This window comes from Methylobacterium sp. J-059 (assembly GCF_022829485.1).
GTDB lineage: Bacteria > Pseudomonadota > Alphaproteobacteria > Rhizobiales > Beijerinckiaceae > Methylobacterium.
The window spans coordinates 1-43,818 of sequence record NZ_JAKSYA010000018.1 but is presented as its reverse complement, the minus strand read 5'-3'; the positions used below and the strand labels follow the sequence as shown (position 1 = coordinate 43,818).

General features: G+C 72.5%; 44 protein-coding genes and 2 pseudogenes. 24 read left to right on the top strand and 22 right to left on the bottom strand.

What is annotated here, in order from left to right; genetic code table 11:
• From MKK55_RS01240 to MKK55_RS01230, 4 genes are all read right to left on the bottom strand, one after another.
• Nucleotides 1–507, bottom strand: a 507-nt coding sequence (locus MKK55_RS01240) for a transglutaminase-like cysteine peptidase (RefSeq protein WP_243932882.1), incomplete at its 3' end; no start/stop codon positions are given.
• 231 nt (nt 508–738) lie between these two features.
• On the bottom strand, nt 739–1,488 hold the full coding sequence (locus tag MKK55_RS01235) for an outer membrane protein (protein WP_409565998.1): 750 nt from the start codon (nt 1,486–1,488) through the stop codon (nt 739–741).
• Nucleotides 1,489–1,674: 186 nt separating this feature from the next.
• Nucleotides 1,675–1,800, bottom strand: coding sequence for a hypothetical protein (locus tag MKK55_RS28980; protein WP_279595928.1), 126 nt, complete (start codon nt 1,798–1,800; stop codon nt 1,675–1,677).
• Nucleotides 1,801–1,844: 44 nt separating this feature from the next.
• Complete coding sequence (locus MKK55_RS01230; protein WP_243932881.1) at nt 1,845–2,165, bottom strand: hypothetical protein; 321 nt, start codon at nt 2,163–2,165, stop codon at nt 1,845–1,847.
• Between the two features lie 154 nt (nt 2,166–2,319).
• Between MKK55_RS01230 and MKK55_RS01225 the strand changes: the two genes are divergently transcribed.
• From MKK55_RS01225 to MKK55_RS01205, 5 genes and pseudogenes are all read left to right on the top strand, one after another.
• Complete coding sequence (locus MKK55_RS01225) at nt 2,320–3,192, top strand: DUF6502 family protein (protein WP_147729867.1); 873 nt, start codon at nt 2,320–2,322, stop codon at nt 3,190–3,192.
• Between the two features lie 160 nt (nt 3,193–3,352).
• Complete coding sequence (locus MKK55_RS01220) at nt 3,353–4,648, top strand: DUF5666 domain-containing protein (RefSeq protein ID WP_243932880.1); 1,296 nt, start codon at nt 3,353–3,355, stop codon at nt 4,646–4,648.
• Nucleotides 4,649–4,847: 199 nt separating this feature from the next.
• Nucleotides 4,848–6,803: pseudogene (locus tag MKK55_RS01215) on the top strand (putative bifunctional diguanylate cyclase/phosphodiesterase).
• Between the two features lie 94 nt (nt 6,804–6,897).
• A complete protein-coding gene (locus MKK55_RS01210) occupies nt 6,898–7,758 on the top strand; it encodes a class I SAM-dependent methyltransferase (protein ID WP_243932879.1) in 861 nt (286 codons plus the stop codon).
• A 365-nt stretch (nt 7,759–8,123) separates the two neighbouring features.
• Nucleotides 8,124–8,390, top strand: coding sequence for a hypothetical protein (locus MKK55_RS01205; RefSeq protein WP_147844124.1), 267 nt, complete (start codon nt 8,124–8,126; stop codon nt 8,388–8,390).
• 77 nt (nt 8,391–8,467) lie between these two features.
• Here the strand turns inward: MKK55_RS01205 and MKK55_RS01200 are convergent, their stop codons facing one another.
• On the bottom strand, nt 8,468–8,977 hold the full coding sequence (locus MKK55_RS01200) for an OsmC family protein (protein WP_147729800.1): 510 nt from the start codon (nt 8,975–8,977) through the stop codon (nt 8,468–8,470).
• Nucleotides 8,978–9,053: 76 nt separating this feature from the next.
• Nucleotides 9,054–9,830: an ABC transporter ATP-binding protein gene (locus MKK55_RS01195; protein WP_147844123.1), complete on the bottom strand. Its 777-nt coding sequence runs from the start codon at nt 9,828–9,830 to the stop codon at nt 9,054–9,056.
• A 111-nt stretch (nt 9,831–9,941) separates the two neighbouring features.
• Here MKK55_RS01195 and MKK55_RS01190 point away from each other — a divergent pair, with 111 nt between their 5' ends.
• Together MKK55_RS01190 and zwf are read left to right on the top strand one after the other, a co-directional pair.
• Nucleotides 9,942–10,199 carry a hypothetical protein gene (locus tag MKK55_RS01190; RefSeq protein WP_147860352.1) on the top strand — a complete coding sequence of 86 codons (258 nt, stop codon included), beginning with the start codon at nt 9,942–9,944 and terminating at the stop codon, nt 10,197–10,199.
• A 121-nt stretch (nt 10,200–10,320) separates the two neighbouring features.
• On the top strand, nt 10,321–11,853 hold the full coding sequence (gene zwf / locus MKK55_RS01185) for a glucose-6-phosphate dehydrogenase (protein ID WP_243932889.1): 1,533 nt from the start codon (nt 10,321–10,323) through the stop codon (nt 11,851–11,853).
• Between the two features lie 136 nt (nt 11,854–11,989).
• On the opposite strand, the gene MKK55_RS01180 is transcribed toward zwf, so the two are convergent.
• Complete coding sequence (locus MKK55_RS01180) at nt 11,990–12,181, bottom strand: hypothetical protein (protein WP_147729394.1); 192 nt, start codon at nt 12,179–12,181, stop codon at nt 11,990–11,992.
• Between the two features lie 152 nt (nt 12,182–12,333).
• On the opposite strand from MKK55_RS01180, the gene MKK55_RS01175 reads away from it, so the two are divergent.
• Complete coding sequence (locus MKK55_RS01175; RefSeq protein WP_243932878.1) at nt 12,334–12,588, top strand: hypothetical protein; 255 nt, start codon at nt 12,334–12,336, stop codon at nt 12,586–12,588.
• Nucleotides 12,589–12,622: 34 nt separating this feature from the next.
• Here MKK55_RS01175 and MKK55_RS01170 read toward each other — a convergent pair whose 3' ends face one another.
• Nucleotides 12,623–13,273 (bottom strand): TetR/AcrR family transcriptional regulator, encoded by a 651-nt coding sequence (locus MKK55_RS01170; protein WP_243932877.1) that lies wholly within the window; start codon nt 13,271–13,273, stop codon nt 12,623–12,625.
• A gap of 111 nt (nt 13,274–13,384) precedes the next feature.
• Between MKK55_RS01170 and MKK55_RS01165 the strand changes: the two genes are divergently transcribed.
• The 3 genes from MKK55_RS01165 (at nt 13,385) to MKK55_RS01155 (ending at nt 15,188) form a co-directional block, all read left to right on the top strand.
• Complete coding sequence (locus MKK55_RS01165; protein ID WP_243932876.1) at nt 13,385–14,065, top strand: PspA/IM30 family protein; 681 nt, start codon at nt 13,385–13,387, stop codon at nt 14,063–14,065.
• A 47-nt stretch (nt 14,066–14,112) separates the two neighbouring features.
• A complete protein-coding gene (locus tag MKK55_RS01160) occupies nt 14,113–14,385 on the top strand; it encodes a YiaA/YiaB family inner membrane protein (RefSeq protein WP_147729665.1) in 273 nt (90 codons plus the stop codon).
• 134 nt (nt 14,386–14,519) lie between these two features.
• On the top strand, nt 14,520–15,188 hold the full coding sequence (locus MKK55_RS01155; protein ID WP_243932875.1) for a hypothetical protein: 669 nt from the start codon (nt 14,520–14,522) through the stop codon (nt 15,186–15,188).
• Between the two features lie 133 nt (nt 15,189–15,321).
• On the opposite strand, the gene MKK55_RS01150 is transcribed toward MKK55_RS01155, so the two are convergent.
• Together MKK55_RS01150 and MKK55_RS01145 are read right to left on the bottom strand one after the other, a co-directional pair.
• Nucleotides 15,322–17,679, bottom strand: coding sequence for a penicillin acylase family protein (locus tag MKK55_RS01150; protein WP_243932874.1), 2,358 nt, complete (start codon nt 17,677–17,679; stop codon nt 15,322–15,324).
• Between the two features lie 343 nt (nt 17,680–18,022).
• On the bottom strand, nt 18,023–19,567 hold the full coding sequence (locus MKK55_RS01145; protein WP_243932888.1) for an acetolactate synthase large subunit: 1,545 nt from the start codon (nt 19,565–19,567) through the stop codon (nt 18,023–18,025).
• Between the two features lie 264 nt (nt 19,568–19,831).
• Here MKK55_RS01145 and MKK55_RS01140 point away from each other — a divergent pair, with 264 nt between their 5' ends.
• The 5 genes from MKK55_RS01140 (at nt 19,832) to holA (ending at nt 26,067) form a co-directional block, all read left to right on the top strand.
• Complete coding sequence (locus MKK55_RS01140; RefSeq protein WP_243932873.1) at nt 19,832–21,430, top strand: ABC transporter substrate-binding protein; 1,599 nt, start codon at nt 19,832–19,834, stop codon at nt 21,428–21,430.
• A 108-nt stretch (nt 21,431–21,538) separates the two neighbouring features.
• The gene (locus MKK55_RS01135; protein WP_243932872.1) at nt 21,539–22,939 is read left to right on the top strand and encodes an amidase; all 1,401 of its coding nucleotides are present in this window, start codon (nt 21,539–21,541) and stop codon (nt 22,937–22,939) included.
• Between the two features lie 139 nt (nt 22,940–23,078).
• Nucleotides 23,079–23,930, top strand: coding sequence for an acid phosphatase (locus MKK55_RS01130; RefSeq protein ID WP_147729549.1), 852 nt, complete (start codon nt 23,079–23,081; stop codon nt 23,928–23,930).
• A 522-nt stretch (nt 23,931–24,452) separates the two neighbouring features.
• Nucleotides 24,453–25,013: an LPS assembly lipoprotein LptE gene (gene lptE, locus MKK55_RS01125; RefSeq protein ID WP_243932871.1), complete on the top strand. Its 561-nt coding sequence runs from the start codon at nt 24,453–24,455 to the stop codon at nt 25,011–25,013.
• A gap of 22 nt (nt 25,014–25,035) precedes the next feature.
• Complete coding sequence (holA, locus tag MKK55_RS01120; RefSeq protein WP_147844017.1) at nt 25,036–26,067, top strand: DNA polymerase III subunit delta; 1,032 nt, start codon at nt 25,036–25,038, stop codon at nt 26,065–26,067.
• 110 nt (nt 26,068–26,177) lie between these two features.
• Here the strand turns inward: holA and arsH are convergent, their stop codons facing one another.
• A complete protein-coding gene (gene arsH / locus MKK55_RS01115; RefSeq protein WP_147844016.1) occupies nt 26,178–26,915 on the bottom strand; it encodes an arsenical resistance protein ArsH in 738 nt (245 codons plus the stop codon).
• A gap of 50 nt (nt 26,916–26,965) precedes the next feature.
• Between arsH and MKK55_RS01110 the strand changes: the two genes are divergently transcribed.
• Complete coding sequence (locus MKK55_RS01110; protein WP_243932870.1) at nt 26,966–27,325, top strand: ArsR/SmtB family transcription factor; 360 nt, start codon at nt 26,966–26,968, stop codon at nt 27,323–27,325.
• 119 nt (nt 27,326–27,444) lie between these two features.
• Here MKK55_RS01110 and MKK55_RS01105 read toward each other — a convergent pair whose 3' ends face one another.
• From MKK55_RS01105 to mnmG, 5 genes are all read right to left on the bottom strand, one after another.
• Nucleotides 27,445–27,711 carry a hypothetical protein gene (locus MKK55_RS01105; RefSeq protein ID WP_147728221.1) on the bottom strand — a complete coding sequence of 89 codons (267 nt, stop codon included), beginning with the start codon at nt 27,709–27,711 and terminating at the stop codon, nt 27,445–27,447.
• A gap of 254 nt (nt 27,712–27,965) precedes the next feature.
• Nucleotides 27,966–28,862 carry a ParB/RepB/Spo0J family partition protein gene (locus tag MKK55_RS01100; RefSeq protein WP_147728224.1) on the bottom strand — a complete coding sequence of 299 codons (897 nt, stop codon included), beginning with the start codon at nt 28,860–28,862 and terminating at the stop codon, nt 27,966–27,968.
• 96 nt (nt 28,863–28,958) lie between these two features.
• Complete coding sequence (locus MKK55_RS01095; RefSeq protein WP_147728222.1) at nt 28,959–29,807, bottom strand: ParA family protein; 849 nt, start codon at nt 29,805–29,807, stop codon at nt 28,959–28,961.
• A gap of 50 nt (nt 29,808–29,857) precedes the next feature.
• On the bottom strand, nt 29,858–30,484 hold the full coding sequence (rsmG, locus tag MKK55_RS01090; protein ID WP_243932869.1) for a 16S rRNA (guanine(527)-N(7))-methyltransferase RsmG: 627 nt from the start codon (nt 30,482–30,484) through the stop codon (nt 29,858–29,860).
• 202 nt (nt 30,485–30,686) lie between these two features.
• Nucleotides 30,687–32,561 carry a tRNA uridine-5-carboxymethylaminomethyl(34) synthesis enzyme MnmG gene (gene mnmG, locus MKK55_RS01085; RefSeq protein WP_243932868.1) on the bottom strand — a complete coding sequence of 625 codons (1,875 nt, stop codon included), beginning with the start codon at nt 32,559–32,561 and terminating at the stop codon, nt 30,687–30,689.
• Between the two features lie 361 nt (nt 32,562–32,922).
• Here mnmG and MKK55_RS01080 point away from each other — a divergent pair, with 361 nt between their 5' ends.
• Nucleotides 32,923–33,072 carry a hypothetical protein gene (locus MKK55_RS01080; protein WP_187275615.1) on the top strand — a complete coding sequence of 50 codons (150 nt, stop codon included), beginning with the start codon at nt 32,923–32,925 and terminating at the stop codon, nt 33,070–33,072.
• 188 nt (nt 33,073–33,260) lie between these two features.
• Here the strand turns inward: MKK55_RS01080 and mnmE are convergent, their stop codons facing one another.
• On the bottom strand, nt 33,261–34,565 hold the full coding sequence (gene mnmE / locus MKK55_RS01075) for a tRNA uridine-5-carboxymethylaminomethyl(34) synthesis GTPase MnmE (RefSeq protein ID WP_243932867.1): 1,305 nt from the start codon (nt 34,563–34,565) through the stop codon (nt 33,261–33,263).
• 174 nt (nt 34,566–34,739) lie between these two features.
• Between mnmE and bla the strand changes: the two genes are divergently transcribed.
• The 4 genes from bla (at nt 34,740) to panC (ending at nt 37,610) form a co-directional block, all read left to right on the top strand.
• Nucleotides 34,740–35,621 carry a class A beta-lactamase gene (gene bla, locus MKK55_RS01070; protein WP_243932866.1) on the top strand — a complete coding sequence of 294 codons (882 nt, stop codon included), beginning with the start codon at nt 34,740–34,742 and terminating at the stop codon, nt 35,619–35,621.
• Nucleotides 35,621–36,112 carry an aminoacyl-tRNA deacylase gene (locus MKK55_RS01065; protein ID WP_243932865.1) on the top strand — a complete coding sequence of 164 codons (492 nt, stop codon included), beginning with the start codon at nt 35,621–35,623 and terminating at the stop codon, nt 36,110–36,112. Before bla ends, MKK55_RS01065 begins: the two co-directional genes overlap by 1 nt.
• 72 nt (nt 36,113–36,184) lie before the next feature.
• The gene (locus tag MKK55_RS01060; protein WP_409565997.1) at nt 36,185–36,541 is read left to right on the top strand and encodes a hypothetical protein; all 357 of its coding nucleotides are present in this window, start codon (nt 36,185–36,187) and stop codon (nt 36,539–36,541) included.
• Nucleotides 36,542–36,752: 211 nt separating this feature from the next.
• Nucleotides 36,753–37,610 carry a pantoate--beta-alanine ligase gene (gene panC, locus MKK55_RS01055; protein WP_243932864.1) on the top strand — a complete coding sequence of 286 codons (858 nt, stop codon included), beginning with the start codon at nt 36,753–36,755 and terminating at the stop codon, nt 37,608–37,610.
• Between the two features lie 19 nt (nt 37,611–37,629).
• Here panC and MKK55_RS01050 read toward each other — a convergent pair whose 3' ends face one another.
• From MKK55_RS01050 to MKK55_RS01040, 3 genes and pseudogenes are all read right to left on the bottom strand, one after another.
• Nucleotides 37,630–38,502 (bottom strand): transporter, encoded by an 873-nt coding sequence (locus MKK55_RS01050; protein ID WP_243932863.1) that lies wholly within the window; start codon nt 38,500–38,502, stop codon nt 37,630–37,632.
• A 215-nt stretch (nt 38,503–38,717) separates the two neighbouring features.
• Nucleotides 38,718–39,475, bottom strand: a pseudogene (locus MKK55_RS01045) (IS5 family transposase).
• Nucleotides 39,462–40,079 (bottom strand): SDR family oxidoreductase, encoded by a 618-nt coding sequence (locus MKK55_RS01040; protein ID WP_243932862.1) that lies wholly within the window; start codon nt 40,077–40,079, stop codon nt 39,462–39,464. Before MKK55_RS01040 ends, MKK55_RS01045 begins: the two are co-directional and overlap by 14 nt.
• A gap of 198 nt (nt 40,080–40,277) precedes the next feature.
• Here MKK55_RS01040 and MKK55_RS01035 point away from each other — a divergent pair, with 198 nt between their 5' ends.
• On the top strand, nt 40,278–40,616 hold the full coding sequence (locus tag MKK55_RS01035; protein WP_243932884.1) for a winged helix-turn-helix transcriptional regulator: 339 nt from the start codon (nt 40,278–40,280) through the stop codon (nt 40,614–40,616).
• A 208-nt stretch (nt 40,617–40,824) separates the two neighbouring features.
• Nucleotides 40,825–41,307 carry a hypothetical protein gene (locus MKK55_RS01030; protein WP_243932861.1) on the top strand — a complete coding sequence of 161 codons (483 nt, stop codon included), beginning with the start codon at nt 40,825–40,827 and terminating at the stop codon, nt 41,305–41,307.
• 182 nt (nt 41,308–41,489) lie between these two features.
• Here the strand turns inward: MKK55_RS01030 and MKK55_RS01025 are convergent, their stop codons facing one another.
• Nucleotides 41,490–42,065 (bottom strand): recombinase family protein, encoded by a 576-nt coding sequence (locus MKK55_RS01025; protein WP_243932860.1) that lies wholly within the window; start codon nt 42,063–42,065, stop codon nt 41,490–41,492.
• A gap of 145 nt (nt 42,066–42,210) precedes the next feature.
• Nucleotides 42,211–43,818: Tad domain-containing protein (locus MKK55_RS01020; protein ID WP_243932859.1), on the bottom strand; the 1,608-nt coding region annotated here is incomplete at its 5' end.

The following is a 43,818-nucleotide window of genomic DNA, read 5'->3' as shown; positions in this document are numbered from 1 at the left end:
CAGGGTGAGCACGGCGTGGCCCTCGCCCTTCTCGTCGATGACCACGGTCATCCGCATGGCGCGGCGCGGCAGGCCGGCCTTGGCCAGCAGGCTGCGCTTGAGCAGCTGAAAATCCTCGCAATCGCCCGAGCCGTCCTCGGCCAGGTCCCAATGGTCGGGAACGCCGAGGTGGTCCATGTCGGTGATCGCGGCGACGGTCTTGTTGACCCGGCGGTTGACGGCCTGGATCGTGTTCCAGATCGCCGGGGTCATGGCGATGCGGGCAGGCTCGGCGGGGTTGACCGCGCACTCGGCCGGGTAGCCCTGGCAGAAGGCGACCCAGGCGAGGATCGGCTTGGCGGCGCCGACCGGCGCGGCGGCGATGGTGGGGGCGGGCAGCGAGGCCAGGGTCTGCGCCGCGACCGGGGCGACGGCGAAGGCGAGGCCCGCGGTCACCGCGAGGCCGGCGAGGGCCTTGCGCAGGCGGGGCGCCGACACCGCCCGAACCGTCGAAATCGCGAACCGCATCGCCGTGGCCCAACCCGTTAAGCTCTCGTTAACGAAAGCTCTCACGCCCGGGCCCCGACGGCAATCGCCCCCTTAACGAAAGGTTAATGCTGTGCGTAACACGGGCGTGCGGATCGGGCGGCTGGACCGATGCAGACGGGCCACAGGCGGGATGCGGGCGCCTCGCCCGGCCCGGCGGGTGCCGGCTCGGACGAGGCCCTTGCGGATCGCGCGCCGTGCGGCGGCGGGGTCTCAGAACCGGTAGTTCAGGCCGGCGCGGACCAGGCCGAAGCCGGCATCGCTGCGTCCGGCGCCGTAATAGGTGGCGGTGGCGGCATCGTAGTAGGTCGCGCCCGAGACGCGCTTGCCGAGGTCGAGGTAGAGCGCCTCGATCTTGGCCGAGATCCTGTCGGTGAAGGCGTACTCGATGCCGCCGCCGACGGCGTAGCCGGTCCGCGTCGTGTCCGGCAGGGCGTAGGGGTAGGCGGCCGCGTTCGCCGAGGCCGACCCGCCGCCGTAGGCGAAGCCGCCGGTGCCGTAGATCAGCACCCGGTCGAAGGTGTAGCCGACGCGGCCGCGCACGGTGCCGAAGTAGTCGAGGCTCGGGCGGACGCTCGCGTAGGGCACCGTGCCGAGATAGGCCGCATCCGCCTTGGCGAAGGCGGTGCCCTGGATGTCGGCCTCGACGCCGACGACGAAGCCCGAGCCCGGCGTGAGTTGGTAGTTATAGCCGACCTGGCCGCCGCCGGCGAAGCCGCCCTTCGCCGCCCCGCCGGTCACGGTGCCGTAGGTCGGGTCGGTGAAGCCCTTGCCGGACTCGCGGAACGCGTAGCCGGCGTTCACGCCGGCGTAGAACCCGGTCCAGGTGAAGGCGGGCGGAACCGGCGGCGGCGGAGGCGGCACCCGCCGCGGCAGGTCCGCGGCTTCGGCGGAGGCGAGCCCGGCCATCAGGCCGAAGGCGGGCAGCAGGGTGCGAACGAGCGCCGGAACGGATCTCGACATGGGGGTTCTCGTGTTGGGATGGGAGGTTTTGCGGAGCGGGATCCGGCGGGCCGCCCGTGCCTCCCCCTTCGGCGGGGGGAGGGCCGCGAAGCGGGCCGGGAGTGGGGAGCGCGTTGTCCGGAAAAGTCGCGCCCCTCCGCAGCGAGGGGAAGGCGCGGCTGCGGAAGACGCCCTCCGACGGGCCGGTCAGAGCGCCAGCAGCAGCAGCAGGCCGACGATGGTGACGGCCAGGATCATGCAGATCGCGAGGTCGAGGACGCGGGCGCCGCCGCACGGGGGTCTCGGGTCGGTCCGCATCGGGTCGGTCCGCATCGGGTCGGTCCCTATGGCGGGCGGCCTTCGGGCGGCGGCGGCGATCATCGGCGCGGATCCCGGTCGGGGGTGAGGAGGAGCGCCTCCCGGACCGGGCTGCCGACCCGGGAGGCGCCGTCGAGCACCGCAGCATCCCGGGAGGGGGATCCTGGTGCTGCGGCCTGCAGCGCCCCTGGGGTCGCGACGCGGTGGACCGTGTCCGCGGCGGCGATCCCGAGGGCGGGCAGCGCGAGGGCGACGAGGCAGGCGGCGAGCCGGCCCAGTCGCGAAAGGGTGGTCCCGCCCGGCGGCCTGCGATCGGGGCGCAGGGTCGCGTTCAGGGGCGGCATCGGGCGGCAGACGAGGGCGGGTTTCGGTTCGGGCATCGGCCTCGTCCGGGTCGCGTTGACGTGGGAAATTTGACCACGCACAAACCGTATGTGTGCAGATTTCCCACGTCAACGCGAAATCGGTGGGCCGAGGTGCGCCGGCGCACGATGTGGGATTGTGTCCCACGTTGCCCGCCTCCATGCTGCGCCGATGTCCGAGACCGTCAACGACACCGCCGAGGGGGCTGCCCTGCACGCGCCGGTGGCGCGCCTGCTGCGCCCGCTGGTCCGGCTGTTCGTGGCGCGCGGCATCACCTTCCCGGCGCTGACGAACCTGCTGCGCGAGCTCTACGTCAACGTCGCCGAGCACGACTTCGCGCTGCAGGGCAAGGAGCAGACCGACAGCCGGGTCTCGCTGCTCACCGGCATCCACCGCAAGGAGGTGCGGCGCCTGCGCGGGGCCGGGGCGCCGGTGAGCGCGGTGCCGGCGGTGGTCTCGCGCACCAGCCGGATCATCGCCCGGTGGCTCGCGGACCCCGCCTTCACCGACCCGGACGGGCGCCCGCTGGCGCTGCGGCGCGCGGGCGAGGACGGCCCCTCCTTCGAGGCCCTGGTCGCCGGCGTGACCCGCGATCTGCGGCCCCGCGCCGTGCTCGACGAATGGCTCGACCGCGGGCTCGCCACCCTCGACGGCCAGGACCGGATCGTCCTGGCCGAGGCCGCCTACGTGCCGCGCGGCGGCGGCGAGCCGCAGCTCTACTATTTCGGGCGCAACCTCCACGACCACATCGCGGCCTCGGTCGCCAACATCCTCGGCGAGGCGCCGCGCTTCCTCGAGCGCGCGGTGCATTACGACGGGCTGTCGGAGGATCTGGCGCGGCGGCTGGAGGCGCGCGCCAAGGAGATCGCGATGGAGGCGCTGACCCAGGCCAACCGCGAGGCCCACGCCGCCTGCGCCACCGATCCCGGCGGCCCCCACCGCTGGAACTTCGGCCTCTACGTCTACGCCGAAGCCGTGCCGCCGCGCGCGGGCGTCCCCCCTGCCGAGGAGGCGTCGCCGGCCACGCCGGAGGCCGGGGCGTGAACCTGTCGGTCGGAAACCTGTCGGTCGCACGATCGCGCGCGGATCGGGGCGGTGTTCGGTCGTCGAGCGACCGGCTCGGACGAGGCGCCCTTCCTCCCCCCTCTGCGGGGGAGCGTGGCCCGCGAGGTTCTTCGCATTCAGACGCCCCGGGACCGCGCGCATGAGCGCTCCGACCCGCCGCCTCGTCCTGCGCCTGCTCGCCGGCGCCGCCCTGATTCCGGGGCGCGCGCTGCCGCAGGAGGCGCCGCGCGACCAGGGCATCGGCGGCACCGGGGCGCGGCCGACGGACACGCCGGGGGACGGCGACCGCGGCATCGGCGGCACGGGGGTGATCGGCACGATCCGCCACTTCGGCTCGATCGTCGTCAACGACCTGCGCATCGCCTATCCCGAGGACGTGAGCGTGCGCATCGACGGGGTTGCGGCGCGCGCCGCCGACATGCGGATCGGCCACGTGGTCCACGTCGTCGCCCATGCCGAGGCGGGCGGCCTCGCGACCCGGCGGATCGACGTGACGAGCGAGGTGGTCGGGCCGGTGGAGAGGGTGGCCGAGGGCGCCCTCGTCGTCCTCGGCCAGAGCGTCGCCACGGCCGGCGTCGCCGGGCGCTGGGCGGTCGGCGACCGGGTCGCGGTGTCGGGCCTGCGCCGGCCGGACGGCGTCGTCGTCGCCAGCCTGATCGAGCCCCGGGCCGAGGGCCCCGCCCGCGTCGCGGGCCCGGTCCGGCGCGACCGCGACGGCCGCCCGGTGATCGGGCGCCTGCGGCTGGAGGGCGCCGACGCGCTGCCCGCCGGCCGGCGCGCCGCGGTCGCCGGCGAGGCGGCGGGCGGCGTGCTCAAGGTGGCCCGCGCGAGCGAGGCGCTGCCGTTCCCGCCGGGGCTGAGCCGGGTCTCGGTGGAGGCCTATATCGGCCGCAGCGGCGGCCGGATGAATCTCGGCTCCGGCCTCGACGTCGCCGGGCCGGCCGGTGCGGCGATCCCGCGCCGCGGCAGCGTCCGCGCCGTGCTGACGACGCGGCCGGCCGCCGACGGGCGCCTCACCGTCGAGGCCCTGCGCCTCGACGAACGCGGCACCGCGCCGGGCCGCAACCCGCTGTTCGAGCGCGCGCCGGACCGGATCGACGGCCGCGGCCTGCCCGGAGGCGGCCCGGACGGACGCTTCGAGCGCGGCGGCCGTGGGTCCGGCGGCGGCGGGCCGGGGGGCGGTGGACCGGGCGGCGGATCTGCGGGCGGCGGGCTCGGCGGCAGCGCCCCAGGCGGCAACGGACCGGGCGGCGGGTTCGGCATCGACACCCGCACGGCCCCGAACGGGTTCGGCGGCGGGCACGGCGGCCCCGGCGGGTTCGGTGGCGCGGGCGGGCTCGGCGGCCCGGGCGGTCCCGGCGGCTTCGGCGGGCCGGGGGCCGGCCCCGGCGGGTTCGGCGGGCCGGGCGGGCCGGGCGGCGGCCCCCGGCGCTGATGTCGCACGCGCGCCGTCCGGCGCTCGGCGGGCCGCGTGCTTAAGCGATCCTTCACCGCTCCGGCGTCAGTCGAAGGGACGCCTGCAGGTTGGATGCGACGTGCCTGACCCCTTGAACGACCGGCCCCGTTCGGTGCCGAGCCCGTCGGACCTCGACCGCCTGATCCGGCGGGATCAGCTCGCGGCCCTGCGCCTGAGCATGTCGACCGCCATCCCGATCAACATGGCCCTCGGCCTGGTCGGCATGATCGTGGCGATCCATGCCGGGCAGGGCGCCGTCGGCGCGACCTGGTTCGCGGCCTCGACGGCGGCCAACCTGCTGCGCCTCGCCCTGTGCCGCGTGCCCTGCGCCGCGCTGTCGCCGCGGACGGCGCTGTCGGCGGAGGCCGCCGCCCGCTCGGTCGACCAGCACCTGCGCCTGGTCTGGATGGCGGCCTGGCTGTCGGGCCTGGTCTGGGCGTTCCTTCCGGCGCTGTGCGCCGGCTGCACCGCGGCGCAGACGGTGTTCTACCTGACGCTGACCTGCGGCACGACCGCCGGCGCCGTCACCTACGGCACCGCCTTCGCCCGCATGCCGATCGGCTTCTTCACCCCGCCGCTGCTCTCGTTCGCCGGATGCCTGCTCGTGGCCGGCGGCTTCGACCGGATCTGCCTCGCCGCGACGGTGCTGCTCTACCTCGCCGCGATGATCCGCGGCGCGTTCCTGTGCGAGGCGGGTTTTCGCGAGGCGAGCCGGCTGAAGAACGAGGCCAGCGCCCTCGCGCAGTCGCGCATGGAGGCCCATGCCAGCGCCAGCGCGCTCGCCCTCGAGATGGCGCGGCGGGCGACCCACGACGACCTCACCGGCCTCCTGAACCGCGCCGGCTTCCAGCAGGATGCCGACGCCGCCTTGCGCGGTGAGGCCGCCTTGCGCGGTGATGCAGCCTTGCGCGACGACGCGGCGGTCGAGCCCGTCGCGCATTGCCTGATGCTGCTCGACCTCGACGGCTTCAAATCCGTCAACGACGTCCACGGCCACACCATGGGCGACCGGGTCCTGGCCGAGGTGGCGCGAAGGATGGCCGCCGCCCTGCCGCCGGGCAGCCTCGCCGCCCGGCTCGGCGGCGACGAGTTCGCCGTGCTCTACGCGTCGGCGCCGGCGGGGATCGCGCAGGACGTGCTCGCCGCCCGCCTGATCGGCGCGGTCGCCGAGCCGTTCGAATCCCTCGACGCCGGCCGGCTCGGCATCAGCATCGGCATCCACCAGGGCGACGCCGGCAGCCTGACGCATCGCCTGAGCTGCGCCGACGAGGCGCTCTACGCGGCCAAGGGCGCCGGCCGGAACCGCGCCCGCCTGTTCGACGAATGCCTGCGCGACCGGATGGAAACGCGGCGCGACAGCGAGCGCGACCTGTCGCAGGCGCTCGCCGAGGGCGTGGTGACGGTGTGCTTCCAGCCGATCTTCGGGCGGGACGGGCGCACCCTGGTGAGCCTGGAGGCGCTGGTGCGCTGGAACCACCCGCGCCACGGCTGGATCCCGCCGGCCGACGTCGTCGCGGCGGCGGCGACGGCCGGCCTCACCGAGTCGCTGCTGCGCGCCATCCTCGAGCAGGCCTGCGCGATGGTGGCGACCCTGTGCCGGCACGGGCTGGAGACGGTCCAGGTCGCGCTCAACGTCTCGCCCCGCGAGATGGCGCAGATCGCCGTCGACGAGATCGTGCTCGGCCGTCTGGCCGCCCTCGGCCTGCCGCCGCGGATGCTGGAGATCGAGATCACCGAGGAGACCGCCCTCGACATCGGCGCGGTGCAGGCCAAACTCACGGCGCTGGCCGAGGCCGGCATCCGCGTGACGCTGGACGATTTCGGGATCGGCTACTCCTCCCTCGCCTCCCTGCGCTAGCTCCAGGCCCACCGCATCAAGATCGACCGCAGCTTCGTCACCGGGCTGACCGGCTCGGACGACAAGTGCGGGCTGGTCCAGGCCGTGCTCGCGCTCGGGCGCTGGCTCGACATCGAGGTGGTCGCCGAGGGCGTCGAGACCGCCGACGACCTCGCCACGCTGCAGGCGTTCGGCTGCACCCTGTTCCAGGGCTACCATCTCGGCCGGCCGATGTCGGCCGAGGCCGTGGCGGACCTGCTGGCGTCGCAGGCGGGGGCGCGGATGGCCGCGGCCTGAAACCGGCGAAACGCGCCGGCGTCGCCGCGCCCCGCTGACGGCGGCCGCCCGGCATGCAAGATGCCGCCCGGATCGCCGAGCGACGGAGCAGGCCATGACAGCGACGATGACCCAGGCCGAATACTGGAACGGCGCGGTCGGCCAGCGCTGGGCGCGCAGCCAGGGCGTGCTCGATGCGGTGTTCGCGCCGCTGACCGAGGCGCTGCTCGCCGCCGCCGACCTGCGGCCGAGCGACGGGGTGCTCGACGTCGGCTGCGGCTCCGGCGCGACGGCGCTGATGGCGGCCGAGGCGGTGGGCGCGGCCGGCCGGGTCGTCGCCGCCGACCTGTCGGAGCCGCTGCTCGCGGTGGCGCGGGCGCGGCCGGTGCCGGCCGGCGCCGCGCCGATCGACTGGATCGTCGCCGACGCCGAGACGCAGGCGTTCGCGGGGCCGCCCTTCGCGCGGGCGATCTCGCGCTTCGGCGTGATGTTCTTCTCGGATTCGCGCGCGGCCTTCGCCAACCTCCGCCGGGCGCTGGCGCCGCACGGGCGCCTGACCTTCCTGTGCTGGCAGGCGATGGCCGACAACCCGTGGGTCACCGTGCCCCGCGCGGCCGTGCTGCCGCTGGTGCCGGATGCGGGGCCGCCGGACTTCGCCGGCCCCGGGCCGTTCCGCTTCGCCGACGCGGACGCCCTGCGCCGCCTGCTGGCGGAGGCCGGCTTCGGCGCCGTCTCGGTCGCGCCGGTGGTGCGCGACCTCGTGCTCGGGCGCGCCGCGGACGGCTCGGCCCGCGCTGCCGCGGAGGCGGCCGCCGCCGTCGCGGTCGAGCTCGGCCCGGTCTCGCGCCTGCTGCGCGACGCCGAGCCGCCCCTGCGCCGGGCGGCCCTCGCCGCCGTCGCCGAGGCGCTGCTGCCCCATGCGGACGACGGCGCCGTGCGGCTCGCGGCCGGGTGCTGGCTCGTCTCGGCCGGGTGAGGCGCTTTTTCCATCGGCGAAAGCGCGACGCGCCCCTTCCCTCCCCCCGACGGATCTTGGGCTTGCCCGAGATCCGCACCCCGTGTGCCCAAGTCGGGCAGGCCCGACTTGGGTGCGGGGGAGGGAGCGCGCGGGGCTTCGAATGGACTGTCGAGCAACGGCACCGGGAGATATCCCTGGCGGCGCGCGCGGTGGAATAGTTCTACGATCTCATTGAAATAGAACTATAATTTTACTTTCTCGCACGTGCGAAAGCGCACGTGAAACTGTTCCGCAGCGCACCATCTCCTGGTCATGGCAGTGACGGCCACGGGGTGCGCGCAGCGACGCGACACCGGGTCGTCCATCACGACAAGGAACCGACCATGACCAAGCGTCTCGCCTCCCTCGCCTTCGTCCTCGCGCTCGCCGCCCCGGCCTCCGCCTTCGCCCAGGGCTTCGGTTCGCAGGGCTTCGACGCCCCCCGCGTCGACCGCACCGACTCGCGCAGCTTCTTCGGCATGCCGGCCTGGGTCGACTCCGCCCGCGAGGGCGATGCCCTGACCACCGGCTCGATCGGCCCGCGCCTCGGCGACGAGGCCCCGGTGCGCACCGGCCGCGCCCTGTCGCGGACCGGCAGCCTGGCCCGGTAAGCCGCGCTCCGATCGCAGGATCGGACGAACGGGCGGCGGAGCCTCGGCTCCGCCGCCCTTTTTCGTGGGCGCTCCCCTCAGCTGCGGGCGGCGGTGACGGCGAGCTCCGGCTTGTGGTTCAGGGTCTGGAACACGACGCAGTAGCGCTCGGTCAGCTTGAGCAGCTGGTCGAGCTTGTCCTGGGGCGCATCGGTGTCGAGGGCGAAGGCGAGCCGGATCGCGCGGAAGCCCACCGGCGCCGCCTTGTCGACGCCGAGCGTCCCGCGGAAGTCGAGGTCGCCCTCCGCGCTCACCGTGCCGGCGCGCAGCGGGATCTCGAGGGCGGTGGCCACCGCCTTCAGCGTCACGCCGGCGCAGGCGACCAGCGCCTCGAGCAGCATGTCGCCCGAGCACAGCTCGGCGCCCGAGCCGCCGGTCGCCGGGTGCAGGCCGGCCACCGCCAGCGCGCGGCCGGTCTCGACCTTGCAGGCGATCGCGGTGTCGTCGAGCGAGCCCTTGGCCCGCAGGGTGATCACCGCGTCGTCGGGGGTGTTGCGGTACTGGTCCTTCAGCGGGGCCTGAAGCGCGCGAAGCGTGGTGGCGTCCATCGTCGTCTCCTCCATCGTGGGTCTTGATCGGTCGCCGTTAGCGGGAACCGCACCGCGGCTCAACCGGCGCCGCCCGCTACCACCAGTTCCCGGCGGGCGCCGCGGCGGCCTGGGCCTCGGCCGGGCGCAGCGAGCGGTCCAGGGCCGCCAGGATCGCGCGGGTCGAGGCCTCGCTCTGCGGCGAGGCGGGATCGCGCGGGCGGGCGATGCCGAGCCGCACCGTCTCGTCGAGGCGGCCGGGCTTCGGCCGCATCACCACGGCGCGGTCGGCGAGCGCCACCGCCTCGCCGACGTCGTGGGTGACGATGAGGATCGTCGGGCGGGTCTCGGCCCAGAGCGCGAGCAGGTGCCCGTGCAGGTCCTTGCGAGTGAAGGCGTCGAGCGCCGAGAACGGCTCGTCGAGGAGCAGCACCCGCGGGCGCGCCACGAAGGCGCGGGCGATCGAGACCCGCTGCTGCTGCCCGCCCGACAGGTCGCGCGGCCAGCGCGCGGCGTGCTCGGACAGCCCGACCCGCTCCAGCGCGTGGGCGACGCGGGCGCGGCGCTCGGGCCTGCGGACGCCGTCGAGGCCGAAGCCGACATTGTCGGCCACCGTGAGCCAGGGCAGCAGGCGCGGCTCCTGGAACACCAGGCCCACGCCGGGATGCGGCGCGGCGATGGCCTCGCCGTCGAGCGTGATCGTGCCGGCGCTGCCGCGGTCCAGGCCGGCGATCAGCCGGAGCAGGGTGGTCTTGCCGCAGCCCGAGCCGCCGATCAGCGCGACGATCTCGCCGGCCGCCACCGACAGGTCGATGCCCGCGAGCGCCTGCGTGCCGTCGGCATAGGTCTTGGAGAGGCCTTGGATGTCGAGCACGGTGTCCGCCGAGGTCCTCTTGTCGCCTGTCGCGTGCATGCCATAGGGCGCGAGGCGCCGCCATGCTACGTCGGCGCCTCGCGCGGCCGCGCGAGGCGATGGGGTGGACCCGTGATCAGGCTCGTTCTTCCGGTGCTCCTCGCCCTCGCGGCCCCGGCCGCCGCCGCCGACCTGCGCGAGCGGCCGGACGCCGGCCGCTTCCGCGCGACCTGCGAGGATCTCGGGCGGTTCTGCACCGCGACGGCCTGCGGCCGCGACCAGATCGAGGCGGCGCAGGGCTGCCGCGCCCTGTGCCCGGGCGCGGCGGTGCTCACCGTCGCCCCCGCCGCCTGCCCGCTGCCGGGCGTGGTGCTGCGCCGGAGGGGGTGAGGAGCCGGCCCTTCCCGCCCTCACACGATCGCGTCACGCCGGGAACGGCCGTGGCGGTCGCCGGTTGACGTGCGATCGAATGCCGCGACGCACCATCGCGTCGCAGAACCGGACGACGCCGATGCCCGAATCGAGCCATGACGCGCCCCTCAAGGACGAGGCCGCCTGCGGCACCAAGCCGGCGCCGCCCTGCACGCTGTTGATCTTCGGCGCCGCCGGCGACCTGACCAAGCGCCTGCTGATGCCTTCGCTCTACAACCTCGCCGGCGCCGGCCTGCTCGATCCCGGCTTCGCCATCCTCGGCGTCGACCACAACGACGGCAGCGACGAGGGCCTGCGCACCGAGCTCACCACCTCGATGGAGACCCTGAGCAAGGACCCCGGCTCCGAGTTCCACGCCGACCGGATCGACCCGAAGAGCTGGGGCTTCATCCGCGACCGCATCCATTTCCTCAAGGGCGACTTCGAGGATGCCAAGACCTTCGAGGCCCTGAAGGGCAAGGTCTCGGGCAACGTGGTGTTCTACCTCGCGGTGGCGCCGCGCTTCTTCGGCACCCTGGTCGACGGGCTGGGCCAGGCCGGGCTGCTGAAGCAGGCGGACGACGCCTTCCGCCGGGTGGTGATCGAGAAGCCGTTCGGCTCCGACCTCGCCTCGGCGCAGGCGCTCAACGCGCGGATCCTGAAGCAGGGCGACGAGAGCCAGTTCTACCGGATCGACCACTTCCTGGGGAAGGAGACGGTGCAGTCGATCATGGCTCTGCGCTTCGCCAACGGCATGCTGGAGCCGGTCTGGCGGCGCGAATACGTCGACAGCATCCAGATCACCGCCGGCGAGACCGTGGGCGTCGAGGAGCGCGGCGGGTTCTACGAGCCCACCGGCGCGCTGCGGGACATGGTGCCCAACCACATGTTCCAGCTGCTCTGCATGGTGGCGATGGAGCCGCCGAACTCGTTCAAGGCCGAGGACGTGCGCGGCGAGAAGGCCAAGCTCGCGCAGGCCGTGAAGCCGATCCAGCCCGACCACGCCGTGCGCGGCCAGTACACGGCCGGCACGCTCGAAGGGAAGCCGGTCGTCGGCTACCGGGAAGAGCCGCACGTGGCCGAGGATTCGACCACCGAGACCTACGTCGCCCTGAAGCTCGAGATCGACAACTGGCGCTGGGCCGGGGTGCCGTTCTACGTCCGCACCGGCAAGCGCATGACCGGGCGCCGCACCGAGATCGCGATCCTGTTCAAGCCGGCGCCGTTTCAGCTGTTCTCCGACACGCCGGTGGCCGAGCTCAGCCCCAACGTGATGCGGATCACCATCGACCCCGACCACGGCGCCGGGACCGAGCTGAACGTCAAGGTGCCCGGGCCGCAGATGCAGATCGGCCGGGTGACGATGGGGTTCAAGTACGCCGACTTCTTCCAGAACCAGCCCAACGTCGGCTACGAGACCCTGCTCTACGATTGCATGACCGGCGACGCGACGCTGTTCCAGCGCGCCGACAACATCGAGGCCGGCTGGGCCGCGGTCGAGCCGCTGCTGCAGGCCTGGAAGACCGCCCCGGTGGAGGACTACGCCGCTGGCACCCCCGGCCCGAAGGCCGCCGACGACCTCCTGGCCCGCGACGGCCGCCACTGGCTCGGCCTCGACGGCAAGACCGACTGAGGCAAAACCGACTGAGGCAGGACCGACTGAGGCAGGACCGACTGAAGCAAGACCGATCGAGCCTCGAGACAGGCCCGTCGGGCCGGACGCATCGCGGGAACGGAGCGGGGACCGGGCCCCGGCCTTTCCCACGCCGTCAATGTTCGTCGCGTCTTGCGCCGTCCTTCTCGGCCTTGACCTCGTCCGCGATTTGCAATCCGGCTTGATAGAGCAGCAGACGGCACGTCATGACCATCTCGGGTGTTCCGACCTCGCGGACGATTTCGTAGAGCCGCAGGCAAGCGTCGACCATGGCCCCGGCGGAGAACCTTTCGTCTGTCGCCATCATGCTGTCTTCAAAGCGATGTTCTCATCTGCCAACTCAGACTTAAGCTGACAACGCCGCCTTACGACCAGAGGTTGCGTATTGCCGTAAAAGCGTTCTGAATGCAGAATACGAGGACGCGTGCGGTCGCATGGCTATTTAAGAGGCGACCGTCGATGTGTGTTGAGCCCGGCCCGGATCGCGGAAAGACCCCCGGTCGCGACGATGTCGGGGAGGGGAACGACAGTCTTCGCCGTCTCGCCGAAGCGCTCGGCGGCACGGTCGCGTCGCTGTTCGGCGAGGCCGCCACGCCGAGCGATCTGGCCGGGTTGCGGGAGCTTCTCGGCCTGTGGAGCGAGCTTGCGAGCCACGAGAGCCGGGCGGACGCGCTGAGGGCGGTCCGCGCCATCGCGAAGGCCGAGGCGCCCTGAGCGTCGGTTCGCAGCGTCGGCGCGGCCGAGCGCGTCACGCGGCGGCCGCCCCGCCCGCGTTCGCCAATCCCGACGCCATGGCGCGGATCAGCAGATCGAGCTGGGCCCGCACCACCGCGACCGGCAGCACCATCAGGCGCGCGTCGAGGCCGAGCATGACGATGCCGTGCGTCGCCGAGAACAGGCTGCGGGCGAGCAGGACACGCTCGAGGGCCGGGAGGTCCGGGCGCAGCGCCTGCAACGGCGCCTCGATCCGGCGGAACAGGCGGGCCTGCTCGGCGACGTACCCGTCCGGCGGGCGCCGCCCGTCGGCGAGCTGGTGCTGGAACAGGGCGCGCCAGCGCCTGGCGTGGCCTTGCGCGAAGGCGAGATAGGCCTGGCCCAGCCGGACGAGCTCGTCGGCCGCGCCCGCCGCGTCGAACCCGTCGGCCTCCGGCCCGAGCGCCGCCTCGAACAGGCCGAGCGTGCGCAGGTTCACCGCGAGGATCAGCGCGTCGAGATCCGGGAACGCGGTGTAGATCGCGCCGAGCGCGCAGCCGGCATCCGCGGCGAGGTCGCGGGCGCGCAGGGCGCCGAGCCCGTCCGCCGCGATCCGGCGCTCCGCCGCGGCGACGAGCGCGGTGCGAAGCGCTTTCCGGCGTGCCTCCGCCTTCGTCGGCTTGCCGCCGTCGGCCGGCCCGGTCACGCGCCGCCTCGCGGCCCTATTTTGCACGACGTGCAATCGCGCACTTGAACGCTGTTCATGTTCGTGGGAGGTTCCGGTTGTGAACGATGTTCATAACGCGGGAGCCCCACCATGCTCAAGTTGCTCAACCTCCTAGCCCGGGGGAAAGTCGCCCGGGCCACCGAAGACCTCCACGACCGCAACGCCCTGCTGATCCTCGACCAGCAGATCCGCGAGACCCGCGCCGCGCTGGAGCGCAGCCGCCGGGCGCTGGCCGTGGCGATCGCCGGCGACCAGGCCGAGGCCCGCCGCGGCGCCGAGATCGACGCCCGGGCGGCCGACCTCGAAGGCCGCGCCGTCGCGGCGCTCGCCGCCGGGCGCGACGACCTCGCGGCGGAGGCGGCGGACGCGATCGCCGAGCTCGAGGCCGAGCGCCGGGCGATCGACGAGGCCCGCACGCGGTTCGCCGCCGAGGTCGCCCGCATCCGCGCCACCGTCGCCGACGCCACCCGCCGGCAGGCGGAGCTGGAACGCGGCCGGCGGGTCGCCGGCGCGACGGAAGCCGTGCGGCGGCTCTCGGCCCAGACCGGCCGCGGCGACACGGCCACCCTGCGCGAGGCCGAGGCGACCCTGGCGCGCCTGCGCGCGCTCCAGGCCGAGGCGACCGACACCGAGGCGGCGCTTGCCGGGGCCGACGGCGCCGACATCGCCGAGCGCCTGGCGCGCGAGGGCTTCGGCCCGCGCACCCGCCCGACCGGCGGCGACGTGCTGGAGGGCCTGCGCCGCAAGGCCGGGCTCGCCCCGGCCGCCTGACCCACCGAGCATCCCATCCCTTTCCCGTCCCACATCAGGAGCGTGTCATGAACAACGAGACCACCCAGCATTCCGGCGCCTGGGTCACCTTCACCTACGCCGCCTTCCTCGGCTCGGCCGCGATGGTGGCCTGCGGGATCCTGTTCCTGCCGGTGGACATCTGGATCAAGGGCTACCTCGCCATGGGCGTGGTGATGCTGGTCCAGTCCTGCATCACCGCGACCAAGACGGTGCGCGACGTGCATGAGGGCCGCCGCATGGTGAACCGCATCGAGGACGCCAAGACCGAGCGCCTGCTGATGTCGGTCGGCAAGGACTGATCTGGGCAGGGTCCGATCCGGGCAGGGTCCGACCCGAGACAGGACCGACGCCCCCTCGCGGGGCCCTGCCGAAATCCCGGCCGGGCCTCGCCGGACCCGAATTTCCCCGTCCCTTCGCCAGCCAAGACGATCCGATGCCCGAATCCCCGGCGCTCGCCCCCGCTTCGCGCGGGCGCATCCCGATGCCCGTCAAGCTCGCCTACACCGCCTTCGTCGCGGTCCTGGTCCCGACCTACCTGTCCTCTTACGGCCCGACGAACTTCCTGTACTTCTGCGACCAGTCGCTGCTGCTGACCCTGGTCGGGATCTGGCTGGAGAGCCCGCTGCTCGTCGCGATGTGCGCGGTCGGCCTCGTCGCGCCGCAACTGCTGTGGGTGCTCGACTTCCTCGGCACCGCCCTCGGCCGCCCGATCACCGGGATGACCGCCTACATGTTCGATCGGAGCACCGCGCCGTTCCTGCGCGGCCTGTCGGGCTTCCACGGCTGGCTGCCGTTCCTGCTGATCTACCTGGTCGGCCGCCTCGGCTACGATTGCCGCGCCCTGCCGACCTGGACCGCGCTCGCGATCGTCACCCTGCTGGCGTGCTTCTTCCTGATGCCGCCGCCGACGCCGGAGCCGGGCCTGACCCCGGTCAACATCAACTACGTCTGGGGCATGAGCGACCGGGCGGCGCAGACCTGGGTTCCGGCCTGGGCCTGGCTCGCGGGCCTGATCGTCGGCCTGCCGACCCTGCTGTTCCTCCCGACCCACCTCGCCCTGCGCCGCTGGGCGCCGGCGCGATCGCGACCCGCTGCGGGATGACGGAACGCGCGGAGCCTCTTCCCTCCCCCGCAGAGGGGGGAGGGACGGCGGGGGGCCTGTCTTCGTTCGAGGCCCGGGAACGAGGTCGGCGTCCGCTCGGTCGAAGGCGGGGCCTTCGTCGAGAGCGATCCCGTCAGGCGCCGTCGCCGCCCGGCACCAGCGTGATCACCGTCTCGGTCGCGGCGTCGACCGCCGCGCGGGAGTACAGCAGCGGACGGTAGGCGCGCCGGGCCCAGGGCTCGGCATGGTCGGCGTAGTGCGGGCTCGCCGGGTGGCCGGATTGGCCCGGCGCGTTGACGAAGACGCCGGCATCCCAGTCGCCGACGTCGAGCACCATCCGGAACGAGGCGCCGTGCGTCATCCGGAACGTCGCGGGGTCGTACTCGGCGTGCATCACGCAAGGCCCCGCCCCCGGCATCGGCAGGGGGCCGACATCGCGGCCGGTGAAGCCGCGCGGGCCGAGCGGGTGCGCGAACAGCGCGTGGTGCAGGCGGCCCCAGGCCCAGGCCGCGGGATCGGGGCCGAGGCGGGCCGCGCAGTCCCGCCAGGCCGCCGCCAGGGTGCGGTCGACCAGCGCATCGCGGGCGGCGCGGTCGAGCGGCGGGCGCGGCGTCTCCAGGCGGTCGAGCAGGGCCTGCAGGTCGCCCGGCGGCAGCAGGCGCCGGGTCTCCGGATTGGGCACGAGGGCGTGCAGCAGGGCCGGGCGCAGGTGGTGCACCCAGAACACCTCCACCAGCGCGGCCGAGGCCGAGCCCTCGTGCAGGTGCCCGTCGAAGGTCTCGAGCAGGGCGATCGCCCGGCGGGCCTCCGCGTCGGCGGGCGCGGCCAGCGTCGCGGCGAGGTGCGCCAGCCGCAGCGCCGGCTCGGAGACGTCGTCGCCCTGGAGCCGCTGCGAATCGGCCGGCGCGTGCTGCGGCTGGTGCGCCAGCACCGTGCGGATGCGCCGGGCGCGCCACGGCTCGTGCCACTCGAAGCCGAGCTTCCGCGCCTCAGCTGGGTACTCCTCCGGCAGGTTCATCTCATTGGCCGAGTAGACGAAGCCGGCGCCCGGATCGATCCGGCTCGGCAGGTCTCCCCCGTCGTGGAACCCGGCCCAGGCGTATCGGCCGTCGCCCGGCACCGGCAGCAGGCCGTCCCAGTTCGGGCGGATCGGCGCCTTGCCCGCCGTGAACCACGCGACCCGCCCGGTCACGTCGGCGTAGACCTGGTTGACGGAGGGCGCCGACCAGTGCCGCAGCGCCGCGCCGAAGGCCTCCGGGGTCGCGGCGTCGAGATAGGCCAGGCTGCCGAGATAGGCGCCGGCGCCGGGCTCGGACCACACCGTGCGGACGGCGAAGGCCTTGGCGGTGGCGCGGTCCTCGCAGATCACCGGGCCGTGGCGGGTGAAGCCGAGCGTGACCGGCTCGTCGGCCTCGCCGCGGACGGGGATGCGCTCGTGCACCCGCTCGATCGGCGCCCAGCCGCCGTCGAACCGGAACCGATCCGGGTCGCCGGGGTCGACGTCGAGGACGAACAGGTCCTCCTGGTCGAAGGGGGCGATGGTCAGGCCGAAGGCGGCCTTGCCGTTGTGGCCGATGCTGATGCCGGGGAGCGCCGGCTCGCCGGCGCCGATCACGTCGAGCCCGGGCGCGGTGAGGTGGACGACGTAGCGCAGCGCCGGCAGGGCGTAGGCGCGGTGCGGGTCGCTCGCCAGGATCGGCCGCCCGGTGGCGCTGCGCGACGGCGCGACCGCCCAGGCGTTCGAGCCGTCGCCGGCCGGCTCGGGGTTTTCGGCGATCGTCTCGCGCCCGACGTTCCCGTGCGCGTCGACCCGGGTCCAGGCCCAGGCCGCGTCGCGGGTGGCGGCGAGCCGGGCCGGATCGAACCCGACCGGCGCGGTGGCGAGGCGGACCACGTCGAGCAGGTCGTCCGGCCAGTGCGCCGGCTCGAGATCGCCGAGCGGCATCGTCGCGTGCGGGGGGCTGAGGCCCTTGCGCAGGGCGTCGGTCTCGGCGTCGGCACGCGCCAGCACCTGCGCGCGGGCGACCTCGGAGGCCACGTTGCGCACCAGCGCATGGCTGCGGATGCGGACCACGTCCTCGGGCGCCCACGCCGCCGGGCGCGTCCCGAGGGCGGCGAATTCCGGCGGCAGCAGGTCGGGACGCTCGAGGGTCAGGGCGACGTAGGCGTTCAGCCCGGCGACGAAGGCCTCGACGATGTTCCGAGTGCGCGGATGCCCGTAGGCCGCCCACTCGGCCTCCATGTCGCCGCGGTACAGGAACAGCCGCGCCGCCCGGTCCTGCGCGAGGTAGCCCGGCCCGAAATCGGCGGCGAGCAGCCCGAGGCCGCGCTTGCGCCACAGGTCGAGCTGCCACAGCCGGTCGCGGGCGGCGTTGAACCCCTGCACGCGAAAGACGTCGTCCTGCGACGCGGCGCGGAGATGCGGCACGCCGTGGCGGTCGACGCGGATCTCGGCGGGCGCGGACAGGCCCGGGAGGGTGAAGGTGGTCACGCCCGCGTCCCCTGCCCTGATGCCGCAAGCCGGGACGTCGACGGCAAGGCATCACGCCGAGATCCGCGCGCATCCCCTCGCCCCGCCTGCGGGGAGAGGGCCGCGACGACCTCGTCGTCGTCGCGGCGAGGCGGCAGCCGACGGTGAGGGGGTCTCGACGAAGGAGCCTCGTTCGTCCGCGCCCCCTCACCGCCGCTTCGGCTTCGCCGCCGCTTCCCACAGGCACGACGAGGTGCCTGCGGGCCTCTCCCCGCGTGCGGGGAGAGGGGAAGGGAGGGCCTTTCGGGCATCGGCACGCCGGCTGAAGGAGACGAAACGGACGCGGCGGCTGTCTGTCCGGTCCTCACAAGGCCACCTCGATCAGGAACGGCCCGCGCCGGGCCAGCGCCCCGCGGAACACGTCGATGAAGTCGGCTAAATTCTCCACGCGGCGCGCCTCGACGCCGAAGCCCCTGGCGAGGCTGACCCAGTCGATCGCCGGGTCGTCCAGCGTCAGCATGCCGATCGCCTTCGGGCCGGGATTGGCGGCGCCCACGTTGGCGAGCTCGTGGCGCAGGATGGCGTAGGAGCGGTTCGACCAGATCAGCGTCACCACGTCGAGGCGCTCGCGCGCCTGGGTCCACAGCGCCTGGGCGGTGTAGAGCGCGCTGCCGTCGGCCTGCAGCGCGATCACCTTGCGGCCGGGACAGGCGATGGCGGCGCCCGTCGCCATCGGGATGCCGAGGCCGATCGCGCCGCCGCCGAGCTGGAGCCAGCTGTGGGGCGCGGCCGCATGGGTCTGCCCGAAGAAGTTGCGGCCGGTGGTGATCGACTCGTCGCAGACGATCGCGCCCTCGGGGATCAGCGCGCCGAGCACCCGGCCGATGGCGGCGTCGGCGAGCGCGCCGGCGGTCGGCAGCTCCGGGCGCGGGCCGGCGGCCGACGACTCGTCCGCCGGCGCGCCGACGGCCTCGGCCAGCCGCTCCAGCGCCTCGATCTGGTCCTCCTCCGGCGTCGCCAGCACGATCGTCTCGGCGTCCGGCGCGCTGAGCACGCTCGGCTTGCCGGGATAGGCGAAGAACCCGACCGGCGGCGTCGCGCCGACGAGGATGACGTGGCGGTAGGGCGCCAGGGTCTCGATCGCGGCGTCGATCGGGTAGGGCAGGCGCTCGATCGGCACCGTGCCGGCGCCGCGGTCGATCCGGGCGTTGGCGGCCATGGCCAGCAGCTTGGCGCCGGTCTTCCGCGCGATGCGGGCGGCGATGCGGCGGCCCTCGCCGCGCACCGCCCGGTCGGACAGGTGCAGCACCGCCGGCTCGCCCGAGGCCAGGGCCGCGACGGCGCGCCGCAGCGCATCCGCGCCCGCCCGCGCGCGCTCGGGAATCGCGGGGACGGGCGCGATGCCGGTGCCCGGGTTCCAGGCGGTGTCGGCGGGCAGGATCAGGGTCGCGATCCGCCCCGGGGCGGTCCGCGCCGCGGCGATCGCGTCGGCGCCGTCCGCGGCGATGGCCTCGGCGGTGGTGCCCATGCGCAGCCAGGCCGAGACCGGCCGGGCGAAGCCGGCGATGTCCGAGGTCAGCGGCGCGTCGTGGATGCGGTGATAGGTGGCGTGCTCGCCGACGATGTTGACGATCGGCGAGCGGGCGCGGCGCGCGTTGTGGAGGTTGGCCAGGCCGTTGGCGAGGCCGGGGCCGAGATGGAGCAGGGTCGAGGCCGGCTTGTCGGCCATGCGGGCGTAGCCGTCGGCGGCCCCCGTCGCGCCGCCCTCGAACAGGAACAGCACGCAGGCCATGCCCTCGACCCGGTCGAGCGCCGCCACGAAATGCATCTCGGAGGTGCCGGGATTGGTGAAGCACACCTCAACGCCGCCCGCGACCAGGGTGCGGACCAGGCTCTCGGCGCCGTTCATCGTCTCTGCCAACGCGCTCATCCCTCATCTGGCGGTCCGGAACCGCAGGCCCCGCCGGGAGCGAAACCTCCGAAGGCGCCATCGTGGTGCCGCGGGATAGGGCGGCGCAAGGCCCGGGCGCAACGCCCAAGACGCCATTGTCCTGCGGCACAACCCAAGATCGTTGGCGCAGGTCTTGCCCGGAGGGACTGTCCCCCTCGCCCGCAGGGGCCTCCCCCCTCGCCCGGAGGGGCTTTCCCGGACCCACGCATGAGAAGCCGCACGATGCTTGGCCGTACCCTGGCTGCCCTCGCCGTCACCACCGCGCTGGCCGCGCCGCCGGCGCTCGCCGAGAGCGTCCTGCGCATCGCGATGACCGCGACCGACATTCCCACCGCCACCGGCATGCCCAACAACGGCTTCGAGGGCATGCGCTTCCTCGGCTACCCGATCTTCGAGGGGCTGGTGCAGTGGGACCTCACCCGCACCGACCGGCCGGCCGGGCTGATGCCGGCGCTCGCCACCGCCTGGGAGCAGTCGGCCGAGGACAAGCGGGTCTGGACCTTCCACCTGCGCGACGGCGTGCGCTTCCACGACGGCGAAGCGTTCGATGCCGACGCGGTGATCTGGAACCTCGACCGCTACTTCAAGAACGACAGCCCGCAATTCGAGGCGCAGGGCGCCGGCATCTCCCGCGCCCGGGTGCCGATCATGGGCAGCTACAAGAAGCTCGACGACAGGACGGTGCAGATCACCACCACGCAGGTGGCCTCGTACTTCCCCTACATGGCGGTGTACCTGCTGTTCACCTCCCCGAAATCGTTCGAGAAGGCCGGGCGCGACTGGGCCAAGGTGCAGGCGGTGCCGGCCGCCGGCACCGGGCCGTTCAAGCTGACCAAGGTGACGCCGCGGGAATCGGCGGATCTCGCCCGCAACGACGGCTACTGGGACAGGTCCCGCCTCGCCAAGGTCGACCGGGTCCGCCTGATGCCGATCCCCGAGGCCAACGCCCGGATCGCCGCGTTGCGGGCCGGCCAGGTCGACTGGATCGAGGTGCCGGCGCCCGACGCGATCCCGTCGCTGAAGGCCGCGGGCTTCGCCGTCACCACCGGCACCTACCCGCATGTCTGGCCATGGATCTTCAACATCGGCGCGACCAACAGCCCGGTGAAGGACGTGCGCGTGCGCCAGGCCCTGAACTACTGCGTCGACCGCGCGGCGGTGGTCAGCTTCCTCAACGGCACCGCGGAGGCCGCGAGCGGCTGGTTCAACGACGGCAACCCGGATTTCGGCACCCCCAAGAACCGCTACGGCTTCGATCCGAAGCGGGGCAAGGCGCTGCTGGCCGAGGCCGGCTTCACCGCCAGGAACCCGCTCGCGCTGAAGATCATGATCTCGGCCTCCGGCTCGGGGCAGATGTCGCCGATGCCGATGAACGAGTTCCTGCAGGAGAACCTCAAGCAGGCCTGCGACGTCGACGTGTCGTTCAACGTCGTCGAGTGGCAGATCCTGCTGAACTCGAGCCGGGCGCTGCCCGACGCGGCCAGCCTGCAGGGCTCGAACGCCCTCAACGTCTCCTCGCCCACATCCGATGCGGGCGTGATGGTGCGCTACTTCGCGGCCGACCGGTTTCCGCCCAACGGCTTCAACTTCCCGAACTGGACCGACGCGACCTTCGACAAGGCCCTGAGGACGCTCGCCGAATCAAGCGACCCGGCCGAGATCTCGGCCGCCACCAAGGCCGCGCACGAGCGCCTCGTCGACGACCCGCCCTGGCTCTACGTCGTCCACGACCTCAACCCCCGCGGCATGAGCCCGAAGGTGAAGGGGTTCGTCTCTCCGCAGAGCTGGTTCGTCGACCTGACGCTGGTGAGCCTGCCGTAGCCGCGTCCGACGCTCGACGCCCCGTCGTTCCGGGGCCGCGTGAGCGGCGCCCCGGGACAACGGGATAGCCCCCGACCACGACGACCGGACAAGCAAGGGTCCTTCCGGATGACCGACACGACGAACGCCATCGCCGACCTCTCCGCGACCGAGCTCGCAAAAAGAATTGCCGGCAAAACGCTGTCGCCGGTCGAGGCCGTGGCGGCGATGCTCGACCGCATCGCCGCCCGCGAGCCGAAGCTCCAAGCCTTCACCGAGGTGTTCGCCGACGATGCGCGGCTGGCGGCCGAGGGCGCCGACCGGGCGATCCGCTCCGGCCACGCGGTCGGGCCGCTGCACGGGGTGCCGATCGCGCTGAAGGACCTGATCGACCTCGAGGGCCGCATCACCCTGGGCGGCTCGGCCGCCCACCGGGCGCGGCGCGCCGCCCGCACCGCCACCATCGCCCGGCGCCTGATCGCGCAGGGGATGATCGTGCTCGGCAAGACCCACACGGTGGAGTTCGCCTATGGCGGCTGGGGCACCAACCCGCATCTCGGCACCCCGTGGAACCCGTGGGACCTCGCGGTCGCCCGCACGCCCGGCGGATCGAGCAGCGGCACCGGCGTCGCGGTGGCGGCGCGGATGGCGCCCTGGGGCATCGGCACCGATACCGGCGGCTCGGTGCGCCTGCCCGCGGCCTTCTGCGGGCTGACCGGGCTGAAGGTCACCGTCGGCCGGGTCTCGACCCACGGCATCGTCCCGCTCAGCGCGACCCTCGACACCCCCGGCCCGCTCGCCCGCAGCGTCGCCGACGCCGCGCTGCTCTACGCGGCGATCTCCGGCCCCGATCCGCTCGACCCGGCGACCCGCGGCATCCTGCCCGTCGACCCGTTCCCGACCCTGAACCGCGGCGTGCGCGGCCTGCGGCTCGCGCGGATGCCGGAGGCCGAGCGGGACGGCTGCTCGGCCGAGATGCTGGCCGCCTACGACGCCTCCCTCGACGTGCTGTCCGGGCTCGGCGCGGAGATCGTCGACGTCGCGCTGCCGTTCCGCTTCGCCGACCTCGTGGCGATGAGCGGGATCACCAACGCCGAGGCCTACTTCGTCAACGGCGCGCTCGCCGAGGACGCGGCCGCGCCGCTCGGCGACGCGGTGCGCGCGCGCATCCTCGGCGGCCGCACCCTGTCGGCGCAGGAGTACCTCGCGACGCTCGAGCGCCGCGACGCGCTCAAGCGCGACCTCGCGCGCGCCTGGGACGGGATCGACGCGATCCTGACGCCGACCACCGAGACCGCGGCCGTGCCCCTGGCGGAGGTCGACGAGCTGCACCTGCCCTCCCGCTTCACGCGCTTCGCCAACCTGCTCGACCTGTGCGGCCTCAGCCTGCCGAACGGCGTCTCGCGCGGCGGCCTGCCGCTCTCGCTGCAGATCGTCGGCCGCGGCTACGACGAGGCGCTGGCCCTGCGCATCGGGCAGGCGTTCCAGGGCGCGACCGACTGGCACCTGCGGGCGCCGTCCGGGTTCTGAGGGGGCGGCTCTTCCCTCCCCCCTCAAGCGGGAGAGGGAAGAGGTGAGGTCGCGATCGGAAAAGTCGCGGTGCCGTCGTATCCCGTTCAACGTCCGGGCGTTATGGCTTGGGCCTCGCCCGCCCCGGAGGACGGACCCGATGCCGCGTTTCCCGATCGCCCTGGCGCTCCTCGCGCTCCTCGCTCCCGCCGTGCATGCCGAGACCCCGGCCACGGCCGAGCCGTCGGCGCCCTCCGTCGCCGCCGACCCGGTCCGCCCGGACAAGCCGGCGCACAAGCCGTACCTGACCGGCACGGGCGTGCCCGACACCGTCCAGATCCTGCCGGCGCCGCCGGCGAGCCACTCGACCCTGGAGGCGGCCGACCGCGCCGCCTTCAACGCCACGCGGGCGATGAAGGGCACGCCGCGCTGGGAGATGGCCGCCACCGACGTGGCCGAGGGCGCGGCCGCGATCCTCGAGACCTTCGCCTGCGTGCTCGGCACCCGCATCGACCAGGCCCGCGTGCCGGCGGTGATCACCCTGTTCGAGCGCGCGCGCCTCGACATCGCCGCCGGCACCCGCGGGCCGAAGGTGCATTACCGGCGCCTGCGCCCCTTCGTCGGCAACGAGGCGCCGATCTGCGTGCAGCGGACCCAGGCGCTCGCCGACAGCTTCAGCTATCCGTCGGGCCACGCCACCCAGGGCTGGGCCTACGCCCTGATCATGGCCGCGCTGGTGCCCGAGAAGGCCACCGCCATCCTCGCCCGCGGCCGGGCCTACGGCGAGAGCCGCGTGGTCTGCGGCGTGCACTGGCTGAGCGACGTCGCCGCCGGGCGCACCAACGGCTCGGTGATCTTCGCGGCGCTCGTCGGCGACGCCGCCTTCCGGGCCGATCTCGACCGGGCGCGGGCCGAGCTCGCCAAGGTGCTGGCGGGCGAGCGCAAGCCCCCGGATCAGGCCTTCTGCAGCCGCGAGGCCGACGCCCTAAAAAGCCCCGGCCTCGAGTTCTAGACGACCGCGATCCGTGGGAAATCCCGGATCCGTACCCGTCTCGGCACGCGATTGCGACGATGCCGTCGTGATGATCGCGCGTGCGTGACCGGGAGGCATGACCGCGCGCGCCGCGCCCCCCGTCGTCAGGTTTCGCGCGTGCCACCCGGTCCGCGTCGCCGCGCGCGTCAACGCTCCGGCGGCGGCTGCACCGCCTGCGTGTCGGCCCGGCACGGCCCGAGACCAGCACGTCCCGAGACGCCGCGGGCGGCCTCGATCGTCGCTGGCGCGCAGCGGGACGGCCGCGCCCGCAGGCGCCGAAGCGGCCGGTCGACGCCCCCCGGGGGAGCGTTCCCGCCGACGTCTTCGGCTTCGCCGCGGCGCGACGCGTCCGGCCTCCGCGGCCCGCGGTCGCCGACCTCGGCGACCCAACTCCCGCCGCAGACGAATCGTAAGGGATCGCGCGTAGGGTCGTGGCGCCGGGCCGTTCGCTCGCGCTAAAGAACCCTGGACGAGACGGATTGCGGCGGGCGGATGAGGCGGATGGCGGACACAACGATCGGGACCGCGACGGCTTGCGCCGCGGCGCGGGCGGCCCGTCTCGCCTGCGTCGCAGGCCTCGCGCTCAACCTCTCGGCCTGCTTCCGCCCGCTCTACGGGCCGACGGCGTCGGGCGAGTCGCTGCCCGCGCTGCTCGCCGGCATCCAGGTCGACGACATCGCGATGGCGCGCGACCAGGAGCGCATCGGGCACTACCTGCGCAGCGAGCTGATCTTCGCCCTCGACGGCTCCGGGCAGCCCGGGCCGAAGCGCTACCGGCTGAAGCTGCAGGGCAGCGAGTCGGTGCAGACGCCGATCGTCTCGACCACCACGGGCCGCGCTGAGGCCGGCACCATCGTCGGCGTGGTCAAGTACAGCCTCGAAAACCTCGACGGCACCAAGATCGTCACCGAGGGCGTCGCGACCTCGACCGCGACCTACGACCGCTCGGTGCAGCGCTTCGCATCCCTGCGCGCCGCCCGCGACGCCGAGATCCGCCTCGCCTCGGTGCTGGCCGACCAGATCAAGACCCGCCTCGCCTCGGTGCTCTCGGCCAAGCCTTGAGGATCGGGCGGGGAGCCCGGGCGTGACCGCGGTCAAGGCCGGCGAGATCGAGGGGTTGCTGCGGCGCGGGCCGGACCCGCGCATGCCGGTGATCCTGCTGTTCGGCCCCGATACCGGGCTGGTGGCCGAGCGCGCCAAGCAGCTCGCCGAGGGCTTCGTCACCGATCCGGGCGACCCGTTCGCCCTGGTTCGGATCGACGGCGACGCGCTCGCCGGCGATCCCGGCCGGCTCGTCGACGAGGCCGGCACCGTCGGGCTGTTCGGCGACAAGCGCGCGATCTGGGTGCGCCCGACGAGCCGGCCGATCGCGCCCGCCGTCGAGGCGCTGCTCAAGGGCGAGATCCAGGGCACGCGCATCGTGATCGAGGCCGGCGATCTGGCCAAGACCGCGCCGCTGCGCACGCTGTGCGAGAAGTCGGCCAAGGCGCTGGCGATCCCGTGCTACGCCGACGACGCCCGCGCGATCGCCGACCTGATCGACCGGACGCTGGAGGCGCGCGGCCTGCGCATCGACCGCGACGCCCGCACCCTGCTGGCCGAGAGCCTGGGCGGCGACCGCCGGGCGAGCCTCGCCGAGATCGAGAAGCTCGCGCTCTACGCGGCCGGCACCGGAACCGTCGGGCTCGACGACGTCGAGGCGGTGGTGAGCGACGTCGCCGGCAGCCAGCTCAACACCCTGATCGACGCCGCCTTCGCGGGCCAAGGCGACGTGGTGGAGCGCGACATCCGCCGCTTCCGCCACGAGGGCCTCGACCCCTCGGCGATGCTGGGCTCCGGCCTGCGCCATGCGCTGCAGCTGCTCGCCGTGCGGATCGAGGGCGGCGACAAGGCGCCGAGCCTGATGGTCGCGAGCTGGCGCGGCCTGCACTTCAAGCGCAAGGGCAGCATCGAGACGCAGCTCGCCCGCTGGAGCCCCAACACCCTGCGCCAGGCGGTGCAGATCCTCCAGGACGCGATCCTGGCCTGCCGCCGCTCCGATCCGGTCCTGGCCCACGCCCACGCCTCCTCCGCCCTGCTGCGGATCGCGACGCAGGCGGCGCGGCGACGGGGCTGAGGCCCGGATCGCGCAACCAAAGCCCGCCGATCGGCGCCGATCCGGCTTGACGAGCGACCGCCGCGCCGGATCACGCTGCGTGATCCGGCCGAAGCCGGCCGGGCCGCCGCCTACGGCTTGGCGAACCCGATGTCGGCGGCCACCGCATCGAGGCGCGCGGGCGCCCGCTCCTTCCGCTCGGAATAGCGGTCGACCAGAAGGTCGGCCCGCTCGCGGGTGAGCAGCGTGAACTTGTAGAGCTCCTCGCAGACGTCGACGACGCGGTCGTAGAGCGGCCCCGGCTTCATCCGGCCGGCCTCGTCGAACTGCGTGTAGGCGGCGGGCACCGAGGACTGGTTGGGGATGGTGATCATCCGCATCCAGCGCCCGAGCACGCGCAGGGCGTTGACGGCGTTGAACGATTGCGAGCCGCCCGAGACCTGCATCACCGCGAGCGTGCGCCCCTGCGTCGGGCGCACCGAGCCCTCCGAGAGCGGCAGCCAGTCGATCTGGCTCTTCATCACGCCGGTGAGCGTGCCGTGGCGCTCCGGGCTGACCCAGACCTGCCCCTCCGACCACAGCGAGGCGGCGCGCAGCTCCCGGACCTTCGGGTGGTCGGCGGTGGCGTCGTCCGGCAGCGGCAGGCCGTCGGCGTGATAGATCCGCACCTCGCCACCCATCGCCGCGAGCAGGCGGGCCGCCTCCTCGGCCAGGAACCGGCTGAAGGCGCGCGCGCGCAGCGATCCGTACAGGATGAGGAATCGCGGCGGGTGGGCGAAGCCGGTCTTCGGCGCGAGGGTGCCCGGCGTCGGCACGGCGAAGTGCTCGGCGGCGATGTTGGGCAGATCGGCGAAGGGCGGCTTGTCCACGCGTCGGGCGTCCGTTATGTTTCAATATTCATTGAAATATTGGGCCGACGATGGACGAAGCGCAAGCTCTGGCCGCCTTCGGCGCGCTCGCCCAGGCGCACCGCCTGCGGATCGTGCGCCATCTCGTGACCGCGGGGCCGGAGGGCCTCGCGGCCGGTGCCCTCGCCGGCGCGGTCGGCGTCTCGACCTCGAACCTGTCGTTCCACGTGAAGGAGCTCGAGCACGCCGGGCTGATCGCGTCCCGGCGCGAGGGCCGCTCGATCCTCTACAGCGCGGCCTACCCGGCGCTCAGCGGGTTGATCCAGTTCCTGATGCGCGATTGCTGCCAGGGCCACCCGGACGTCTGCGCGCCGGCCCTGTCCGCCCTCGACGCCTGCCGAATCCTCACCGATGACGAGCGCCATCGCTGACGCGACGGCCGCCGGAGCCCCGCCGATCGACGTCGCCCCGGGGGGCGTCCGTCCGTGCCGCCCGCCCGAGGCGGTGCGCGATCTGCTCCCGATCGGCGCGGCTGGCGGCCGGGGCCGGCTCACCGCCCCTCGGAGATCCGCCGGCCCTTGGTCTCGCGCTTGTAGAGGGCGATCGCCGCGGCGCATTCGGGCGACAGCTTGCTCAGGTTGGCCCGGAAGCAGGCCTCCACCGCCGGGCCGCCGGGCGGGTGCTCGCTGCAATGCTCGAGGTAATCGCCGGTGCAGTTCTGCTTCAGCGCCTCGCGGATGGAGCTGGTCTGGGCAAGGCCGAGACCGGGGATCGCGAGAAGGCCTGCGGCCAGGATCATCGTGCGGAGGCGGGGCATGGAGGTGTCCGTGCGAAGGATGGAACGGGCCGCGCGAACGGCCGGAGGCCAGCACCGAGGCCCGAATGCGAGCCTGCAGGCCCCGCCGCGACGCCACGGCGTGGACCGATGGAACGCGCGCCCGGACGGTGGACGCAGCCCGCTTCTAGGCGCGCGCACGCCGCCGCCACAAGGCTCGGCCCCGCATCCGTCCCGGGATCGGACGCGGGGGCAAGAGATCGAGACGCCGCGATGAGGCGTCCGGCGTCGACCGGTCAGCCGGCGTCGGGCACCTGGAAGCGGCGGCAGAGATCCTCGAATTCCTGGGCCGTGCCGTAGCGGATCCGGATCTCGCCGGCCTCGGACGACTTCGCCTTCAGGGTCACGCCGAGGCCGAGCGCCAGGGCGAGGCGGCTTTCCAGCGAGCGCACCTCGGCGGTCTTCTCGGTCAGCCCACGCGGCCGGCCGGGCCGCGGCACGTCGTCGGGCTGCTGCTCGGACGCGGCGATCGCCTCGACGTCGCGCACCGTCAGCCCCTCCTCGACGATGCGCTTGGCCACCAGCTCGGGCGCGCGCACGCCGAGCAGCGCGCGGGCATGGCCGGCGGTGATCTCGGCCGCGACCAGCCGCTCCTGCACCTTCGCCGGCAGGTTGAGCAGGCGCAGGGTGTTGGCGAGGTGGCTGCGGCTCTTGCCCAGGATCTCGGCAAGCTCGCGCTGCGTATAGGAGAACTCGCTCATCAGCCGCTCGTAGCCGGAGGCCTCCTCGATGGCGTTGAGGTCGGCGCGCTGGATGTTCTCCAGGATCGCGAACTCGAGCGAGGCGCGGTCGTCGATCTCGACCACCACCACCGGCACCTCGTCGTGCCCGGCCCGCTGGGCCGCGCGCCAGCGGCGCTCGCCCGCCACGATCTCGAACGTGCCGGGCACCTCGCCGAGCGCCCGCACCACGATCGGCTGGATGATGCCGCGCATGCGGATCGAAGCGGCGAGCTCGTCGAGGTCGGTCTCGCTGAAGCTGCGGCGCGGGTTGCGCGGGTTCGGTCGCAGGAACTCGACCGCGACCTTACGCTGCGCCTGCACCTTGCCCGCCTCGTTGCCCGCATCCCCGAAATCGCCGATCAGGGCCGCGAGCCCCCGCCCCAGCCGGGGCCGTGCCACCTCGTCCGCCATCCCGCTCACCCACTTACTCCGTTACGCATCGTTACGCCGTACACCCGAACCGTCCCGGGCCGCATCCGCCCGCCGAAACGGGCGGGTCGCGACCGCTCACGCCGCCGCCGGCACTCGGCCCTCGCGCTGGATCACTTCCGAGGCGAGCCGCAGGTAGGCCTGCGAGCCCGCGCATTTCAGGTCGTAGAGCAGCACCGGCTTGCCGTGCGAGGGCGCCTCCGACACGCGGACGTTCCTCGGGATCATGGTCTCGTAGACCTTCTCGCCCATGAAGCCGCGCACGTCCGCCACCACCTGCGTCGACAGGTTGTTGCGCGGATCGAACATCGTCAGCACGATCCCCTGGATCGTCAGCTTCGGGTTCAAGGCGCCGCGCACCTGCTCGACGGTGCGCAGCAGCTGGCTCAGGCCCTCGAGCGCGAAGAACTCGCATTGCAGCGGCACCAGCACCGCATCGGCGGCGGCGAGCGCGTTGATGGTCAGCAGGTTCAGCGAGGGCGGGCAGTCGATCAGCACGTAGCTGACGTCGCGCGTCGCGTTCGCGTCGCGCAGGCCCCGCAGCACGTTGCGCAGGCGGTGCGCCCGGTCGGGCAGCGAGGCCAGCTCCAGTTCCAGGCCGAGCAGGTCCATGGTCGAGGGCGCTACCGACAGGCGCGGCACCGCGGTGGGCACCACGGCCTGGGCCAGCGACGCCTCGCCCGCCATCACCTCGTAGGTCGAGACCCGGCGGGCGCGCCGGTCGATGCCGAGCCCGGTCGAGGCGTTGCCCTGCGGGTCGAGGTCGATCACCAGAACCTGCTCGCCGATCGCCGCGAGCGCGGTGCCGAGGTTGATCGCCGTCGTGGTCTTGCCGACGCCGCCCTTCTGGTTGGCCAGCGCCAGCACCCGGAGCGGCCGCGCGGGCGCGGCATCGGCAGCGGGATGGGGAGTCGCGTCGCTTGTCATGGGCGCCTGGGAGACGGGAACGCTTGGGGGGAGTGGCAGGCTCTCGAGAGCTAGGGGCTCTTGGGAGCGAGGGCGGTGACGCGGACGATCCGGGCGGCCGACTCGGTTCGGCTCGGAATGAGATCGTGGCCGACTGTCCACCGCGCCGCGGCATCGGTCAATTCCGCAACCGCTTCCCGTCCCTTCGGAAACAGCCCGGTGGTGCCCGTTTTCAACAGTGGCTCGGTCCAGGCGAGAAGCTGGTCGAGCGGCGCGAGCGCCCGGGCGCAGACCACGTCGACCCCGTGGTGATCGCCGATCACCGCCTCGATCCGCGCGTTGTGGACCGTTGCCGGCGCCCCGGTGACCCGGGCCGCCTCGGTCAGGAAGGCGCACTTGCGGGCGTTGCTCTCGACGAGGTCGACGCGGATGCCGGGCGGCCCGGCGATCGCCAGGATCAGCCCGGGGATGCCGGCGCCCGAGCCGAGGTCGAGCCAGCGGCGCGCCTCCGGCATCAGGTCGAGCAGCTGCAGCGCATCGGCCACGTGCCGCGTCCAGACCTCGGCCAGGGTCGCCGGCCCGACCAGGTTCTTGATCGTCTGCCAGCGCGCCAGCTGCGCCACGTAGAGATCGAGCCGTTGCGCTGTTTCACGTGAAACATTCGCGGCGGCGAGCACGCGGTCGCGATCGGCGCTCATCGCGAGGCCCCCGGAAGGCTTCGGACGACATCCGCGGGTTCCCCTCCCCCCCCTGCGGGGGAGGGTGGGCCCCGCGTCAGCGAGGGTCGGGAGAGGGGAGCACCTTTTCCGGAAACGGAGCTCCCCTCTCCCCCCCTGCTCCGCAGGGTACGCTCCCCCGCAGAAGGGAGAGGGAAGACGCGCGTGGCGGCTAGGACCATCCTCACGATGCCACCGCCTCGCGACGCCGCGCATGCGCGGCGAGCAGCGTCAGCGCGGCCGGGGTGACGCCCTCGATCCGCGCCGCCTGCCCCAGGGTTCCCGGCCGCACGGTCTCGAGCTTGATCCGCATCTCGTTGGAGAGCCCGGCGATGCGCCCGTAATCCAGCCGAACCGGCAGGCTCACCGCCTCGTCGCGGCGGAAGGCGGCGATGTCAGCATTCTGCCGGTCGAGATAGACCGCGTAGGTCGCATCCGTCCGCAGGCGCTCGGCGATCCGCGGCGAGACCGCGCTGAGCTCGGGCCAGACCAAGGCCAAGCGGCCCCAGTCCAGATCGGGATAGGAGAGAATTTGGAAGGCGGTGCGGCGGATGCCGTCCTGGTTGAGCGCGAGGCCGTGGGCCTGCGCCTGGGTCGGCGTCAGGGTCAGCGCGTCGAGGCGGGCGCGCACCGCCGACAGCTCGGCCTGCGACGCGGCGAAGTGCGCCGCCCGCCGGGTCCCGACGCAGCCGAGCGCGGCCCCGCGCGGGGTCAGGCGCTCGTCGGCGTTGTCGACGCGCAGGCTCAGGCGATACTCCGAGCGCGAGGTGAACATGCGGTAGGGCTCGCTCACCCCATGGGTGACGAGGTCGTCGATCATCACGCCGAGGTAGGATTCCGCCCGGTCGAAGGTCGCCACCGCCGCGCCGCCGGCGATCCGTGCGGCGTTGATGCCGGCGACCAGCCCCTGCCCCGCCGCCTCCTCGTAGCCGGTGGTGCCGTTGATCTGCCCGGCGAGCAACAGGCCCGGCAGGCGCTCGGCCTGGAGCCCGGCATCGAGCTCGCGCGGGTCGACGTAATCGTACTCGATGGCGTAGCCCGGCCGCAGGATCCGCGTCGCCTCCAGGCCCGGGATCAGGGCGACGAGCCGGTGCTGCACCGCCTCCGGCAGCGCGGTGGAGATGCCGTTCGGGTAGATCGTCGGGTCGTCGAGGCCTTCGGGCTCGAGGAAGATCTGGTGGCCCTCGCGGTCGCCGAAGCGCACCACCTTGTCCTCGATCGACGGGCAGTAGCGCGGGCCGCGGCTGCTGATGCCGCCGGAATACATCGGCGACAGGTGCAGGGTCTCGCGGATCAGGTCGTGGACCGCTTGCGTCGTCCGGGTGATGCCGCAGCGGATCTGCGGCGTGGTGATCCGCTCGGTCAGGGTCGAGAACGGCACCGGCTCGGCGTCGGCCGCCTGCATCTCCAATCCCGACCAGTCGATGGTGCGGCCGTCGAGGCGCGGCGGGGTGCCGGTCTTCAGGCGCCCGAGCCGGAAGCCGAGCCGGTCGAGGGTCCGGGCCAGCCAGACCGCCGGCGCCTCGCCGACGCGGCCGGCCGGGATCTGAACCGGGCCGATATGGATCAACCCGCGCAGGAAGGTGCCGGTGGTGAGCACCACCGCGCCGCAGCTGAGCGTCCGCCCGTCGCCAAGCACGATCCCGGCGACGCGCCCGTCCCGCACCACCAGATCCTCGCAGGCGCCCGCGACCACGGTCAGGTTCCGGGTCTCGGCCACCGCCGCCTGCATCGCCGCCGCGTAGAGCTTGCGGTCGGCCTGGGTGCGCGGCCCGCGCACCGCCGGGCCCTTGCGTCGGTTGAGCAGCCGGAACTGGATGCCGGCCGCGTCGGCGACCCGGCCCATCAGGCCGTCGAGGGCGTCGACCTCGCGCACGAGATGGCCCTTGCCGAGGCCGCCGATCGCCGGATTGCACGACATCGCGCCGATGGTCGCCGGATCGTGCGTGACCAGGGCGGTGCGTGCGCCGCACCGGGCGGCGGCCGCCGCCGCCTCGACGCCGGCATGGCCGCCGCCGACGACGAGGACATCGAAGGCCTGTGGAGACGTCTCACGCATCCGCGGGATGTGCCGCCGCGCTGCGGAAAGGTCAATCGCCCGGGATCCGCTGAGCGGGATCGCATCGATCGTGCCCCATCCAGAGGCACGGTGCCGTCGCCTTCGGCAACGAATACTGCATTCGATCAGTCGATCCACCCGGCCCGAGCCTTGCCGCACGATGGCCGACTGCGTTCGGCAGTCGAACATGGCGAATTTCGATAGCGACCAGAGATGAAACCCCTTGCGGGCCTCACGATCGCGTGTCATCGACGATCTGTGAACGACTTATGAACGGACAACGGCGTCCGTCCCGGCCACCCGGGATTTCGTGACATCGCAGACCTCGCACGTGCGAGGGCGACCAACGAGGATCGAGACGATGCACATCATCACCATCGGCCTGGGTGCGCTCTGTTGCGCCGGCGGGGCCGTCGCCCACTTCATCGATCCGAGCCAGCGCAAGGAAGGCGTCTTCGGCCTCGCCGGCTTCGGCTTCCTGCTCACCGGGATGTTCCTGACCCGCTCGTGACACGCGATCGGGTTTTCACGTGAAACATCGGGCGTGTTTCGCGTAAGCCGGCGACAGGGTCGACATCGTCGGCGTCGTCCGCCGACATCGCCTTGGGCGAACAGCGCGCGTGACGCGCGCGCTGAGCCCGTTCAACGCAACAACATCGAGCCGCGCCTCGCTCCGCGCACGGAAGGGGGAAAGCCGCACTACTTGCCGATGCAGAAGCCGGAAAACAGGCGATCGAGCACCGCCTCGATCCCGACATGGCCGCCGACCTCGCCGAGCGCGCGAACGGCCAGGCGCAGATCCTCGGCCACCAGTTCCGGCATCGCCGCGACGGCAGGCAGCCGGTCGAGATGGGCGACGCAGCGCTCCAGGGCGTCGCGGTGGCGCTCGCGGGTGATGAGCGCATCGCCGCCGCCGAGCGCAGCCTCGGCCTCCGCGGCGATGGCATCAAGCAGCGCCGGCATCCCCTGCCCCGTCAGCGCTGACACGGCGAGGCCGCCGCCGGACCCGTCGGCGAGGTCCGCCTTCGTCCGCACGCGCAGCACACGGCCGGTCGCCGCGGGCTCGGTCGCCTCCGGGCCCGGCGGCACCAGCATCAGGACGAGGTCGGCTTCCGCCATCCGGCGGCGGGTGCGCCGGATGCCCTCGGCCTCGACCGGATCGTGCGTCTCGCGCAGGCCCGCGGTGTCGACCAGCATCACCGGCAGGCCGCCGAGATCGAGCCGCACCTCGATCGCGTCCCGAGTGGTGCCCGGCACCGGCGAGACGATCGCCGCGTCGCGCCGGCTCAACGCGTTGAGCAGCGTCGACTTGCCGGCGTTCGACGGCCCAGCGAGCACGACCCAGAACCCCTCGCGCACCCGCTCGCCGCGGCGCCCGTCGGCGAGCGCCGCGGCGATGGCGGCACGCAGGCGGGCGGCGCGGTCGAACAGGGCGCGATCCAGGGCCGCGTCGTCGACGTCGCCCTCGTCGGAAAAATCCAGCGCCGCCTCGGCGGCGGCCAGGCAATCGATCGCCTCGTCGCGCCAGGCCGCGACCTGCCGGCCGAGAGCGCCATCGAGCTGGCGCAGGGCCTGACGGCGCTGAGCCTCGGTCTCGGCCTCGATCAGGTCGGCGACGCCCTCGGCCTCGGTCAGGTCCATCCGGCCGTTGAGCACGGCCCGCCGGGTGAAGGCACCTGCTTCGGCCGGACGGCAGCCGGGAAAGGCGGTGAGCGCGCGGATCACGCCGGCCCGCACCGCGACGCCGCCATGCAGGTGCAGCTCCGCCATGTCCTCGCCGGTGACCGTGCTCGGCCCGGGCATCCAAGCGATCAGCGCCCGGTCGAGGATGGCGCCGTCGGCGGGGTCGCGCAGCGTCCGCAGCGAGAGGCGGCGCGGCGCCGGCAGCGGGCCCGCAAGCGCCGTGAGCACGGCACCGGCGGCCGGGCCGCTGACGCGGATCACCGCGATGGCGGCGCGCCCGAAGCCGGAGGCCGGGGCGAACAGGGTGGGGGGATCGCTCATGGTCGGATCGCTCATGCTCGGATCGCTGATGGGGGCCCGGGGCATCCCGGCATCCGCCCATCCGCGCGGGGGCGGCCGTCATCGATCGGCCGCATCCCGGCGAAAGGGTCTTGCCTCGGCAAACGACGTTGCGCAAACCGCGGCGCCGCGAAACCCGTCCGGAGGGAGCACGCCATGGCCCATACCCGTCGCGCGGTCGTCGCCGGCCTGGCGCTCGCCGGGCCGGCGCTCTCCGCCCGCGCCGCCGATCGGCTCGGCGCCGCCGCCGGGCGCATCGGGGCGCTCGAGGCGCGCCTCGGCGGTCGGGTCGGCGTGGCGTTCCGCGATGCGACGGGCGTGTTCCTCGGCCACCGCGCGGACGAAGCGTTCGCGCTGTGCAGCACCTTCAAGGTGCTGGCGGCGGCGGCGATCCTGGCCCGCGTCGCCGCCGGCCGCGAAACGCTCGATCGGCGCATCGCCTACGGGGCGGACGATCTGCAGAGCTACGCCCCGGTCACGCGCTCGGCCCTGGAGACGGCCGGCGGCGGCCGTGCGGAGATGTCCGTCGATGGGCTCTGCGCGGCGGCGATCGTCCGGAGCGACAACACCGCGGCCAACCTGCTCCTCGACGCGCTGGGCGGACCGGCGGCGCTCACCGCCTGGCTGCGCGGGCAGGGCGACGCGGTCACCCGCCTCGACCGGACCGAGCCGACCCTCAACACCGCCCTGCCCGGCGATCCGCGCGACACCACCAGCCCGGCCGCGATCACCCGGACGCTGGACCGCTGCCTCCTCGGCGACGCGCTGGCCCCGCCGCACCGGGCGCGGCTGGAAGCCTGGATGGTCGCCTGCGAGACCGGCGGGGCCAAGCTCCGTGCCGGCCTGCCGCCCGCCTGGCCGGTCGGCGACAAGACCGGCAGCGGCGACAACGCGACGTCGAACGTCGTGGCGATCCTGCATCCGCCGGGCCGGGCGCCGATCCTCGCGGGTGTGTTCCTGACCGGCTCGGAGGCGCCGCCGGCCGCGCGGGACGCCGCCCATGCCGAGATCGGCCGCATCCTGGCGGAGGCGGTGTGATGGCCAAGGCGACGCCGCGGGCGACCCCCGCCTCGCGGGCGCTGGACGAGGCCGGCATCGCCTACGCGATGGTGGGCTACGCCTACGACCCGGAGGCGCCGCGCATCGGCCTGCAGGCGGCCGAGGCGATCGGCGTCGAGCCGGGCTGCATCCTCAAGACCCTGATGGCCGCCGTCGACGGCCAGCCGGTCTGCCTGCTCATCGCCTCCGACCGGGAGGTGGCGATGAAGCGGGTCGCCGCCGCGATGGGCGGCAAGGCGGCGTCGATGCTGAAGCCGCCGGAGGCGGAGCGGATCACCGGCTACCACGTCGGCGGGATCAGCCCGCTCGGAGCCAAGCGCCGGGTGCCGGTGCTGATCGATGCGGGATCGCTCGCCGGCCGCACCGAGATCCACGTCAACGGCGGCGGGCGCGGCCTGCAGCTGCGGCTCGCAACCGCCGACCTCGTCACGGTGCTCCAGGCCCGGCTGGTCGCGTTGGCCGATCGGTAACGATCGGTTCACCCTGTGCGCCGACACTGGCACCGTGTGCCCGGTTTCCGCGGGTCGGGGGACGACGGGCGCATGCGCGCGAGAGCGATGATCCGGGCCTGCTTCCTCTGCGGCTTCGCCGTGGGGCCCGCCGGCGCGGCCGACCTGTTCGCCCCCGAGCCGGGGCCGGCCTATGGCGGACCCGTCGCGAGCGCGCCGCGCTACTTCCCGCGCGGCGACGGCAGCGACGGCGTCCTGCTTCACGCCGCCCCGCCCCCGCGCCGGGTCGCCTGCCTGCCGCGCCGCGCGCCGGTGCCGACCAACGCGCCCGACGATCCGAGCTACGTCGGCTCGTCCTACGGCCTGTCGAAGCCGAGCTATTACGGCCTCACGCCCCCGCCGGGCGTCGACGACCCGTTCGGCCGGCCCCTGCTGCCGTATTGCCGATGAGCGCGGCGAGTTTGTTCCACCAGAAGCGGGGACCTGAGGTCGCCGCGAATCCGCGCCGCTTCACCGCGTCTGCAGACGTGCATTCTTGGACGCAAGGCACGGCCCGGATGCATCATCGTTTCGGCAGGGTCGGCGCAGATCGCAGGCGCATGCTGGCATGCGGCGAAGAGGGCGCTTAAGGCAGCGCTCGAAGCCGCCGCCGGAGCCCGCCATGCCAGCCCATCCCACCCCCGAGACGCAGGCCATCACCGATCTCGCCCGCTTGCGCGAGACGGTCGCCGCGTGGCGCGCAGCCGGCGACCGCGTCGTGCTGGTGCCGACCATGGGCGCGCTGCATCGCGGCCACCTCGCGCTGATCGCGCATGCGCGGACCCTGGGCGAGCGCGTGGTGGCGAGCATCTTCGTCAATCCGACCCAGTTCGGCCCGAGCGAGGATTTCGCCCGCTATCCGCGCGACTCCGCGAGCGACCTCGCCCTGCTGGCGCAGGCCGGGACGGACGCGGCCTGGATGCCGGAGGCGGCCGCCATGTACCCGCCGGGGTTTTCGAGCCGCATCGAGGTGGGCGGCCTCACCGAGGGGCTGTGCGGCGCCTTCCGCCCCGGCCACTTCTCGGGCGTGGCCACCGTGGTGACGAAGCTGCTCAACCAGGTCCGGCCGGATGCCGCCCTGTTCGGCGAGAAGGATTTCCAGCAGCTGCAGGTGATTCGGCGCGCGGTCGCCGACCTCGACCTCGACGTCGCGATCCACGGCATGCCGACGATCCGCGAGGCCGACGGCCTCGCCCTGTCCTCGCGCAACCGCTACCTCGCGCCGGCCGAGCGGGCGACCGCGCCGAAGCTCCACGCGGTCCTGTCCGACATCGCGGCGCAGGCGCGGGACGGCGGCGAGACGGCACCTGCCATCGCGCGCGGGATCGCCGCGCTGGAGGCCGCGGGATTCGCCGTGCAGTACCTCGCCGTCTGCGATGCGGCGACGCTGGCCCCGCTCGCCCGCGTCGACGGCCCGGCCCGCGTGCTCGCCGCCGCCTATCTCGGCAAGACCCGTCTAATCGACAACGTCGCGGTGTGAGCTCCCGGCCGCGCCGGCGTCAGCGCTTGGCGAGCAGCGGCTCGGGCTGCGGCCCGTCCAGCTTGTCGCCCGGCTGATCGTCGAGCTTGCCCAGCGGCACGATCGCCCGCAGCCAGCCGCGGGTGTCGAAGCCGCCGTAATTGCGCTCGGCGACGTCCCGGGTGACGTAGGCCTGCAGGTTCACCGGCCCGAAATTGTAGCCGACGAGGGCGCCGACGGCGAACTGGCCCTGACGCTGGTAGCTCGCCCGGCCGGTCGGCAGGTCGGTGGAGCCAAAGGCGACGGCACCGACCTCGAGCTTGCCGAACTTCTTCGTCGCGGTCAGGTCGAGGTTGAGGAAGTCCGGGTAGTACGTGCCGGTGGGCGAGGTGGTGTCGAAGAAGATCCCGTAGAGGAAATGCGCCGTCAGGTTCCAGCCGTCGCCGTTGTAGGTCGCGGCGAAGCGCTGGTGCAGCACCGGGTTCCGGATCACCACCTTGGTGTCGCTCGGCAGGTAGGCGCCGAGCAGGTAGCTGACGCCGACATGCTGGCCGAGATCCCAGGCGAGCTGGGCCGCGAGCAGGGTCTGGCCGAACCCGCTCTGGTAGCGCGCGCCGTTCGGCGCCGTCGCGGTCACCGGCTGCAGCACCGTGAACTGGAGCCGGGCATCCAGCACCCGCCACGGCGTCGCCCAGATGATGGACGGCAGGTTGACGTTGAGTTCCGAGTCGCGGGGTCGCGTGTCGCGCACGCCGAAGCTCGACGTGTCGATGAGGTACAGCCCCTCCGCCAGCGGAAACCCGGCCGGCAGGCCGACGGTCTGGCCCGGCTGCGCGGCCGAGCCCGCCCGGGCGGCTCCGTGCGCGGCGCACGCCACCGCTGCGCCCACGAGCGCCACCTTCCAACCCGACACCGGCACGCAACCCTCCTCCGCCGACGCGGTTCGCCGGCAAACGGACCATGCACGGATCGCGGCTGATCCGCCGCCTCCGATCGCGGGCACCGCACGATCGCAGGTTCGGCGTTGCAACCGGGCCACGCCGTCGCCGGGACGGCGCCCGGCCGCTCGAGCATTTTGCAGAGAGGTGGATCCCGGCTCGCGTGAAGAAAATGCTCTAGGTCGCGGACTCATAAAGTTCGCAGCCAGACCCGGACGGCAGCGAGTTTGACGCTGGCGAGGAAGTTGTCGGGATCCTTGTCGTAGCGGGTGGCGACGGCGCGGAAGTGCTTCATCTTACTGAAGAAGCGCTCGACCAGGTTGCGGTACTTGTACAGGAACGGGCTGAAGGCCAGGACCTGTTTGCGGTTGGGCATTGGCCTCACGTTCGCCCAAGCACCCTGCTCGGACATCCGGGCTCGCAGCGCATCGCTGTCATAGGCCCGGTCACCCAGCAGGACCTGGCCTTCACCCAACCCGCCCAGCATGTCGGTCGCCGAGCGCCCGTCATGCGCCTGACCGGGCGTGATCTTCAACGCGAGGGGACGGCCCTCGGCATCCACCAGCGCGTGGATCTTGCTGGTCAGGCCGCCCCGTGAGCGACCCATGCCACCGGATCCGCCGTCTTTTTTTTGGCGCAGGCTGCGTGCTGGTGAACCCGCACGCTGGTGGCGTCGATCATCTGCAGATCGCCCTCGTAAGCCTTCGACACGGCAGCCAGAAGCCGATCCCAAATGCCGCGCTTGCGCCAGCGCCGGAAGCGGTTGCCGCAGGTCGTGTAGGGCCCGTAACGCGCCGGGATGTCGGCCCACGGTGCGCCCGTGCGCAGCCGCCAGAAGATCCCGTTCAGCACCCGTCGGTCGTCCACCCGATCCTTGCCGCGCACGTCCGTCGGCAGGACCGGCTCGATCACCGCCCACTCTTCATCCGTCAGGTCAAACCGCGCCATCCTCGGTCCTCCATTCGGAGAACCAACGATGCCACGGCCAAACCGTGCCAGACGTTATGAGTTCACGACCTAGCTCGATGACCTCGACCTTGCCCTTGAGCGCCTCGCGCAGCGCGACCGTGTAGCTGTGCAAGGCGGCCTTGGTCGCCGAGTAGGTCGGGGCCGACACGAGAGGCACGAAGGCCAGGCCGGAGGTGACGTTCACCAGGGCAGCATCGGGCTGCCGGCCGAGATGCTCGATCAGGCCGTCGGTCAGCCGGATGGGGCCGAGTAGGTTGGTGATGACCGTTGCCTCCGCGTCGGAGAGGTCGCGAGGCTGGTCCAGCGCCTCGGAGCGCATGATCCCGGCGTTGTTGATGACCACGTTGAGGGCCGGGTGCTCGGCCGTCATGCGTCGTGCGAAGTCGGCCACGCCCTCAGCGCTGTCGGCATCGAACGCCATGGCATGCATGTTCGGACGTCCGGCAATCGTCCGCTGCAGCGCCTCCGTCCGCCTGCCGGCGACGATGACGATGTTGCCAAGGTCGTGGAAGCGTTGGGCGAGGGCTTGGCCGATGCCGGAGCCGCCGCCGGTGATGAGGATGGTGTTTCCTGACGTCTTCATGTGAGCGACCTTCGTTGTTGTCGCCCATGAGGTTATGGCTCATGCTCTCCGTACCGAAGTAGGCACCGAAAAGATTTATACGCACCAAACGGAGAGTGTCGCATGCGTCGGGCAGAAGCCGATCCACGGATCGAGGCGCGTCGGAAGGAACCGGTCCCAACCGAGACCGATCCGGCCATCGAGGCGTTGGTCTAGGACATCATCGGCAAGGTGGCCGACAAGTGGACCATGTTGATCCTCGAAGCCCTGCACGAGCGCGGCACGCTGCGTTTCACCCAACTCGGCAAGGCGGTCGGCCGCATCAGCCAAAAGATGCTGACCCAAACAGTTCGCCAGATGGAACAGGACGGCTTGGTGCGTCGGACGGTGCACCCGGTGATCCCACCCCATGTGGACTACGCGCTGACGCCGCTCGGCGAGAGCCTCGGTGCCGCATTCTGTGGTGTGTGGATCTGGGCTGAGACGCACCATGCCGAGATCAAGCGGGCACGCGAGGCTTTCGCGTCACGAGAGTGCCGACGACCCATCCAGGCGTGACTCCATCTCACCCAGAAGCTGAATGCAGCCCCCGAGTTTGAATTAGGGAGTTTGCAAGCGGACCTTCCGAAGGTCGGTGAAGGGTCGATAGTAACCTGAACGATGTGTCAGGTATCCAACTGTTTTCCCGACAATTTCAGACGGTTTCGGTAACGTCTCTGAACCAGTCTGGCCTTTTCTCGTGCTGGTAGGTTCGGTAAGTGCCCCGATGCTTCTCCTGACCGACCGCCAAAGGATCGAACTCGCAGTTCCCGCCTATCTCTTCTATGCGCTTACGGGGGCGCCGAACGTGTTCGTTCCAGCTGATCCGGACCTCGTCGCGAGAGCCGAGGCAGATGTCGCCGAACTGCGCAGGAACCTGAGGACTGCCTGTCTGGAGCCGTTTGCCGATCTGACGCCCTCCAAAAGGCAGGCACTCATACGTCGCCTCGAACGCCTCAAGCGGTTGATGACGGCCGACTGGCACGAACGCCCGGCACTGAGCCTCATGCTGATGCTCTGGTGCTTCCTCAAGGATCTCACCGACCGCGAGGTTCTGATCCTGTGGGAGGACTCGGCGATGGATCGGGCGACGCGAAAGCTGAGGCCGATGTGCGAGCATGGCTTCGAGAAGCAGGACGACGGCGTTGCAGCCCAAGAGCAGGCAGGCGGGCTGCTCACGCGCTTCCAGGCGGAGGGACTGTACCGCTGATCTCCGGCCTGCACTCGCAGCTGCAACCGCTTCCGACCCAACCCGGACCTACGGCGTCGTAGCGCCACGAACGTCCTTGGAAAGGGTAAGGTGGGCATGCAATTAATTGCGCGAGCCGCCCTCCATAATTTCAAGTGTGGCCTGCACCACCCTAGGCGGCTCTGAGCGATAGATGATGGCGGTCAGGCGACTGCTGGCCGGCATGCCCGCTTCACGCTGGCTAGCGAGATCCCGAACTGCGCGGCCGTGCTCGCGATGCTGGCTCCGTTGTCCTTCCGCCAGGTCATCACCGATGCATCGTCGATCGCCTTCTGCCGACCGAATGCCCTACCCTCGGCCTTCGCACGCTGAATGCCGGCCATCTGACGCGCCTTGATGTTGGCGCGCTCTAGCTCAGCCACGGCAGCCAGCATGGTGAGCATCGCCTTCCCGATTGGGGTGGAGAGATCGAAGCCCTCGCGCAGGCTGATGATCGCCACGCCCTTGGCCTGAAGCGCCTTAACGGTTCCTAGAACATCGAGGGTGTCACGACCCAGGCGATCGACGGCGCCAACGATGAGGGTGTCGCCTTTGCGAGTGTACTTGAGGAGAGCCGAGAAGCCCGGACGATCCAGCGCGCGCACGACCCCGGACACGCCTTCGTCGCAGAACCAATCCTCGACCTTGTGGATCAGACCGATGCTGTGCCGTTGTGCCTCGACGCTCTGGTCGCCGGTGCTGACCCTAACATACCCGATTACCGACATCCCGCCCGCCATGGCTCAAAATCTATGGCTCAGGACGTAGCGCATGGCTCAGGGTCAAACAACACCTTTGAGCCATATCGCGGTGCCAACCCGCGGGTAGGCTCACAGGGTGTACCTTCCGAGCCTAACTACCAAGGCCGAAGCCGGTCCGTTCATTTTACTGCGTCAGCCGCAGCGTGCCGATGCTGGCCGCGATCTGGTTGAAGGCCGAGATCAGGCTCGACGAGTCGTTGGCGACGAAGGCCTGCGTCGACGTTGATGCGCAGTTGTTCAGAAGGCTCAGGCCGGCGCTGTCGATCGGGTCCGAGGGCACGCTGAAGCCGATCGTGTAGATCGAGATGCCGGCGCTCTTGGCGTTGCTGCAGGCCAGGGCCGTCAGCGCGTCGAGGGCAGCTCGGGAATTGGTGGCGTTCGTGACGTTCTGGTTGCCGGGCGGGAGGCGCGGATTCGGGGTCGAACCGTCGACGTTCTGGAAGTAGCCGGCAGCGAAGTACATCGACTGGTTGAATGGCGAGTAGCCGTTCGTCGCCCAGCTGTTGGCGCCGTCGGTCATCAGGATGATGACCTTGTTGACCGTGCTCGACGCGTAGGGCGCCCCATCGGCGAAGACGCTGCTCGGCGACAGCGTCCGCCAGCCCCACATCAGACCCTCGTGGATGTTAGTCGATCCGAGCGGCGCCATCGCGTTGATCAGCGACTTCAGCGTCGACGTGTTGCTGGTCAGCCTCTGGAGCGGGCGGGTGGTGCAGCCGAAATTCGGGCCATTCGGGATGCCGGTATAGCTGTTCGATGCGGTCGGCGATGCGTCGCGGGCGTTGACGTACTTGCAGGCGCGGCCCTCGGCGGCGGCGAACGAGGTGCTCGACTGCGATTGGCTCGCACAGCTGTTGGCGTTCGTATAGTCGTCGATGTAGCTGTTGAAGCTGAACGCGGAATTGCCGTTATAGGCTGCATACGTCGTGCTACCCTCGCCCGGTTCGTCGGGCGCGAACATTGGCACGTAGTACGAGCTTGGGTTCGAGCTCGTCGGCGCGCCGTCCTGGACGTTGAGCGGATAGGGCAGCGTTTCCAGGCACCCGGCCCAGCCCCAGCCCGAGTAGGCACTCTGCAGCGCCGTGAAGAGGCCGAAGCGGTTGGTGAAGCCGGCGGAGGTCGGTGCGATCACGTTGGTCCAGTGATAGGCCGACTTGCCGTTCTGGTCGATCCAGGTGGCATAGCGGTAGGCGGCCGGGTCGACCGCGACCGCGGCGGCGAACGGCACGATCGAGATCTTGGTGCCGGTGGCGAAGGCGGCGTTGGTGTAGACGTAGTCGACGAAGTTCGTCGCCGCCGTCTGCACTGCCTGGAGCTTGCTCTGGCCGCCGCTCGATTCCGCCATCGAGCCGGTGTTGTCGAGCCCCAGGGCAATCTCGAAGGTCTTGGGCAACGGGGTGGCGCAGCGAGCCGACCCGCCCGGGCGCGGGGCCGTCACGCCCGTGATGCGGCTGTAGAAGACCGGCGAGACAATGTGCGTGGTCAGGGTGATCTGGCGCGGGTTCGCCGTCAACGCCAGCGGGTCGACCGTGAGGCCGGTCGCGCCAATGTAGCCCGTCATCATCGCGACGGCCTGGGTCTGGAGAGTCGCGGTCGTCGTCGCCATCGGCGTCTGGCACAGAGCGGGGGCGGTGGCGTCGGTCGCGGCCTGGAGCTTGGTCTCCATGTAGGTGGCGAAGCCGTAATCGATCACGGCGCCGGTGAAGCCGAGGAGCGGCAGCGCGAGCAGCCC

What these genes read in the sequence shown, in the direction of transcription:
- MKK55_RS01235 (WP_409565998.1), bottom strand. Translation starts at nt 1,488, where the DNA reads ATGTCGAGATCCGTTCCGGCGCTCGTTCGCACCCTGCTGCCCGCCTTC.
- MKK55_RS28980 (WP_279595928.1), bottom strand. Translation starts at nt 1,800, where the DNA reads ATGCGGACCGACCCGATGCGGACCGACCCGAGACCCCCGTGCGGCGGC.
- MKK55_RS01230 (WP_243932881.1), bottom strand. Translation starts at nt 2,165, where the DNA reads ATGCCCGAACCGAAACCCGCCCTCGTCTGCCGCCCGATGCCGCCCCTG.
- MKK55_RS01225 (WP_147729867.1), top strand. Translation starts at nt 2,320, where the DNA reads ATGTCCGAGACCGTCAACGACACCGCCGAGGGGGCTGCCCTGCACGCG.
- MKK55_RS01220 (WP_243932880.1), top strand. Translation starts at nt 3,353, where the DNA reads ATGAGCGCTCCGACCCGCCGCCTCGTCCTGCGCCTGCTCGCCGGCGCC.
- MKK55_RS01210 (WP_243932879.1), top strand. Translation starts at nt 6,898, where the DNA reads ATGACAGCGACGATGACCCAGGCCGAATACTGGAACGGCGCGGTCGGC.
- MKK55_RS01205 (WP_147844124.1), top strand. Translation starts at nt 8,124, where the DNA reads ATGACCAAGCGTCTCGCCTCCCTCGCCTTCGTCCTCGCGCTCGCCGCC.
- MKK55_RS01200 (WP_147729800.1), bottom strand. Translation starts at nt 8,977, where the DNA reads ATGGACGCCACCACGCTTCGCGCGCTTCAGGCCCCGCTGAAGGACCAG.
- zwf (WP_243932889.1), top strand. Translation starts at nt 10,321, where the DNA reads ATGCCCGAATCGAGCCATGACGCGCCCCTCAAGGACGAGGCCGCCTGC.
- MKK55_RS01180 (WP_147729394.1), bottom strand. Translation starts at nt 12,181, where the DNA reads ATGATGGCGACAGACGAAAGGTTCTCCGCCGGGGCCATGGTCGACGCT.
- MKK55_RS01175 (WP_243932878.1), top strand. Translation starts at nt 12,334, where the DNA reads ATGTGTGTTGAGCCCGGCCCGGATCGCGGAAAGACCCCCGGTCGCGAC.
- MKK55_RS01165 (WP_243932876.1), top strand. Translation starts at nt 13,385, where the DNA reads ATGCTCAAGTTGCTCAACCTCCTAGCCCGGGGGAAAGTCGCCCGGGCC.
- MKK55_RS01160 (WP_147729665.1), top strand. Translation starts at nt 14,113, where the DNA reads ATGAACAACGAGACCACCCAGCATTCCGGCGCCTGGGTCACCTTCACC.
- MKK55_RS01155 (WP_243932875.1), top strand. Translation starts at nt 14,520, where the DNA reads ATGCCCGAATCCCCGGCGCTCGCCCCCGCTTCGCGCGGGCGCATCCCG.
- MKK55_RS01145 (WP_243932888.1), bottom strand. Translation starts at nt 19,567, where the DNA reads ATGAACGGCGCCGAGAGCCTGGTCCGCACCCTGGTCGCGGGCGGCGTT.
- MKK55_RS01140 (WP_243932873.1), top strand. Translation starts at nt 19,832, where the DNA reads ATGCTTGGCCGTACCCTGGCTGCCCTCGCCGTCACCACCGCGCTGGCC.
- MKK55_RS01135 (WP_243932872.1), top strand. Translation starts at nt 21,539, where the DNA reads ATGACCGACACGACGAACGCCATCGCCGACCTCTCCGCGACCGAGCTC.
- MKK55_RS01130 (WP_147729549.1), top strand. Translation starts at nt 23,079, where the DNA reads ATGCCGCGTTTCCCGATCGCCCTGGCGCTCCTCGCGCTCCTCGCTCCC.
- lptE (WP_243932871.1), top strand. Translation starts at nt 24,453, where the DNA reads ATGGCGGACACAACGATCGGGACCGCGACGGCTTGCGCCGCGGCGCGG.
- MKK55_RS01110 (WP_243932870.1), top strand. Translation starts at nt 26,966, where the DNA reads ATGGACGAAGCGCAAGCTCTGGCCGCCTTCGGCGCGCTCGCCCAGGCG.
- MKK55_RS01105 (WP_147728221.1), bottom strand. Translation starts at nt 27,711, where the DNA reads ATGCCCCGCCTCCGCACGATGATCCTGGCCGCAGGCCTTCTCGCGATC.
- MKK55_RS01100 (WP_147728224.1), bottom strand. Translation starts at nt 28,862, where the DNA reads ATGGCGGACGAGGTGGCACGGCCCCGGCTGGGGCGGGGGCTCGCGGCC.
- MKK55_RS01095 (WP_147728222.1), bottom strand. Translation starts at nt 29,807, where the DNA reads ATGACAAGCGACGCGACTCCCCATCCCGCTGCCGATGCCGCGCCCGCG.
- rsmG (WP_243932869.1), bottom strand. Translation starts at nt 30,484, where the DNA reads ATGAGCGCCGATCGCGACCGCGTGCTCGCCGCCGCGAATGTTTCACGT.
- mnmG (WP_243932868.1), bottom strand. Translation starts at nt 32,561, where the DNA reads ATGCGTGAGACGTCTCCACAGGCCTTCGATGTCCTCGTCGTCGGCGGC.
- MKK55_RS01080 (WP_187275615.1), top strand. Translation starts at nt 32,923, where the DNA reads ATGCACATCATCACCATCGGCCTGGGTGCGCTCTGTTGCGCCGGCGGG.
- mnmE (WP_243932867.1), bottom strand. Translation starts at nt 34,565, where the DNA reads ATGAGCGATCCCCCCACCCTGTTCGCCCCGGCCTCCGGCTTCGGGCGC.
- bla (WP_243932866.1), top strand. Translation starts at nt 34,740, where the DNA reads ATGGCCCATACCCGTCGCGCGGTCGTCGCCGGCCTGGCGCTCGCCGGG.
- MKK55_RS01065 (WP_243932865.1), top strand. Translation starts at nt 35,621, where the DNA reads ATGGCCAAGGCGACGCCGCGGGCGACCCCCGCCTCGCGGGCGCTGGAC.
- MKK55_RS01060 (WP_409565997.1), top strand. Translation starts at nt 36,185, where the DNA reads ATGCGCGCGAGAGCGATGATCCGGGCCTGCTTCCTCTGCGGCTTCGCC.
- panC (WP_243932864.1), top strand. Translation starts at nt 36,753, where the DNA reads ATGCCAGCCCATCCCACCCCCGAGACGCAGGCCATCACCGATCTCGCC.
- MKK55_RS01040 (WP_243932862.1), bottom strand. Translation starts at nt 40,079, where the DNA reads ATGAAGACGTCAGGAAACACCATCCTCATCACCGGCGGCGGCTCCGGC.
- MKK55_RS01030 (WP_243932861.1), top strand. Translation starts at nt 40,825, where the DNA reads ATGCTTCTCCTGACCGACCGCCAAAGGATCGAACTCGCAGTTCCCGCC.
- MKK55_RS01025 (WP_243932860.1), bottom strand. Translation starts at nt 42,065, where the DNA reads ATGGCGGGCGGGATGTCGGTAATCGGGTATGTTAGGGTCAGCACCGGC.